Below are 52,239 nucleotides of genomic sequence, written 5' to 3'. Positions count from 1 at the left end.
GAACGGCGATCAGCTACGGATTCTTCGCGAACTGGTTCACGCGCACGGCTTACCGGCTCGGCATGGTGCCGTCTTCGGGCACCAGGTCGCCGACGCTGCACAGCCTGCGCCATACCTTCGCCGTCGAGCGTCTGACGCAATGGTGCCTGGAGGGTGCACCAGTTCAGCAATGGATACCGAATCTGTCCGTCTATCTCGGGCATGTCAGCCCCGTGGAAACGTACTGGTACCTGACCGCGACGCCGGCACTGCTGACTACTGCGTCGGCGACGTTCCGGCAGTATGCAAGTCTGGGAGAGAAGTCATGAAGGCCACCACCATGATCGGCCCGTTGCTGCAGGGCTTCTTCGTCGAACACCTGCTCGCCCATAAGCATGTCAGCCCGAGAACGGTATCGAGCTATCGAGACACGTTCCGTCTCTTGCTCCAGTTCGTCTGGAACGAAACGCACATTGAACCTTCGTCACTGCACCTGGCCGCGCTGGACGCGCCCCTGATCCTGTCGTTTCTTGACTACCTGGAAGTCGAGCGGCGCAATGCGGTGCGATCGCGCAACGCCAGGCTGGCAGCGATTCATAGCTTCTTTCGATGGGTCGCGCTGTGCGACCCGGAGTCAGTGGGCTTGGCTACGCGCGTACTTGCGATTCCGTTGAAGCGGACCGATCGACTGCTGGTGCAGGCGCTCACCCGCGTCGAAATCGATGCGCTGCTTGCAGCACCCGACCGATCCCTATGGCGCGGTCGTCGCGACTACGCGCTGCTGCTGACGATGTACAACACCGGAGCGCGCGTTTCCGAAATCACCGCGCTCCGACAAGAGCAGGTCCAGTTCAGCGGCAGCACGCTGATCAACCTGATGGGCAAGGGCCGCAAGGAACGAAGCATCCCGTTGTGGTCAATCACGGCCCAGGTATTGAAGACGTGGTTCCATGAACTGGAGAGCACTCGCACGCCGATCGCGTTTCCCAGTCATCGCGGCCGGCAACTGTCGCGCAACGGCGTCGATTACATCCTCCAGCAGGCCGTCAATCAGGCTGGCTTGAAATGCCCGAGCCTGATTGGCAAACGCATTTCGCCGCATGTCGTGCGCCACACGACGGCCATGCATCTGCTGCAATCCGGCGTCGACATCAGTCTCATCGCTCTCTGGCTCGGGCACGAGAGCATCGAAACGACTCACGTCTACATCGACGCTGATCTGGCGACGAAGCAGCGAGCACTCGAGAAACTGGCGCCAGCGGAAGCCGCCTCGTTCCGGTTCAAGCCTTCCGATAGCGTGCTTGCCTTCCTGCAACAGCTCTGATTATCTACAGTCTCGTCGCCGGCGATCCAAAGCTGGCGGACACCGATCGACGAGCTGGGCATAACCGGGAACTGTGCCTAAAAGCGCTTATGCGCTGCAGCGCATAAGCGCTTATCCCGGCCGCCCCGCCTGTTCGTCAGGTGAGTAGCGGAACCGCTTCTATCACGGCGACACCGATGAGCGCACCAATTGCGGCCGCGATCAGTTCCGTGTGCCCACGATCGAGCTGCAGCGCGGTGAGTAGCGCTCCGATCATGGCGCCAAGGACCGCAAAGATCACGATCAGAAAGGCAATCTTGAAATCGCTATTGATCAACATGTTGCCTCCTGGTTGCCGAGGCGGGTTGGCTCGACTATTTGAATCTCCCTACATAATATGTCACATCGTGATATAAATGCCATGTTTTTTCCCGACGCCGATCATGCCACGAAGCGTTACGCCCTCATCCTATTGCCTCGTGCGATGACCGGCGCATATTCGAGTGCTACGGAATCCGTAATTACTCGTTGTGCTTCTCAGGCTGCAGGGCCACCTTCATTGAGTCGGGCGGCGATGTGATCAAGGAGCGATTGAACGAGACCCGCAGCATAGCGTTGATCTCTCACAAGCGCGTCGTCGTCGCCGACGTAGTGGAAGCGCGCATAACCTACCGGACCGATCTTTTCATATCCCTCGGTATCATCGTCGTCGCAGAAACGGCGGCGGAGGGCATGAATGCCTGCCTCAACCGCGCCTGGGTGGGCCTGAGTCCATGCCCGCGCCACGAATTCGTCGGCGATTTCCTCGATCGTCCCCGCGTAGCGCAGAACGTGGATGAGGTCTGCGGCATCCTTGTTTTCGTGTCGGTCGTCGAGTGCTAAAGCCTTCAGAATAACGAAGGCCGGTACATCGGCGAACCGAACCACTTCTGTGGATTTACCTCCACCATCGAGCAACTGGCCTGTGACTTCCCGCTCCTTAAACCAATCGTGCACGATGCCCGCGAATTTCATAGACAGCGCCGATACGCGCTCCCCATCGACACTCACCGCCCTCCCGGGTTGTTCATCTCCCGCATCGCGAAGGAATTCAACCAGCACGTAGAGGTGCTCATCCACCTTTCGCGTCCATCGCCACGACGACGCGTTGCCCTCTGCGTTCACGAAACGCTCAAAATCTCGGGCAGCGAGCTGATCCGCGAGCGCGGCATAGCCATCACCTTGGGCGATCACCTCGAGGTTGAGTACGACGTCGACGTCGGAAGTTCCGGCGTGAGCGGGAACGTCCGGAGGTGCTTCAGGCGTAAGGTAGCGCGGCACCAGCCCGCCTACGAGACGTAGAGTGTTCTTGAGGCTTCCGAAGGCCCCAAGAAGCGTTAGCAGCGCACGCTCGCAAGCCTCTGTAACATCGGGATAGTATCCAGCGGAGGTGTGTGGTTTGGGTCGAGTGGCCATCTATAAGTCCAAGCGTTCGAGTACGTGTTGAGCCAGTTCCTTGTTCCTGCCTCGACCGTCGAGCAGATCCAGGTAGAGGATGAAAGGGCTAGCGAAGTAGGACGGGTAATCGGGGTGAACGTCCCGGAAAAGCAAACTCGCGCCGTCGCGTTCCACTATGGTCACGTTGGCGCCTTGCTCTGCCGGCTTGAGTTTTATCAAGTCTGCCAATTGGCTTGCTTGGCCCGGCGGAACAATAATCTCTGCAGTATCGACGTTTGTAAGTAACGGCGCATAGACGTTTGCTGCGGCGGTGCCTGTGAACGCCCAAGGGAAGGGGATCCCTGCCTTCTCAATCTTTGCCGTTAAATGCAAAAGAAGCAATTTCGGGTTCTCGGAGAAGACGTACCATCGGGTCCGATTCTCCTTGCGTTGTGTCCAATGCTCCGCCCAAGCGTCTAGTAGCTCTCTCGGTTTGGTGAGGCGTCGGCGAAGCTTGCGACCGCTGCCGCTGGACTCGCACCATTCCCGTCGCACCAACTCCTGCAGCACCACGGAGCAAGTGTAAGCAGACGTCTTTGACATCTCCGCGAGTTCGCCGCCGGTGAGCCATTTCGTTCTGTACTTGAGTAACGCATGCACGACCATCTCTCGAGAGTCGGTGAAAAGGGCAGTCGCCTCCCTCTTGGTCGACGCCGCCGCGGGGCGTTCAATGTTAACCAGCCACTGACGCCACCGCAAATACAGATTGCCGTTCCGTTCGAAGTAGCCAATTCCGCGGTTGCGCAGCAGTTCTCTTGCCCCCGGACTAAGCTTCTCAGCAGCAACAAGCTTGATCAAGTTCTGGGTATGCTCAGCCGACTTGTACTCATCCAGTCGCCACACCGCCTCCCGAATATCGCGCGGGTAGGCATGGCGTAGCGTTTCCACGGCGATGTCTATAGACTCGCCATCGGCCAGAAGCGTAAGGAGGAGGTCGAGTTGTCGATCTCCGCCGACTGGTTGCTCGGTTTTGCGGTCAGTGATTTCTCCGCCCGTGGCTTCTGCAAGTGCGGTGCAAAGATCGTCCGCCATCTGCGCCTCATATGCGAGGCGGGCGTGTGCACGCTGACTCTGAGCGGAATTGTCCATGGTGGTTTAGATGATATGAGCGATTTTGCTGGCCAGCAAAGCAAGCTATTCTGCAGTTAGTTTAGCATATTCGGCTAGTTTAGCTGACCAGCCAAGGAAGGGATAACAGCTAAGGCGCGGCTAGTAGCCGAAGGCGGGTGTTGAGCGTGTTTCGGGGTTTGTCGTATTTGACATAATAGTAACTAGCGCATTTTTAATGGGGTCTGAATTAATATTTCTCACCGAGCCCTATGGCCGACTCTGCGGCGGGAAAATTCAGTGTAGGACCGTCCGAGCACGTCGAGAATTTGCTTTTGTTTATTGATACGTATCAACTCGCCCCTGATGGCAGGTCTACCACGTGGCGGTTGCTGCGAGCGGTTTAGTCGCTTTTGCTGGCAACTTAGTCGTCACCATGGTAGTACCGCCGAACAAAGATCGCAGGATCAGGCCACCGCTAAGTCCGTTTGCAGTAGGCGACGCAATGCGCAACGATGTTACGCGGCGGGGCCTGGCGGCGAGGCATGAAGGCGGGCTTCGCGCGGTCAGCATTAGCACCCGTGGGTTGGGGGACGCGTGAAGCCGCTCAGCAGCGCACGCGCTTCGGCGAGGAACACGTCGGGAAAAGCATCGAACACCGCGCGCAACGCGGCCGCCGTCTCGATCAGGCGCGGCTGCTGGGCTTGGCCGGTCTCGACGCGCCGCACGATGATCTCCGCGGTGCCGATCGGCCCGTTGGCGCTCAGCAGCGCGACCATCAGTCGGCCAGTCGCTTGGCCGAACAATGTGGTACCCCAGACGGCGACGACCGCGTCGATGACCGCGGCCGACGCGGGCGTGAACGACGGGTTCGCGCAGATCAAACGCATCTGGGGCGACAGCGGGCTCGATTTGTCGCTAAACCGGTCGAGCTTATCGACGTCGCGCGCGAGGCGCTCGAGCGGCAGCTTCGCCGCGTAGATGACGATCCGCACGCGCTCAGCGAGCTCGCGTGCGGCGGTGCTGTCCAGATGGTCCACTCACCCCCCGAAATGGCAGGGTATTAGAATACCTACCCCGATTCTGTCCCATTCAATGTAACCCTGATCATACGACTTATCAGGGTTATTTTTACAGGTTCGAGCCCTTAAATTGCGAAAACCACGTGACCTACCGCCCAAACCAGCGTAGCCATCCGACAGGATGTCGACCACGGCGCGCGGCACGACTGGAAGGAACTCAATTCGGAACCTGTCGGGGCTTGCTCGAGAGAAATCCTGCGCGGAAGCCCGCGTCGCAGATCGAGGGAGCGTGGGCAGTCTGATCGCCGGCCGGCGTGCGTGCGCCGGCACGCGGAATTAGCATTGAGCGCGCGGCCCGCGCCGAACTCCGGTCACTGCGTGCGGCGCACCTTGGTCTGTCCCTGTCCGACGGGACCTTGTTAGGCAGCTCTAATGCCCATACAATGTGACTTGTAGCGGCGCTGCAGTTTAAATATGCCCGGGTCGCCTGCGACAAATCGGCGTCGTCAATCGTAAGCGTACTGGCAAGTACGTCAGGTCCGGGTACTGCACCAATTCTCATAGCCTCCCTCGGGAGGCTATTTCATTATGGGCGCCACGATCTATCTAGACGAGAGCGGATGTCTGGGCTGGAAGCTTGACCAGGCATATGGCAATGGCGGATCGAGCCGCTTTTTCACACTGGCCGCAGCCGTCATTCCCGACGGCCGGGAAGCAACGCTTGAGCGGGTGGTGCGTGGCCTGTACAAGAAGCGCGGCCGTGACGCGCGCAACGAACTGAAATCCGTCGCCATGAAGAGCAGCGAGCGCGTGCACTTCGCGAATGCGCTCGCCGGGGTCAGGGTCCGTAACGCCGACATCACCTTTGCGGCAATCACCGTGCGCAAGGAACGCGTAGGCCGGCCGTTCCGGCAGCATCCGAACCGCCTCTACAACTACATGACGAAGTGCCTGCTGCTCGATCTGATGAGCCGGCACGACTCCGTATGCTTCATCCCAGACGCACGCTCGATCAAGGTCGAGTCAAAATACGCCCTGCACGACTACCTTGCCACCGAGCTTGCCTCGGTCGGCGAAACCGTGCTTCACACCACGCCTTGGGAAAGCCGCGATTGCCTGCCTCTGCAGTTTGTCGACGTGATGGCTGGGATCGTGTGGTCGCACTACGAATTCGGCAACAGCGACGCCTACCGCGTGGCCTTGCCGCATATCGGCCAACGACAGCTGTTCTTCTAGGCCGCGATCGCCATAGCATTAGCCCCGTTGATTGACAACCTTCTGCGGCGATTGCACGATCTCGAAACAGTGCTGAACGAGCACCCCATTGCGAAGTCGACGCTGCGGGCCGATCGGCTCGGGGCGGCTTATCTGGTGCCCTTCGTGGTGAATTGACGCTTAAGGAACGGGGCTGGCGGGGTGGATGAAGCTGACGAACCCAGCCCAGGGTTCAACGGCGCTGGGTTAGCAGTCGCACGAGTTCGTCGCGTAACGACGAGACATCGAGGAGATGGCGAGCACGTGTCGCCGCCACGTACAGCAATCGCATTTCGTCGTCGTCCATCGCCAGGCGTCCGTCGAGCATCTTGAAGCGGAAATCGTTCGTGATCTTCACCCGTTTCCACTCGAGCCCTTTCGACCGGTGGACGGTCGAGATCACGTAGTCCGCGTTGTCCTCAGGCGTGATACGTCGCGCTAGCGCGCGCAGATAGCCTGTCCCGCACTCATCGACGATCTGGACGATCGGCAGCAGGTCGCTCCCCACGGCGCTGCGGGCGAACGATTGAGCGTCCTTCCACGTCTCGAACAACGAAAAGGCGGCGGGGCGAAATGCTCGTCGGCCGGCGAGCAATTGGTCGGCGCCGTCTGCGTATGCTTCAATCTCGGCGGGACTCATGCGGATCGCGGGTCGATGACCCGATTCGAGTCCGGCGGCCAACTGCCAGATCGCCGTCACATTCTTTCGGCACAAGACCGCATCGACCGGTGGTGAGAGGTTCGGATCCTCGACCAAGATCGAGCCGATGTTGTGCTGACCACGAATGGGTGTCGATTCGCCCAGCAAAGCGAGAATGCGACTGGCAAGCACCGCCAACGTCGACCCAAAGCGGAACGATTCAGTAAGCGCGCACTCGGGGGCGGCGATCTGGGCCATCGCGTTGACCGCGCCGCGCCACTCATAGATCTGCTGGTAGGGATCGCCGACGTAGATGATCTGCGCGTGGTGCTGGCGGCCGAGCACCGACAGCATGACACCATCACTATCCTGCGCCTCGTCAAACAGGATGAAGTCCGCATCGATGCGCGGGTCCGCTTGCGCCCAGACTTTCAGCAACACATCGGGCGTAACGGCGCTTTGCCCTCGCGGATCGGTGCTTTCCTCCCACAGGCGGACGACATAGGGAAGCAACCATTCGCGCAACGAGGCAGCCGCCTTGTCGTCGATCTTTTCGTCGACAGGAATGTGCGCAGTCTCTGGACGCAGCTGGGCCGAACGACAAAACATGCCGAGACCCTCGGCGATCATTTGGCCGATCTCGAACGGCATGAGTTCGACGGGCTTGCCGTTGACGTTGGGCACGCGTACGGGGCCAAGCCGATAGCGGATCGCGAGTTCATGTGGCGATTCGAACTGGAGCTTCATCCGGTTGCGCAATGCCGACGTGACGGATGCATAGGCGTGTGCGTGCATCGTGCGCGATCGGACATTTGGCGGAAATCCCCTGCGCGCGTGGTCCGCGATTTCCCTGTTGAATGCGAGATAGCTGCCGCGCTGGCCAGCGAGGTGGTCGGCGACCAGCCGGAGCGTCGACGTCTTGCCGGCGCCGGCATAGGCCTTGATTTTCAGGTTGCCGCCACGCGCGACCGCGTCGACGATCGCGTATTGTTCCGCGGTCGGCTTGAACGTACGGGGCATGGCGAGTAACGAGGGGGGCGAGCGGAATGGACGAATAGTGTAGCGCGTCGTCGAACGCGAACCAAACTGGAAGCGTGGAAGACCGGTCGATCGGCGAACACGATGCTTCCATTCCTCCGCTTACCGTCCTACGTAGGCTACATTCGCCATGACGTGAGGCTGAATGCACGGGCTGACATGCGGCCGTACGATTCGTGGCGTACTCTGGGCCACAAAGCCGGAAAGAATGCAGCACCGGCCACTCTCAACGCGCGGGCCTTGCGCCCGCGCCTTCATTCCACTTCCGCGTCTGGCTTCCCGCCGATTTCCCCAGTGCATCGCCGCTCATCCTTGACGAGGCTGCGCAGCTTGTAGATCGCCACCAGCTTGTCTCCGTACTCCGCGCGGATCACCGCGACCAGCTTCTCAATCTCGCCCATAACTCGCCGCGCGTGGACGATTTCGAGGATCGCCCGATGCGCGTCAGGATCGGGCACGCGCCGCCATAGCTCGCGAAGCTCGTCTTCTTGCAGCGAATCGAATTCGGGTAGGGGCTTGATGCCGCTCGGCTTCGCCGCGACCATTGCGCGCCATTCAGGCGGGCCAACGCGCTCGCGGCGCGTATGGGTGAGGCGGCGCGCGTCATTCTGCAGAAGCGTCGTCGAATAGCCTGCCTCTGCATCCGTGAGCCAATACGGGAGCGTTTTCACCTTCCCGTCGTCGAGGTCCGTGTACTCCCACTGGTATTCCCAAACCGGCCCCATATCCGTTTTCCGAACTGTACGGATATACAGTATATGCGAGCGCGGCCGGCAAGGGATCATTCGGCGCGAGGCTCGACGGCGCGTCGCCAATCGTCGACGACAAGGTGACCAAGGTGATGCGCGTGTATCCGAACTCGAAGGCGCTATCGACACAATGACGGAAGTGTGCCACGACGTTGACAATACGCTTCTGGCGGGCCTCACCGGCAAGCCACCACGTTACGCGAGGAAGGTCGGGAGGCAGAACTGCTCGATTTCCTGCCTCTGAGTTCGTGAAAAAAATAAGAATGGGATTAGGATTTTGATTATAGGGATTGCAGCACGAATCCCTATAAAAGGAGCGGCCCGCCGTCTGTCTCGCAAACTTTGGGCGGGCCGCATTTTTGTCTACCGACACGAGGTAAACATATGCACTACGTGATCGCGTTGTTGTACAGCGGGCTTGCCGTAGCACACATCATCGTAGCGATGACCGTGTAACCCGCAGTCGCCCGGTTCGCGCCGGGCGGCTCATCAACGCATTTTCACTCTAGCACAAACGACGGTCTGTCAAATACCCAACGCGGCTCCGTATATGCCGGCACGCTGCCGGCCGGGACTGGTTCTCAGTTCGGATCGCGCGCCATCGCCGTGATGCGTTTCACCTGACTCGCACTGCATCCGGCGAGCCGTGCCGTGTCCGCGATGCTATGCCCGCCAGCGCGCAGGGCAAGGATGCGCCGATGCACTGCCTCATCCGCCTTGCGGCCGACATAGCGCCCGTCACGCTTCGCCAGCTCGATCCCCTGACGCTGGCGCTCGCGCCGATCCTCATAGTCGTCACGCGCCGCCTGTAGCGCGACCTTCAGCAGCATGTCCTGCACCGACTCGAGAACGACCTTCGCGACGCCGCGCGCGTCCGCCGCAAGGTCGGTCAAATCGACGATGCCGGGCACGGCGAGCCGCGCGCCCTTCTCGCGGATCGACGCGACGAGCTTTTCGGCATCGTCGAGCTGCAAGCGGCTGATACGGTCGATCTTCTCGGCGATGACGACCTCGCCCGGTTGCAAGTCGGCGATCATGCGCAGCAGCTCAGGACGGTCTACGCGCGCGCCTGACGCCTTCTCACGATAGACGCCCGCCACGTAGTAGCCCGCCGCCTTGGCGTTGTGCGCGATGGCCTCCTGACGCTCGATATCCTGTTGCTCAGTGCTGACGCGCAGGTAGATGCGCGCGACCTTCATAACGCCGCTCATACGCCTCCCTTGCGTGCGACCCATGCCCACCCATCGGCGAGGGCTTCAGCGTGTGCCTGCTCGCGCAGAAACGCGCCCCACGCATCTACAGCCCGTGCGCTGCCCGCCTGCTTGAGCCAATGTGCGCGCTCGTGCTCCGCGAGATCGTTCCACCAATCAATGCCCTCCTCGGGCGCAGCGTTAGGGTCAGCCGCGTAGACGCCGCCGCCCATCTCTACGTCATCCTCGTAAAAGCGAAGGTGATAGCCGCCGCCAAGGTCAGCGGTGCGCGGCGAAACTCGATAGGTGTATTTCGGCATGGGTGTTCCCCGTGGTTTAGCCAAATAGGGGGTACCTAAACCAGCCAACTATGACACACGTAGCCAAAAATAAAAAGCCCGGCTCAAATTGGCCGGGCCTTTATGGGCGATCTAAACTGGCCATTAGGGAGGCTTGGCCCAAATTAGAACGCTACAATGCGCCCATCATTCCAACACGTGAACCGGGGAAGCTATGAAGAAGATATTCGCGGCGGGGGTGCTGGCAATTGCGTCCGTGGCAGCGCAGGCCACCCTGACGTTTGTGGATGGCAATGAATTTCGAGGATTCAGTAGCCTTGGGAAAATGCAGTATCTCGATGGCGTCTTCGATGGACTTACTGCGACGCATCATCCGCGCCTTGAGGCGTGCCTAAGAGCAATGAAAGTCACCAACAGTCAGATGGAGGCTATTGTCGATCACTTCATGTCCGAACACCCCGAGCTATGGGGCGGCCCGATGGCGGAGATCGCGCACTCCGCGTTCGGCGAGGCATGCTCGAAAATCGGCATGCAGGCCGATTGATAGCGACGGGCCAACCTAACAGCATCGCACCCGTCACATAGATTCACCCCCGGCTCATTTGCGGGCCTTGATCGCCTCGCCAAGGGTGTCGGCACCATAGAGCGCGCAGAAGGCCGCTACGCCGTCCATCGTTGCAGCCTGATAGCCTTCCTCGCCATTGACGACGGTGCGCACCGCGAGTCCCCATTCGAGCAGCGCGCTACGCCCGGCCTTGCTAGGCACGTCGCCGTCCGCGAGCGGGCCGCGCTCGACCAACGCAATCAGCCTATCGAGCGCGCCGCCGTTGGCATTGAGAGCCACGGCTGCACGAACCGACTGCATGACACGCCGTGGGTGTGCCTGCCCTGCGGGCCATCGCTGACCGCGTACCGATCATTTTCGACTAGCCGCATGCACTTCAGCAGGCGTCTGCATCCGAACGCGCCTCAGCACTTCGTCAAGATTGCCAGGCTCAGATGCGACCTTGGAGTCGGTTTCGTCAGTCATTGTTTTCCGATCTTTAGTCACCGGCGTTGCGCGCTTGAATGAACTGCATCAAGGTCATCCCTTCGAAAATCGGTGACGATTGCGCACGCAAACGAGAAAACCCAACGGTTGTGCCGTAATATATGACATGACTTACCGTGCTGATCTCGATTTGCTCCTTGTCGGCGGTTATCCGGACAACTTCCTCGCGAGATTTGAGGATCTCTTCGCTCCTCACATATCCCGTTGCCCATCCGACGACGTTCGTACCGACAAAGACTGGACTTCCACTCATTCCTGCAGGGACCGCGATGTTCAGTTCCAGCCGATCACTTCGCGCAAATGTCACGTGCCCCTTCAGCAGCCTCATTTCTTTGCCCGCCCCGCCTACCTCATGACTCGGAATCCCGATAATCTGCACATCCGTGCCAGCCCAAACCTCGGGTTCAGCTACGGCAAGGTAGCGTGTCACTGGCAGGTTGACATGGACAAGTGCGAGATCGCATTCGTCCCAACGCGCAGCGTGAGTAACCCAGCAAATCTCTGACTTCCCGTCCTGTTGAACCGCTGCAACAAGACGTCTTCCAGCCGGAATATCTTGCGGGCTCGGAACAACGTGGCCCGCAGTAACCGCGTCCCCGCGCTTCGTCACAAAGAAGCACGTACCTAGAAACGTGTACGAATTCAGGTCAACCTTATTGTCCCCAACGTCGTCGACCAGAAGAAGCGGAAAGACGAACTCGCGGCCATCATCCAAAACAAGATTCTGCATAAGATGGCTATTCCCCCTCGTTTTCCCCTACGCAGACAGTAGATTTGCTGGTACCACGTGCCAAGAAAAAGGGAGCCGCAGCTCCCCTTTACTCATGCGATCAAGAAGCGATCGCGATTCTTCGCGTCCTTGATCCATGCGGGAGCACGACCGCGCCCGCTCCACGTCTCGCCAGTCTTGGGGTTCTGGTACTTGGCAGCAACTGGTGCAGAAACCGTCTTGCCCTTGCTTGAGCGTTGACGGCCAAAAATTTGCTCAACCGTGATGCCGTATTCAGCCACTTTCACACGAATGTCAGCAACCACCGCTTCCAATTCAGCGATACGTGCCGCCTCGGTTTCCTCTTGCAGCTTCGCAAGTTGGTCCTTCAGGTCCTTGTAGTTTTTCGTTGCCATAGATGGATCTCCCTTAGTCATTGAACGCGAAGCGCAGTACGTCAAATTATGCCATCTATAGATGGTGTACAGAATCAATGGGTTTTCCCTATCGCCGACGCCGGCCGGCGTTTTCCGTTCTCTTCAGTGTCGTCCGATCACCCTCGGGGCCGCCGTGCTTTCACGGCCGTGAGAAGTATCAAAGCTCATAGGCGGGCTCTCCGACTGGTGCCGGCTCTACCGCGGCGGCCGCGTCCAGTTGTGCGAGTTCGTCTAGCGGTGCCTTTATCGCATCGGTCGAAAGACCGATAGCGGCAAAGATTGCGAGGAGGTGCCCTGGTCGCGCCCGCGCTTTCAGCCAAGTGTCCCCTCCCCGCCAGCGCTTGCGAAAGGTTGCAATAGAGTCGGGCATAAAGCCGTCTGCCCCCAATCGGCGATGTCTCGCCGCAGCGGACGGCAAGCGATCGAGCTGTGCGGCGTAGCTATCAAGCGCTTCGGCAACGTCAGCCCGAGCCATCAGCGCCCGACCCGCCTCGAAAGCCTTGTTTCGCTTCGCCTCGACCGCCGCTATCTCTGTTCGCGCAATGAGCACGAAGCGCTTACCACGCCGCTCCAGTTCATACTTCTTCGCGCATCGCGGACAGCGAATGGACGATTCATACCATTGGGGCGTTGCCGTCGGCCATCCGTGATCCGGTGAGCAATCGTCGATATGAAAGGTTCCCCCGCCACAAAGACAAGGCCCCTCGAATTCAGTGCTTCTTTCCGTTCCCATGAGAACTCCCCGTAACCAGCGCGACGTTTTCCTATTCGTGGTCGTGTGGCGGACGGTACCGCTCGGCATATCTCAGTAACTGGAGGTTCAGTGCCTCCGCGTTAGGCGAGAAATGGGCATCCCGATGGCAATTCGGGCACAAGGCGACGCAGTTCCAGACGCGGTCTCCCTTCTCCACTCCGAGTATGTGATGCACGTCCAGGAAGCCCGAGTAATGTAGCTTCTGCCCGCAGCCGGCGCGCTCACAGCCGTTTGCGCGCGCAAGCACCGCGCGGCGAACCTGCGGATCGCGTTTGACCTCAGAGCGCACCACGGGGCGACGCTCAGCACCGTCGCTGCCGATGAGCCACGCATCACCAACCGGACAGTCATCGTAAGTGTCGTCAACAGGCTCGTCGCTCTTTGCCGGCGCAACCGCGAGCTTGGCCAAATCAATAACACCGGGCCAGCTCCATAGTACGTCCGCGACCTCATGACCATGCGCCTTACGATCGTCCTGCAGCCAGATTGTCGGGCTAGTGCCGTTCATGGCGTGGTTCTTCGACATCCTCCCGAGCAGGCCCTTGGCGATCAAGCCGGCGCTTATATCGCGCTGGTCTCGCCAAATCGGTGCAAGTTCCTCCCGGGGAATTAGCGCGGCGTAAGCGATGTCCATACCATCGCGCTGAACAAAGAGATGATGTGTATTTCCCTCAGCCCGGTCACGCTCGACTACGAAAGCAAGCGTGTCATCCCAGCTATCATTGATCAATCGAGCGCGCAATTGCGCGGCCGCGATTTTTCCCTGGTTCGCACGTTCGTCGGTGCGGCGCCAGCACAAGCGAACTCGCATCTGCAGTGTCTGACCATCGGGTGCCTGCACACGCAAAAACTGCGCGATTGCGGTGCCGGTCTGCGTGCGGTGGTCGCGCAGAACCGAGTAGCCGCGCGCCGTTAGAAACGGCCCGATGGCGTCGCGCGTCACCGCTTCTTCGGCGAGACTTTCTGTGCTGCGAAAGGCGCGTTTGTTCTCGCTCAAAAGGATTCCTCCACTCCGTAGCGGGGTTGTTTTCCGTTGCGTACGTCACACCGACAAGTTGAGAGGGGGCAGCGAACCGTAACGATCTGCGTATGCCACAAGCAATTGCTTTTCAACCAGACCCGGTAGCAGATCACGCTGTTTTTGCGTCAGCGCCTGTTCTGAAGACCGCACACTGATCGGATACAGGACAACCTCACCTCGGGCCAGGCAGCCTTCGATGTCAGGGGAAGCTGAGCCATTCGTCCATCTGTGTTGATAAACGACGGACGACGCAGATCGGGGGAGACCAAAATGACGAAGCATGCACTCGAAGATATTTCGCGCCGTCATGCCCACGTACCATACCGCTGCGTCACTCTCTTCGAACGCCACGTTCCAGTCCGGTGCCGATGGCTTCGTCAGCACGTACACACCAGAAAATTCCCACTGTGGCCGGATCGGCTCAAGGCCCTGAGCCAAATAGTAAGGCCCTGTCGGCTTGAAGCTCAGTTGCCCCACCGCCGACCGCTTGGCTCGAATGGACTCAAGGGTCTCGGCGATTGACTTTAGCGTCATCTCGCTGTTTTCCGTTGTCAAACGTCGCTTACTAATGCCCAACCAGTGCTGTGCCGATGCATCCGTGCGATCGACACTTTCGTCTTCGGCGGACCTTCGAACACCGCTTTACCATCCTCGATCGACAGCACGCGTCGCGTCCGTCCACGTGAACGCTTATCAAGATCGCGCCAGACTTGGCCCGGCTTGACTTCGATTCCGTCTTTCGTCACGTTCTCAGTCATCGCTGCTTTTCCGATAAGTTTGACGACCCTGAGGCCTCTCTGCCGTTGATTAGGTCCGGTAGCGTCGATTGAAGCGGACGTCGTTGACGAATTTTTTGCGCAGCACGGCGAAAACCCACACAAAGACGGCCACGAATGTGAGAACGGATGCGGCTCCCAATGAGCGGGGCAAAATCCACTGCACGAAAAAACCCGTAAAAAGAGCCGCAATCAGGGCAAGGCCGGCCGCTCCAATTGCGTTCCCATATTTCACCTCTGCCTTGCAGCCAACGCATACCGATGCGCCGTACGACACTTTGCTGTGGCAGTGCGGACACGTGATCCTGTTCGTGGCGCCTTGGGGCTGCTTGACGGTGAATTCTCTTTCTCTCATCTTGTTTTCCTCTACAACAACGACATCTGTCCGCCGATGCTTTCGCGGAAGTCGCGGTTACTTTCCTCTGCAGCACTGCCCGGCTGCCTTGCAGGCTTCGTATTCAGATCGATCTCCACAGTCCCTTCGTCCCGTCGATACTCGCGGCCCCACTCGGGGCTAAGTACATCGGACGAGAACAACACGCCCGGCGCAATCTGAATGAGGTGACTCATCGGCGGAATGTCCTATGCGAGTTGAACGTCGAAGTGGGCGGCGGCATAGCGAGCGTTGCAGTTCCACACCTCTACCCCGTCGCGGCTGAACGTTGCCCACCCGTCCGTCACGGTCATCTTGGCTTTGGGGAACACGGCACCGTGACCATTTGCAGTTGCTCCGAGTATGGTGCGCTCCCGGCACGTTGCGACATACTCACCGTCGACCAGAATGCCGCCGCTCTGTTTGCTCTCCATCCCGTTTTCCTACGCGCGAGCGGCGATCTTTTCGTAGATATCTTCGACCCACCACGGCCCCCCCGTGATTCGCGGACTTTTACCCTCGCCGATCTGTTGCGCCAAGCTCCCCAGTTCGTCGGCTGACGACACATTCCATCCGTGCGATAAGGCCGCGGACTCCACATCACTCTTGAGTAGTATCTCGCCCTTCTCGTGGAGAATTTTGAAAAGCTCTTTCGCCTTGTTCAAATCGTTAGGGTGTGCAAGCCCCGTACTTACGTTCACGGTGCTGCTCAGGGTCTTAACTGCTTCGGCGATCACACTCGACATTACTTGCTCCATCCTCAAAGCGGCTTCCGGCCGGTTCGGGGCGCTTACGCGCCATGTTGCTTTCCTACTTGTGTTGCTCGCGTTGCTCGGCCCCATTTCGGTATACGTCGCTATTGGTAGCTACCGCGGAGGGATGCAGGAAGCTCGCGCAGAGATCTCTCACGAGTGAGATTGCACGATCTGCCTCCTCCTGTGCCAACCGTATCGGCTCTACGCCAAGATTCGAAGAGAGCAATGCCTTCTCATGGACGAGGTCCTTTCGTGCCTCACGGAACAGTGTGACTCGATCGAGTAAGTCCGAATCGGTGATGCCAAGCTTCCGCAACCGATCCTCGTAGATTTTGCGGTCAATCTTGAGCGCCTCATCGCGTCCGAAGTGACGTTGCAGGGAGATAAACATCAGGGCTTCAAGGTACATACCCGCAAAGGCGATCGCGATCATCGCGTTCTTGAACGACTGACGATCAGGATTCCAGCGAATCACATTTCCTGATTTCCCACCTTGGTTCGGCGTTGTCGATTGCGTTAGGTCTAGCCTCATAGCGGCATGAGCTTCTTGCGCGATAGCCCAATAGACCTCGATGTTCGTAACGACTTCCACTCGCCCCTCCCTTAATGCAACCTACTGCTCCCTCTACGGGTACGACAATCGCAATCGATCCGATGGTAGTTGTTCCGGTTTTCCGATCAGTTTGGCATGGTGCTGGTTTGATCCTCAATTTCCCGAAAGCTGGACTCAACCTCGCGGCGAACGTCCTCAAGTTGCTCGAGCGAAACAGGTTGTCCGTTGAATGTCATCCCTGCTCGAATCGCTCACGAAAACGCTCAGCCTGATGCAACGGTACCATCAGCGGCACGAATTCTGCATTGTTTGTCGCGAGCCAGTACGCTCGATGTCGCCCAAATCTGAACTCGAATGCTCCAGGAACAGGCTCGATCAACAGCGTAATCTCCAACGCGTCGCCCTGCGCCACTCGAAGACTATCGAGCCGGGACAGTTTCCATTGGTATGGAACAAAACCCGTTCGCGGAGAACCGACAACTCGCCGGCCGCTCGCATCGTGCTTCGCGTCGGTCTGACTGAATTCTGTCTGCGACAGCCATAGCAGATAGCGGCTCGGATTGGCACGGATCAGTGACCACCTGTGTTCGTCATCATCGTGGTCATTCCCCGGAGGCGAATCGAACGTGCGTCGCCCACAGAAAGCCGTGTACTCGAACATGCGAACAATGACAGGTTCGTCATCTTGGCGCAGAGGTGGTACGCAGACAGTCAACAGATCTCCGTCAGCCATGCTTTTCCTCGATGCCGGCCCGGCCGGCGTTTCCGTCTCGAATCCACTATCGCTGGCGCCGCGCCCTATTCCGCATTCCCCAGGGACTCTAGATCTCGCACACGTTCAATCGCGAGTTCCGCCCTGCATGACTGGTCAGCTATCCCTGCACCGCTTCCACCGTTGTACGACAGGCGCACCGCCGCACACTCCGCATTTCGATACTTCAGCCATGCGATCTGGGCGGCCGCCTTTGCTGCCTTGAGTGCAGGCTGGGCGTTCCCATCCATCCGAATGCTAGATTCGTAACTATCTTTGAGGATGGCGTCGATGTCGGCCGCGTATTTGTCCGAACATGCCCGTACGTCAGAAAGCGGTGTAGCCGCGTGTGTGCACTTTTCTAGAAGGCTCTGCGCCGCGGCTATCGCTTCGTCTCGGTCGCGGCGCCACACGGTTCGCTCTGCTTGCTTAGCGACGCTTTGAGCATATTCGTCCGGCGTTTCCGCAAGAGCAGAAACGCTGGCTGCGACCAGTAGAGGCACAAAAACAAAGGTCGGTTTCATTTTCCGGTTTTCCGATCAAATCACTTACCCTCGGTCAGCCTTGGGCATTGGCGAGAACTCGTTCAGAAGCCGAACTATCTCTGCAGAAACCTTTCGCCGCCCCGCTTCCACTTGAAACTGAATCTGACTCGCCCGCTGTGCTACCTGAACGTGGTCCTGGCGTATCGGCAACGGATTCTGACGCAACATCGCTAAATTCGCCTTCATCGCATTGACTCCGTTCTTTATCAAAGTCACCCCCTCGACAGCGCCGACCGTTCCCAGTTCAAGCATCGGAATTTGTTGGAGCATCCGAAAAGCTTCATCGAAGAGCTCCGCGTCGTGGCTTGCAACGTAGTTCTCAGCCAGGTTGCGATCGAGCAGCGCAATGGTCGCTCCATTGACGACTTCAACCGCATGTTCGGTCATTCCTCGAACTGCTGCGAGCCTGCCTGAGCGCAGCAAAAGTTCCCGCCGGTCCGCGTCGCGGCGCTGACTGGATGCGATGCTTACAGCAAATAAGATTGCGCCTATCGAGCCGAACGCCTGCACCCATCCGGCGTAGTCGGCGCTGGTGACGGGCGGGTGCAAGACCAAAGCCGTTAGCAGCGCAACAATGATGCAAGCGAGCCCGACCGCCTTCAAAGCCACGACGTTGAGTTTCACAGTATCCGGGTGGTCAATCGAACGTTTCATCGCCTGGTGTCGCCTTTCCTGTTTTCCTAGCGCTTAGCCGCGGGTTGCGATGTGGCCGAGACAAAATTCTCGTAGTACACGCGCATGTCCTCCTTGAACTGTGCCCAGTCCCATCCGACCGTGGCTGCCTGAACAGCAGCGGGTGCAAAGGGTTTATCGTCTCCGGGCCCAATTGCCACAATCACTCGACGAACAAATAGATCGACGACGTCATCATTCCGCCGGACCGTGGCTGAGTATCCCCCCAAGAGGTTTGTGAACAGTTCGACGTCTTTCAGAGCGTCGTGCGATTTGAGAATGCCTGCTGCAATGCCTCCAGAATACTTCAGGCTTTCAAAGTAGCCGTCACCGACCGGCTCGTCCACCTCTTCCGGATCGTTGTCATCGAGAAAACGGTCGGATCGTTTCAGAAAGCCTGACATGCAGCAGAACACCGCAAATGCAACGGCTTCGAACATCACGGCGTTATAGTGAAAGTCCGTACGGTCCGACCTTTGTGACTTTCGCATTCCGCGCAGGGCATTTTCGAGGACCTCCGCGTATCCGTTTGCGCATCTAAGCGATAGCAAAGCGAGCGCAGTGGGTGCCCGCATCTCTTTGACCGTGCCCGTGGATAACTCGGCAACCGCGTCGTTGCTCAGTTTGTCAACGAATACCTTGAGTTCCGTCGAAGGACGAGTGTGCCTGCGAATCGAGCTAATTTTCTCAATCCATGACATCTCTAACACTCCATAGATTTGCAGACCGCTTTTGGCGTCGTGGTCGGTGGGCATGCCATTGCACCACGCCGGTACTTGGGAATCGCCGTGTTTTCCGATCTTTCAGTGAGAGAAGTACATCACCATCGAGAAGACGAAGGCAAGAACAACGACAACGGACCAAAACAGTTGCCATCCCTGACTTGAGCGATTTATCGCCTCTGCAAGGTGACTTCTCCTTTTATATTTTCGACGAGCCATGCGGTTTCCTAGGTGCCGACCTGGTCAGCACTAGCCTCACAATCGTCCCAGTACCGTAACGGATCCAGATGTTGCGGATAGCGTAAGCTGAGCCACCCTGAAAGCCGAGCCCAATCCGGATGGTTGCTGCCTGTCAGTGAGGACCAGATCGAGGAACGCTCGAGAATCCGCCCAGTGGCGCGATCGCGGACCAGCAAGCTGCCCATCCCGCTCGAACTGTTCGACTGTGTCTCGACCAGATAGCGTGGCAACAGCCGCAGTTCGGCATCCTCGGCCCAGCCATACACTGCTCGCACCACGTTCGACGGGTCTCGCAGTTCAATGGGGCCAGTGGCCGGACGAACGGCTTTCCATCCTTCAGGAAACTCGGCAACAACCTCGTGGCCAACTTCTCTCACCCATCTCACCCGCAAAATGCGCGCTATCGCCTCGCACAAGTGGGACAGCGACGCGTAGCCGGCAGGCAAAGCGATCGCGCTCGGTAGCGTGATCAGATTGTCTTTCCAGAGCCGGGTTTCGTCATCGGCGCGCTGGGCCGTATCGAACACGCTGGCTTCGAATGGATTCACCGGCCGGCCCGACACGATCGGGTTCCCGTTTGGTAATCCCGTAAAGAGCCGCTCGGCGTCCTGACGGGTAAGTTTTGGTTTCCCGCGTTTCATGAGATCCTTGTACAGTTCCTTTCCTATCAATGGTCGAAGAGCGGCTACCCTACTCAGATGGCGAGCAGGTCGGGCTGAATTAGGAACGCTGCAGGATCGTTACCGAGCCATGCCGGCTGTCGCCCCCTGCCAGACCAGGTTTTACCTGTCGCGGGGTCGCGGTACTTCGGAACGGTCGACATGCGCCTCGAGTTGCGCTTATGCACTTTCTCTTCCAGATCCGGAACGCTGAGATCGAACTCCTTCATCAGTGCCTTGATCTGTCCGATCGCCGCTTCACGTTCGGCCTCGCGAGCGGCGTTGATTTGCGCATCCAGTGCCTCTCGTTGCGCAATTAGAGCTAGGTAGCCTGTCGGTTTGGAGTTCATGTTCTCTCTTTTCCTTGCGCCGGCACGGCCGGCGTTTTCCGTGGTTAGCGATTTCGCACTCGTTCATAGGCTAAGTGCGCGAGGCCAACGGCACCGACAAGGATCAACGCGCCATAGACTTTCATGCCGGAATGAGGGAAGACGGACGGGAGGATGGCGAAGTGCGCGAGCACGAGGCTCATCAAACCCGCCAACCCTACGCTGATAGACCACTTCAATTCGTTATTCATCACCTTTCCTGTTTCCCGTTTCGTCCTACACCAATACGAAGCCTTGATGGTCGCCGTACCGGGACAGCACATCTTGGGCCTGCTTCATCGCTTCGGCCAGTTCACTCGCGTTCACCGTGCCGTTAGCCCCGGAGGCCGCTGCTTCCGATGCTATCACCAATCGGTGCAATGCCCCTGCCAACGCGTTATGGCCGTCCACGAGACGGTGATAGTTGCGGTCGCTGATTTCGATCATGCTCTTTTTCCTTGATCAAACGTCGCCTACCAACGCCCAGCCCGTGCTATGGCGATGCATGCGCGAGATCGACACCTTCGACTTGGGCGGACCTTCGAGCACGGCCTTTCCGTCCTCGATCGACAACACTCGCCTCGTCCGCCCGTTCGACCGCTTGTCGAGATCTCTCCAGACCTGCCCCGGCCTAACCTCGATCTCTTCCTTCGTCACGTTCTCAGTCATCGAAGCTCTTCCCTTGCGTCAGCTCGACATCACGCCGACGATCTTGACGTCGGCCGGACGCACTCGTAGCCGGCGCGCTACTGCACGCTGCGCTCGCGTGGTCAGGTCGTATCCCTTCGTCGGATCTGCCACCCGCGCAATGAAGTCGACGCGGCCCGTGACGGCCATTCCCAGTTTCACTGCCTCGTAGCTCGCAGACACCGCGATTCGCTCCATCGTGCTTTTCCCTTGCATCAGCTCGACATCACGCCGACGATCTTGACGTCGGCCGGACGCACTCGTAGCCGGCGCGCTACTGCACGCTGCGCTCGCGTGGTCAGGTCGTATCCCTTCGTCGGATCTGCCACCCGCGCAATGAATTCGACGCGGCCCGTGACGGCCATTCCCAGTTTCACTGCCTCGTAGCTCGCAGACACCGCGATTCGCTCCATCGTGCTTTTCCTATGGAGGGCGTGCTCGCCATTACTCGTATTCGACATCGACATTAGACCGGTCTCGCATCCAGTCAGGAGCAATCTCATTGAGCTGGATGTGATGGCTGCCGGGGAGGATCTCGATGGAGGTGATGGTCATTCGGTCGGGGATATCACCGCCGAGCGTGACCAGCGCCTCAAATTCGATTCGCTCATCGGTCGCGAACGATCCTGTGCCCATCCCCATCGATTCCCGATCTATGCTGTCCCATTTGCTGAATTCGAAGTGACTCGTCACCGTCGCGAGAGCGATCGCACGGACGTTGACGACGACTTCTCCATCACCGTAATCGACGGCTTCAAATTCTTCGGATTCGGCAGGCAGGTCGACATCCTCGAAGTCCGGCTCTACCACATCCTCACTGAACTCGAACGATGAGTCGGCTTCAACGTCGAACCGGATCTTATGGCCTTGATTTGTGAGCGCGTCCACCAGAGCGTCCACCAATCCAAGCGTGTCGCCCCCAGCGGATAGCTCGGCGAGGCGCCGCGCGGCGAAGCGCGCCGTCTCAGTCTGAAAGCCACCGAGCGCATCGCGCAGATCGGCGACGCACACGAGTCCACGCGACACGGCGCAAAAGCGATGCCAGTCAGGATCGGTTGAAACCACCAGCACCTTCGTCCCGCGCTCGTGTGCCCAGTGCTCAAGCGCGAGCAACGCGACCGCGTCAGGGAACTCGTGCTTTTTCTCGCCCGTAGCAGCAAATGGCGGGTGCGCCGCGAAATACCGATCCATCACGGTACGCAGCTCGACACGAGCCGCCGTATCCAGCACGTGCGCCGCGGTTCTCTGTAGCCAAGCATCTAACCGAGCCTTCGACACCTCACCGGCGTCGCCGGCCTGCGCCGCGATCGTCTCGAGTTGCGCTTGCGCGCCATTTGGCATCAGCCGTTCCAACGCCGCCAGCCGAATTCCACGCTGCAGTACGGTGCGCGCCTTCTCAGCTTCACGCGTGAGGTGGGCGGTGACTTCGCGTGTCACCACATCCGGGAGCAACACCTGCACGTCACTCGCATCGAACTGCTCGAGGCGTCGCAGGAGGCCGCCCTCGAGTAAGCGGCGATTGGCGTCGAACACGGAAGTGTCGAGCGCAATCGCGCCGATCAAGTCATTGGCGATGTCGTCGAGAAGTTGCTGATCCATGCATTCGACTCCGGGTTGAATTTTCCTTGCCAGACTACTGGTGTGCGACAACGAATCGGTTGTTGTCGAAAAAGTACTGTTCCAACGACTTCTGACCAGCGAGAGCGGCGCCCAAGCTCTCGGTCTCAACGAGAGAAATTAGCTCCATGACCGCTCGAAGGTTGGCGGCAGCGGGCGAACCGCACTGACTGATTCGAACCTTCGCATACAGGTTTTCGACATATACGGCGCCGCCGCCTGAATATCCTGGCGGCTTCCTCGCGGCCCAGACGACACTATCGCTGCCCTCCATCCACGACACCGCGCACAGGCGGGTGCCAAGCAGCCTGTCTAGCTCCGCACGCCGAGCGGCGAGATCTGCGTCCAATTGGGTAAGGGGTGGGTTTGCGACCGACATGTTCTGAATGGTTTCCTTGGTGCCGGCCAGGCCGGCGTTTTCCGATGCAACTAGCTGCGGCTGGTGAACGTCGAGCCGGCAACTTGCGCGCGATCGGCAAGGCGGCGTAGCTGCGTTTCCAACTCGTGCAGATCAACGGCATGATATTCGCCGTCCGGAAGCGCCTTCATAGCGTCGATCTCAGCCTCAATTTGTGTTGTCAGGGCCGCCAATCGCTCGCTGCGAATCTCGCGCTGGATCTCGGCTTGCGTCCGAAAATCTCGCCGTACTTCCCGTTGAATGCCCATCACCGCTCCCTATCTGTTTTCCAATTCATTCGGTCGAGTTGCGGTTTCCCGCTACAAGGGCATCCGCCAGCCGGCTATGACGGGCATTTCATCATCCCCCTCGACCCGTCTGGCGAGCAGGCAGGTCTCTGAGGCAGTCAGGATTGCATCGACTGCTGGAAGGTCACTTCGGTAAACTCATCAGGTCCATTGACCGCCAGAAAGACGGTGCCGCGCATGCAACGGTTCATGACATCGTCGGGCGTCATCGTTGAACCGAGGCCAATCGTCACGCGGAAGGAATCCTGAGCCGTGGTGCCAACGAGTACGCCGGCGTTCCATTGCTTGAGGAGGAGGTCGGAGATCGAGTTTTGCACTGCTACCCAGGTCGTCGCATTGTTGGCCCCGGACGCATAGCTCATTACCACCTGCTTGATCGCCTGCTCCAGCATGAGCACAGTGCAGCGCGATTCTGCGTCCAGACCGTCAGATTGAGTGTTATCCACTGGTGTTTTTCCTTGGTCAGTTACCAGCGCTCGCGGCAAGCTTTGCCACATAGCGAATGTCGTTGCCGACGTCGGCCGCGCGCAAGACATGATCGGGATCGGTCACCAGCTCGTAGCCGGCGGGCAGCCAGTTCGGAGCGACGTCGGCCGGTGCGGCGAATGAAACCTGCGAGCCGGTCACGATCGCCTCGAATCTCTCCGCAATTTCGTTTCTACCGTCCGCCACGTTACTGGTGTTCTCCATGTCGCTTTTCCTGTTTTCCTTGCCGATTACGGCCGCCTCCTCGCAATCGACCGTGCGGCCCTCGGGCACGCCGTGGTCGATCAGGCGCCGAATGCCGGCTTCGGTGACATCGGTGAGCTTCTCGCTCGGAATCATAGCGTCTCCTCATCCGCGGAACGGGAGCGCCGGTCTGCAGCAAACTCGAGCGGCAGTTGCAGCAAAACACTGCCCTCGATGGCGAGCGAGTCAAGCGCCTCGACGTTCAGCGACGTGACGCAACCCAACGCAGTCTCCTGCTTCTGCTGCAGAAGCGCGAATACGACCGCGCACCGGTCGATGTTATCCCTCGCGTAGTTGCGCTCTTTTAGTCTTTTGACGTTCAGATTAGCGATGAACAATCCCGAGGTGACCGCGGCAATCGCCGCGCTGATGGCGGCGCCGGAGTCACCCCTCACGGACTGCCAGCCGTGCTCGAACACGGTCACACCGTAGTCAATCAGGGGCATGCAGAGGTCGATGATCTGGAACGTGTTGTCGGTGGCCACCTCGAGCAGGTCGTTGGCGCGGCGCGAGGCGGTACTTTTCACGTCCGGGTCGGTGGCCGCATCGCGCGCCATCCGAAGGCGGACGATTTCGTCAAACTCACGGGCATCCTTCTCGAACAGGGCGCGCAGCGAGGGTTCGATCGCGCCGAGTTCATCGAGCAGGTGGCGCAGCGTGACCTCGGTATTGCGCTCGGGATTCTTCTGCAAGCTCTTCAGGCACACCGTGCGGATGAGTTTGACTGCCAGCAGTCCCATGAGCGCCGCGGCGCTGCCCGAGCCGGGAGATGCTTGACCCGCGCCGAACGCATCGAGCAACTGGTTGGTCGGCTGCGCGAGCAGCTCGGCATCGCGAGGCACGGGGTCGGTCATGAGTGGGGCCTTTTGCTTGGGTTTTCCAACGTCATCCGGCTGCATCACCGTGGTCGCAATAGTCGCCGACGATTGCGAACCGGGCGCGATCTTGCCCAGCAATCCACGCCGGCGCCTTGCCTCTGCCAGTCCAAGTCTGGCCGGACTCGGGATCGCGGTACTTCGGTGCCACCGGGGCCGCCTTCCTCGAGCCGCGCTTCGTTGCGAGTTCGCCAGCGGTGATGCCATACAGTGTCATCAGCTCGCGGATTGTCGCCAGGGCTTCGTCTCGCTCGGAACGCATTGCGGCTTCTATGCGTGCTTCCAATTCGCGCCGTTCAGCAAGCAATTCTTTGTACGTCTTGGACATGCTTTTTCCTAGTTCTCGAATGTCTTCAGCTCGAACACGCAGGCCGGCTCGCCTGGACATAGGAGCCCCTGTTCGACGCCGATGGGCACCTGGCTATTGCCGACGCCATAGCGCCAATAAGTGAAGTACAGCGCGCCCGCAGAACTAACCGCCCTGGCCTCGAGCGCCCTGAACGGACCCGAGTTGATTTTTCCCAACTGCGGCACGAGGTTGATGTCGGTCCTACCGCCCAGCGTGTGAGCGATCGCGTGGCCGCGGTGATAGCGGCCGCTGTTATTGAGGGGGTGCCCTTTCATTCGCGTCGCAATGACGGCTCTCGATTCGTGATTCCTGCCTCTGCTGATACCCCATGCGGCCACGAGACGTTCAGCTGCCACGTCGAACAGATACGAAAAGCCCGCATCCGATGTTTCGAGCAATTCGCAATCTGGCGTATTGCTAGCGTAATCCTGCGCCCACATCGCGAGGAGCAGCGGCCCCACATCCTCGCGAAAACATTGCGGTGCCGTTTCGCGCGACAGGCGCGTCAAGATGCCGTTCAGCGGCTCCCGATAATCGATCATTGCCCTCTCCCGACAACTAACGATGCAATCCGATGTGACCTCGAATGGACGATGCGCAGGCTAGCGGCTGACAGTTCTTGGGATTCCATTCGCTGTTCCGCTTTGAATCTCTAAAATCACCACTCGCCGTTCCGCTGGAAATCGGCGGCGAATGCATCTATATCACGCCTGAAGTAAGCGTACATGTATTCGTAGCTCGGGTGCCCGCTCTCGATCGATGTTCCGAGCACGTCAAACGTCTTTTCCTCGGGCCTACAGCCCACGTTTCGCCACGTCCCGTCGCACACATTCCAGGACACCAGGGGCATCCAGTGGAATCGCTTCCTACTCAGGACCATCGAAGATATCGACCATCTGTACAACGCGGCCGCGCGGGAAACTCCCTTGCAGCCAGTCCTGCCATTCCCACGCGTATGCGCATTCACCTTCGCCGTCGACCACCGGGCAGGCCGAGCCGCGCAATGCAATGCGGAAGCGGTCTTGCCACGGCTCCGGGATGTCGCTCAGGCGTACCGCGAAGGCGCGGCCTGCGCGCTCGATGAGCGGGACGATGGGCGCTGACGCGATGCTCATGAAAGGGCCCTCCCGTTCAAATATCGACGCCGAGCGTCGATGATGGATCCGGATCTTCTGGCTTTTGAGTCAGATCGCGCGCGAGCAGCTCGCGCACCATGTTGAAGAAGTCTTCCGCCTGGCCTACTGCCCAGCGTGCTTTGTCGGCAACGATCGCTTCGACGCCATAGTCTGCGATTCCGCGCAAACTCTCGACCTGCCGCAGAGCCCTACCGAACTCCGGTTGAACAAGGCCGCCCTTCACCAACTTCAAGCCGAATGCAGCGATCAGCCCACTATGGGTCTCTGGCGACTTCTCCGCCACGCCACTACCCAGAAGCGCTGCGTGGGCGGCATCAAACATGGCGTAGTACGCGCGATTACACGCGCCCTCGTAGCCTCCGGCCTGTAGCAGCACACGCGCCTCTTCGAGTGCACGTCCCGCCTTCGCCATGTAGTCCTTGTGCGTCTTGCTCACAGCGGGATTCCTTCACGGCGAATGTTCTCGATCAGTACCGGATTGCTGAACAAATCGGGGTGTTCCATCTCATCCTCCCAAAGCGGCAAGGCGCCGACCAGCACGCCGGTTTCGAGCAGCACATCGAACGACGTGCCCGCCATATCGAGGGCTATATCGGTGCGCTCCCCATGCTCGCCACGAAGAATGACGGCAATGTCTGCATCGCTCTCGTCGGTATTGTCGTGTCGAGCGCGACTGCCGAAGAGAATGGCTCGGCTCACCGGATAGCGGACCGCGATGCGCTTCAAAAAGACACGTGCCGCGCGGGCCGTTAATGGGTCAACAGATGGATTCATCACGGAAATCTCCGAGGTCATGCTTCTCATGTTAGGCGTACATGCACCATATCAACCCGCTTTGTTCAGTTTCTTCAATGCCTTCTCAAGCGCTTCAATAGCCCAGTCGTGACAGGTCCGAGCGCGCGACGTATCCGGATCGCAAGTCCACGACTTCACGGCATTCAGGCTGCACGGGCGGCTGGTTTGCTTTGCAATGAGCCTGGCGGCTTCGCCCTGCGTTCCCGCGAGCGCGCACAGCTCCCGCATGCGGGAACGATTGTCCATCGTTGGGGGTGGCGATAACGTGTTCATGTACACCAATATATCACCGGACTTCCCATCTGGCACGCCTTCAGCCTTTACGGCATTCGCCGTCGGTGCCTGAGCCTAGACGGCGAGGTTCCAAGCATTAGATCACCCCGCTCACGATCGACGATAGTTTCACTGGATCACCTTCGACAAGGTTCCGCACGGCATAGAGGCTTGAGACACCGATGAGTTCTTGAATGAGCTTCAGCGACCGGCCGTCACGATGCAGGCGCACTGCGAAGGTGCGTCTCGCGGCCGATGCGTTACCGCACACGCGGCTGGCTGCATCAAGGGCGCGGTCGTGGGCGGAATTGCCGGGCACTATGCCGGACATCACGCCGTCGCAGGTGCGGTTGGCGGCTGCATTGTCGGACGACACTTGGCGAAAAAGCATGCTGAAGAAAAGGTCGTGCAGCGGCAGGCGACACACGTGCAGTAGTTCGGGAACAATCGGTCACCTGGCCGTTTAAGCCTGCCTTAATTGTTGCCTGCAATCATAGCGACACGAATTCGCCTGCACGGGCCCCTGTCTTAGCGCCAGCACATCGGCGGCATTTTTCCGTGACAGGGCGAGTTCCGCAGGGAATACCGAGAAATTTTGACGCGAGTCGATACCATCATGCCCAGTACATCGCGAACCAGCAAACAGACCCACCCGGCCATGTCGCCACTACTGCGTGCGTTGACCTATAGCCGAGCTGCACACGAACCCGTGACCCAGGCAATGCTATTACAGTGTTATCTGTCTCTCGATGCCTTTCGGCGTGGTCATGGCTCGCGTGACCTGTTTACGACTCTCGCTCGACAACTACTTGTTGCCGATGAGTTGTGTCGTCTCGGTCACCAGCCGGATGCGATTGCCGACATTGAGGCGGCGCATGGAGCCTTGATGCATGTTGATGCCGTCGAGAAAGTGACGGGCAAATGGTTCATGGGCAATAACGACTACGCGCAGCTTTGCGTGGTGCTCGAAATCTTCGACCGCCAGTTGTCCATGGCGTCGCTCGGCGACATTGCAAAGGCCGAAGCGCAAATGCTTGAACGCATGATTCGCGCTGAACAGAAACTTGCCATTGTCTAACGCCCGCGAACCGAAAGACTTCGACGACACCCTGCGCCGACTGGCAACGATGCGGTCGCAGATAGGTTGCACAATACTATCCGAGCATTTCCATGATTTTGCGAACGCCAGCGACGTCATCACTGGTTTTGGCCGATGGAGCGTGCTCGAGATTGGATGGCGGGTAATTGCCAACACGCGGCACGGTGTTGCGTGCCCATCCATAGAAGAGCACCCGGAGATTCGTCGTAGCTAGCCCATCCAGGTCAACGCGCTCGCCACCCTCAAGCGTTGGCAACACCTTGGGGCTAGTCGATGTACGGAATGCTCTAACTTCCGACAATAGGGGGTTCAACATGGAACTCGACACGACCACTTTCCGGCAATTGCGTCGGCTGGCCCCTGTCCTCGAGGACATTCTCAGCACTGGGGAGGTCGAGCACGCCGACCAAGCGGTGAATCTCGTAGCACTGGCGCAACTCTGTTTACGTTTGTCCAACGTGTATCACTGCGTGCACCCGGACGAGACAATACAAGCGAGCCTCGACGCCCTTGAATTGAGCTAGCGCAATAGTTCTCGACCCTGCGGTGTGCGCTCAATCGCCGACATGGGAGCCAAGCCAGTGGCCGAACCTGTGCACGCGTCTAGTGGCAACACACGCGGAGTGCAGGTGTCGGCCTTGGGCGACACGTCGCGGCGAACATAGCCGCAGCGAGCCTAGCGCAAGTTACCCTACGTAGAATCAGAGCTGCATATGCTCAACGGGCTGGGCTCGACCTCGCGCGCAGAATTTCCCGAACGCGCTTTGCCGCAAAGATTGAGTTTCAGCGCAACCGATGTTCACCATGAGCGTCGCCAGCATCATGTCGGTGTGAAGACTGTTGCCGGAGTCTCTTCCAGTTGTGCGAAGGTCCGCCTGAACCGATATGGCTGACCACCAACGACAAACTGATTCCAGCCAGGGCTTGTCTGCTCCAGAATCGCGAGTGCTGTTGCAGCCGCAATTTTTCCGCGTGGCCTAATATCACTCAGCGAATCCGTTACATTGGCGACATAGACGGTAAAAGACTGCTCACTGGTTCGCGCGAGAATCACCAGCCCGCCTTCGTCGAGCGACAACTCGAGATACTCTGCAAGAGTCAGCAAGGGCTCGGACTGGTTGTCTACGTTTTCCATATGTTCATGCCCGTATCTGCTGCGTTGCGTTGAGTGCAAGGGCGGCTGCTCCGTTGCACGCGACGTTGCCACATTCCGCTTGCAAGATATACCTTCCTCGAAGAGTTCCGTTCGCCATCAGAAGCAGCGATGCTGGACGTGCTTTCCAGACCGCAGACACCCTGCTCCGACACTTGAGGATAGTCTACCCTCTTGACCTCCGCATCGGTCAGTACCTTGCTAGACTACACCGTCGTGGCGAATGGGGACGAGATGTGAACGTGTCTCGTCGCCCCGCACAGCCGGCACCGCACCAATAGACGTCGGCTCACACAATGTCACCTTGCACTACGCTCCTCTACCCGAAACAATGATGGACAATCGCCATATAACCCGAATGCCTGATGGGCGCGCTGACTTGCTCTGTTTTCTCGTCGCGACGGCGGCAGCGTCTTACGCACTGACCCAGGAGTGGCGAGTGGACCACGTGGTAGCAAATTGCCGCGCGTGGCTCGCGCGGCATCTGGTGTCTATGGATTGGTTTGAGCGCGTGGAAATCGGACAACTTGCGCTGAAAATCGCCGAAAGTGAGCTCCTGAAAGCAGGCATCGCTGTGCGGCTATCGAGTGTTCAGGCGCTCTTCACTGACGAAATGGGGCTCAATTACTCCAGCACCATGATTCAGAGAATGCTCAACCTTTGCAGGGAACGCGCTGACTCTCTGTAACCAGGGGAGCTACAACAAGGCACGAATGTGCTACTCAGCGCAAATCGAGGCGGACTACAGGACATTCCGGCGTGGATATAAACGGAAGCACCTCACTCCGCTGAGCGCGATACTTGAGGACAGGGAACGCCCTCATTCCGAGCACCATTTGGCTCGTATCGGAGATGTGCCTAGCGCAACTCCCGACCGTGGCGACCGCCGCTAGTCGCCTCAGTCAGACGCTGGGTACCGTGAAACAAAATCCCCAGGTCGTTAAGCGTCGCCGAGATAGCGGGCAGGTGGGCGGACCTGATGCAGCGAACCCGGCGGCCCGCGAGAACCGCCCGTGGCCGCGTTGCGATGAGACAGAAGACCGCATAGACTACCGGTTGAGCATCAATAGCGCGTAGGAGGCGACAATTCATTTCTCCAAGAGGCGGTCCAGTGCGCGACAGTCGTGGGTTGCACCTCACGCAAAGGGACGGGTGAGCCAACGGTCTACGCTATCGGCAACATCTGTTCGAGAAATGGTCGACGCAGGTCGATACGTGTCACTTGGTGAGGCTCTGCCCAACCGGCGCTGCTGCCTCATCTACAGCAAAGCGGACGGCCGCTGTTTTGTCGTCGTGCAAGACATCAGTAACTGGGCCGTTGTTACGATTCTGCCACTCTGGATGTGGAACAAGGGCGATTTGCCGGAAAGCTCGCCTCAGGCAGACGAAGCGCGAAGGTTGGCGCTCGAACCTCGCTCACGCCAGCCAAAACGACAAAATGTCGGACATCAGTCGCGACACCCGACCGGCCTCTTCAGGCGTAGACGATAAGTCCGCCTGGAGCGCAACGATTCTGGCCGATACCCGGTGCTTCGCCTCGCACTCTCGAGGCCCCTTCCACGACGCATCCCGTGCAGCCTCGAAGGCCGCTGTGAACACTCTGCCCATGCCGTGGCCGTACCCTCAACAAAGGCGGTGACCTTGCCATCCCTGCGGGCGCGGTGAATCCAGGACGTGGCACTGTCCGCATTCACAAACGGCATATAGCTGAAAAGAGAATGGCCCGTCTCCGCGGACCATTCTTTGCGCGACAGCAAGTGCCGCCGAGATGTCAGATTGGTTGAATGTTGGCCGCCTGCTTGCCCTTCGGTCCTTGCTTGACCTCGAAGCTCACCTTTTGCCCCTCCTGAAGAGACTTGAAGCCCTCCGCCCTCACTTCCGAAAAATGAGCAAACAGGTCTTCGCCGCCATCGTCCGGCGTAATGAAGCCGAAACCCTTAGCGTCGTTGAACCACTTAACCGTACCGGTTGCCATGTTATTCCCTATTGGTTGGATTGGTCATCGTGCGAGCCCCTCGCGCGTACGCGAATTCAAGAAAAGTGAAAGAACAAATCGGAGGGGTATCGCGGAAGATTCGGAAACACGAGCGACCCATACTTGTCACTTGAAGCTTGAGTTGGCGCATAGCGGTTTATACGGCGGCTCGTTGCGCGGGTCAATTGGCGTTTGTCTGGTTTGGCTCCCGCTGCGAGACACAGCCTCAGAGCACCGTGAGATGCGCTCGTTGGCGACAGCGCACCGCATCAGCTTCGCGTCGCGGCACTCGGTCTGCGCCAATCGCCCACGCGCCGTTAACGAAGACGGCTGAGTACCCTCTTTACTTAAGCGCCCTTTCCCGAAGACGATGAGGGGGAGGCTGCCGCCGTAACTGCATACGCACCCGACATGCCGCCGGGCGGTGCACCACAAAAACAAGCACGCACCAGCCCAGACTGGTGCGAGCAGTATGAACGCGAAGTTCCCGTTACCAGAAGCTCATGGCGTACCGCCCCTCGTCGTCACATTGCAGCTGACACTGACGGCGGTGCGCAATGAGGGTGTGAAAACTGGCAGGGTCGCTGGGCCGCTCATTGTGCTCGGCGTCGGCGAACCCGAGCGCCTCAATCAGCCTTTTTGCACACCAGGCCGTTTAGTGAAGGTCCTTTTGCTTGCACGAGTGCCCGGCGCCATCGTTGGCACCCGACGCCGGACCCGCGCGAGCGGTTTACTCCTCTCGCCCGTAATTCAAACCCTTTCGCATAGCCGTGTACATGGGCGCAGTCTTGTGCGGAGGGGTACAGGTCGTTGTTTTTGCGTCAACTCGGCTCCAACCCCCTTGTTTTAGCGCCTCGCCCGTTGCGGATTCAAATCCGAGTTGCTACGCTAGCGCCAGCCTGAGGATTTAGGTCTTTGCGTATTGTCGGTGACTACGCAAAGACAAAGGTCTCGGGCCAACCTTTGACCAATGACGAGGAATCTATGGCAACAACGAGTGCAACGAAAGCTGCAGCAAAGCCGGCTGCGAAGAAAGCGGTAACTCCGGTCGAGAAAAAGGCGAAGGCGTCCCCGGTGAAGAAGGCTGCGGCCCCCGTCGCGAAGAAGGCGGTCGCTACCGCGCCGCTGAAACCCATCAAGGATTCGTTCACGAAGGCTTCGCTGGCCATCCACCTTGCCGAGCGCGCAGGTGTAGAGCCGAAAGCCGCGAAGGCTTTGATGGCCGCACTGGAAGAAACGGTGCTCGCGTCGGTCCACAAGAAGGGCGCGAAAGCGTTCACGCTGCCGGGTCTGCTGAAGATTGTTGCTCAGGACGTGCCGGCAAAGAAGAAGCGTTTCGGCAAGGACCCGTTCACTGGTGAAGACAAGTGGTTCGCCGCGAAGCCCGCTTCAGTGCGTCTGAAAGTGCGCCCGCTGAAGAAGCTGAAGGACGCCGCGCTCTAAACCGAGCCGCTGGAAAGGAAGCGCCCCTCGCGACGGAAGTCTGAGGGGCTTTTTTGCTTCTATGCCTGAGGCGCACGGGCCTTGATTTAATCTCGCTACTCAAGATGAGCTGGGCGATACTGCCGAGCACTCGCCGTGTACAACCGCGAGTGCCCCACGTGCGCCGGACTATGTCACTTTAGCAAAAGACGGGAAATCTGGCGCATCTACCACCTTTGCAATCAGGTCCTGCACTGCCGGCATCAGCGCCTGGGCAGTCTGGTTGCACGCTGTTTCGCCGAAGTAACTGGACGTGTACGAATATTTTTCCGCAATGCTCAGACTGCGACCGTTCGACGATGACACGGTGAGGTCGAGACTCCACGCGCCGGAAACGGCGGCCGATTAGAGTCGATATCCCGATGCAGAACGACCGGGAAGACAACCTCTCCCCCGTGTGGCTCGGATAGCCAGGCGGAATCCGCGCAGGAAGGGGGTACCAGGATTAGCGCAGCTCCAGCTCGATGTCGTCAAAGAGTACGTGCGGAAGCCCGCTCGAGAACTGGACGCCAAGTTTGTCAATCTTCTCGCGAAGGAAGTTGACTGTCATGTGAAGAAAGTGCGCGCCAGATGACGAGTGGATATCCGCCACAACAGCGAGACTGAAGCGGGTCGCCTTGCGACGGCGCGAAAGCCGGGACTCGAGTTCAAGGAGCCCACGTACCGCCAGCTGGGCAACGGACTCGGCGAGTGCAGCCCCGACACCAACGCCGCGATGTTCAGGCACGACCCAGATTTCGAGCACCTCGATTTCAATCGATGGAAGCTGGCCGGTGGCGGCGTCCTCGATACGGACTACGAATGTACAGTAGCCCACTGCCGAGCGGCCGGCATACGCGACGAGCTGGTACCCGAACCGTGCGCAACCGGCGACGGACTCGCCGTCTCCGCAATCTTCCCCCTCGGTCACAGAGGACCAGGCAGTGTGCTGCTCTGACAGACTTTGCCCGGAAAGAGGCGCTGCCTCGCAGCTCGCCTCATCCTGCTCACGCGCATCACGCAGCTTCTTTCGCAGTAAGCGGGCCGAAGCATGGGGAGATGAGTTTTCATGGTGCCCGCAGTAGACGACATATCGGCGGCCGCCGCGCTCACACTCAAGAACCGCCCCTCCGGCCCGGACCTCAAGCGGCAACGGCGTGGCAAGCGGCTTAGACAACAGTGAATGGCGCGCGCGCTGTTCGACAGTCATGCAGACGATAGTGTGTCTCTGGGTGGATAGGTTTAGCCCTATTTTACCGCTGTGCCAGACCTCACGCTCAATCACCGCAAAGGCGGGAATCGACTCGCTATTCCGGCTCGCACATTCTCATCAGTGCACTGCCGCAAGTCACACAAGGGGAGTCAGGCGTTGAGTCTGCGATACGCGCTCAGGTGGCGGAGCAAGCCCTGCTTGTCGCCGCGTATCTCGCTCAGCCTCGCGAGATTGAAATGCGCGTCTGCATACGTTGGGTCAAGTTCGATGCACCGCTCGTAGGCGAGCGCTGCATCGTCGACCCGTTTCAGCTCCTCCAGCACAACTTCGCGGTTGAAGTGGAGCAATGCATCATCCGCGAAATGTCTCAGAGCCGTGTCGAAGACGGACAGGGCCTCCTCGCACCGCGACTCCGCCTCGCAAAGGAGCGCGCCAAGATTGGTGTACGCGTCGAAGTGAGGTTCTGGCGAAATCTCAAGCACCTTCCGGTAGGCCTGTTCGGCACCGACGATGTCGGTATCGGTGAGTTGCTCAGCCAGCGCAAACCACTCAGCGGGCTGCTGCCCAGCGCTCTTGAGATTGCGCGGCGCTGAGTCGAGGAATGCAACGTCGCCCTTGAGAGGTGCGACCTCGAAGTCGAGCGGAAACTGGCCAGAATCGGCGTCCCATTGAGCCGCGCCGTCCTGATCGCGACGCTGTCGCCGACGGCCGTAATGCGGATACCCGAAGGAGGCAATTCTTCCGGCAGCTCAGCCTTGAGCTTCGTGAACGCGCGCAAAATCCTGCGCGCGGGTATATTCGCCGACTGTAGCTGGAACGCGGTGCGCAGCAGTATCACGTCCCGGAACGTGAAGCGCAGCGCGTTACGGCGGCCACGCGTGGGCTGGACGAACCCCGCAGAACATGGCTCTTTTTGCCCATTGCCCGAAAACTGAAAATCTGCCCCAATCCCTTGGTGGACAAGGCTTTCCGGGGAGTGATACAGCGAAATCGCTAACCGGCCTATTGCGCAGAGCGGGAATCCAGTTCCCGCAACGCGCATTGCAAGTCACGCCCGCGTTCGCTGTTCGGTCCGTGCTGCTCGTCCAGCGATTGGCGAAGCATGATCTTCAGCTCAAAGACGTAGGTTGGCGCCCACGGCTCAACCGATGCAATAGCCCGAATCAGGGCACGATACTCTCCGTACTGATCGGAGATGATCGCAGCGACAACTTTCGTGGCGAATGCCGAAGGCTCGACGCCTGCGTCGATGCTCACCTTGACCAGATCGGAGGAGGCCTGATCGAAAACTCGGCTGACTTCCCATCCCTCTTCGGTCGTGCGTTCAAATAGGGTTCCGGCCAGAGCGAAGAACTGCCACATCAGATCCGGTGCAAGATCCGGTGCCGACCGGGAAACATTCGATGCAATGGCGACCCGCATGCCGTCGAGTTCCTCGGCCAGTTCGCCGACCTGTTCCGCGTCGAGAAACGACGTTTGCGCGCCGAATTCGCTGATCCATTCGCGAACGGCAGCGACAATGTTTTCGTCCTTTTGGGCGGACAGTTCGAATTGCAACCGACGCCGCATGCACGGGTTCGTCATCGCCACCTCGGCCAGCAGTGTGGCCAGGCGTTCCGGCCCGACGGCCGCCAAGGCTTTGGCATTGATCGGATCATCCTCGCTTGACATACAATCTCCTGCAGAATAAAAGCCTTTGATGCCGCGGACGGTGGAATACTTGAGAAATCAGTTGTGCTACGTTCCAGTCCGTCTGCGCGACCTGGGTTTCAGCGGTGACGATTGGGCGGGCATGCCAGGAATCGGCTCGAACAGCGCCTCGAGATCATGGGCCGAGAACTTGACTGTGCCTGCGGCATCGTCGGAGAGGATCGCGCTGGCGAGTGCGGCCTTATGCTGCTGCAGCGCGACGATTTTTTCCTCCACACTGCCGGCCGTGATCAGCTTATAGACGAACACAGGCTTGTCCTGTCCAAGCCGATGCGCGCGATCGGTGGCCTGATTCTCCACGGCCGGATTCCACCATGGATCGTAGTGGATGACGGTGTCGGCCGCGGTCAGGTTCAGGCCCACGCCCCCGGCCTTCAGGCTGATGAGGAAGAGCGGCACCTCACCCCGCTGAAAGCGTCTGACCGGGGCGGCACGGTCGACCGTTTCGCCGGTCAGGATAACGTACGGAACCCGGGCTTTGTCGAGCGCGGCTGAGATGAGCTCAAGCATGCTGGTGAATTGCGAGAACAGCAGGATTCGACGCCCTTCCTCAATGAGTTCGGGCAGCATCTCGAGCAGCAGCGCAAGTTTGGCGGATTCCTTCACGCGAGCGGCCTGCGTGGTCTTGAGCAGTCTTGGGTCGCAGCAGACCTGGCGCAGCTTGAGCAGTGCGTCGAGCACGATCAGATGGCTGCGTGCAAGGCCATTGACGGCAATTGCATCGCGAACCTTCTTCTGCATTGTGGCGCGCACGGTCTCGTACAGATCGCGCTGTGCGCCTTCGAGATCGACCGTACGCATGATGGTCGTCTTCGGCGGCAGTTCGGTGGCCACTTCGTCCTTGCGCCGGCGCAGCATGAAGGGGCGGATACGGCGCGCGAGCAGCTCACGCCGCACGGCATCGCCGCCTTTTTCGATCGGAGTCCGCCAGCGCCGTGCGAAATCGTCGCGCGAGCCCAGAAACCCGGGGAGCAGGAAGTCGAACTGCGCCCACAGTTCACCCAGGTGATTCTCGAGCGGCGTGCCGGTCAGGCACAGGCGGTGCGTCGCCCGCAGGGCGCGGATGGTGGCGGCCGCCTTGGTGGCCGCGTTCTTGACGTACTGGGCCTCGTCGAGGATCAGCAGGTGATACGCGTGCTGCGCGAGCATTTCCTCGTCGCGCCAGGCGAGCGCATAGGTCGTGAGCACGAGATCATGCCCGGCGATCTCGTCGAAGCGCGCGTGGCGTTGCGCACCATGCAGGTTGAGGACGCGCAACGCGGGCGCGAAGCGCTGCGCCTCGTCGCACCAGTTGTGTATGAGCGTGGTCGGCACGACGACGAGCGCGGGCTGTCCGAGGCGACCCGCCTCCTTTTCGGCAAGAATGTGCGCGAGGGTCTGCACCGTCTTGCCCAGGCCCATGTCGTCGGCGAGCACGCCCGAGAGTTTATGTTCGCGCAGGAACTGCATCCAGGCGAGCCCCTGACGCTGATAGCCGCGCAGTTCAGCCTGCAGTCCCTGCGGCACAGGCACTTCAGTGACACCTGGCCCGGCCATCAGGCGCTGGGCGAGCTGGCGGACTGATGCGTTGCCATGAAACTGCCAGCGGCCAGTATCGTCGAGCGCCGCGAGGCGCGCGGCATCCCACTCGGAAATCTGCATGCCGCTGCCGACATGCTCGAGCAGATCGACCAGCACGCGCACGACTGGTTTCAGACGCCCGGCCGGCAAGCGCAGCCGTTCGTTGCTCGGCGTCTTAAGTTCAATGGCTTCATCGTCGGCGATGCTGTCCAGCTGCCCGGAGAGCCAGCGCGCATCGCGCGCAAAAAGATCGGCCAGCAGCGGCTCGAGGCGCACCCGCTGGCCGTTGACCGTAATGCCCATTTCGACGTCGAACCAGCCTTCGTCCGTCTGCCGCAGGCTACCCTCGATCGCATTGATCTCAATCACGTTGTGACGGAACGCGGCCGCCATCTCGACCAGCCAGCCTTTCTCACGCAGGGCCGGCAACGTGTGTTTCATGAAGCTCGGCCAATCGTTCGCCCCTGACGGTTCGAGCATACCTGCCGGGAAAGCCTGAGGGCCCCGCGCCCGATTGGATGAGATGACACGCAGCCCGGCCCGCTGCAGCTCCGTCAGGCGGCGCTTCTCGCTGGCGGAATCGCGCTGGATCTGCATGAGTTCGCCGTGCGCGCCGAGACGGATGAGCGCCGTGTTTCCCTGCGCGGGAACGCGTTCACCCTCGTAGTCAAAGCTGACGGTCGCGAAATCGAGCGCATTCTGTACGTTCGTCGACGACCAACCCGGGCTCCAGGTCAGCAACGTATCGAGCGAGAGCACCGGTACCGGCGTGGCCCCGATCGTGCGCACGCTCGACTGGTCGTACGCGGGCGGCAGCGGCACGCCGGGCGTCACTTCGCGCAGCACGTTGCCCACGAGCGGAGCCTCGTCAAGGGTGATGGCAGGCATCGACAGCACGTCCGCGATTTGGGAGGCGGGCCAAGCCAACTCGACCGGTCCGGCTTCGCCCGCCTGGGCATCCAGATACCAGCACGGCTCCGTTGCCGTAATCAGCACGGTGGCAGCAGGTTCGGTCTGCAGGCCTGGACGCATCCGCGTGTCGGGCAGTGTCTGCCAGGTAAAGTGTCCCAGGCGGACTGGTCCGCCGCGCAGTGGGCACGGTTGTCCGGAATGCATGGTGCTGGCCTCGGGTGAAGCAAAGGCGCGGCCGGTGGCAATGAGTTTTTCGAGAAGCGCAGCGCCCGTGGCGCCCTGCAGCCCGAGCTGGCCGCCATATGAGCCGCGTGAGCGCCCGAGCCACAGTCCGCGCAAGATCGGTAGATCTTCTTCGCTCACGAACTTCGGCGGCTTGACGAGCGCATTCTCGATGTTGTGCCACGCGTCCTCGAGCGAGCGAATCGAGCCGTCGGCGGTCACCCGCGCCTTGTACAGCACGATCTGCGGGTAGCCCTGATACGAACTGGTGATCACGTAGGCGAGCGCATGGGATGCCCGGGCGGTCGCTTTTTTACTGCCCGCGGGCGCGCCCAGATGCCTGGCCCGAAAAGCCTCGAGCCAGCCTACCAGCTCGGGACGCACGCCGGTGACCGCTTGTTTGGGCAGGTGGACAAGGCCGGCGATCAACAATGCCGCCACGTGCTTGCACTCGAAGCCGACCGGACACGTGCACTCGTTTTCGATCCACATACCCTTGTCGACGTCGTTGAACACGACCCAGACGTCATAGGGGCGCGACCGTGTGCCTTGTACCTTTCCCGTGAGCTTATGGCTGTCGCGCCAGCGCAGATCCGAGACGGCGGGCGCGTAGTCGCGCGCCTTGGCGACCGTGTAGGAGCCCAGCCATTCCGTGATTTGCTTTCGGTCGTATTGAATGGTCATCGGCAGAAGATCTGGGTCGTACGTGTATCGAGAGGTTTGAGAGAGTTGCCGCAATCAGGCTGAGGCGCCAGGCATTTTACGCGCGTGCTTCGTCGGGTTGCTCCGCAGGTCCTGTTGGGGAGGGTGTGTCAGTGGTCTCCCTCGCCTTCTCCAGAACGGCGCGAACAGACGGGCGCGTTCTTTTTGCCGCGTCCGCGCCGCCTCTTGCAAACTATACGGCATTGCCGTATAGTTGCGGCATGTACACGATCATCGAAACCCCGGTATTTCTGCGCTACGTCGACGACATTTGGCGCGACAGCGAGCGCGAAGAATTCATCAATTGGATCGCGAACAACCCGCTCGCGGGCGACGTGATCCCCGGCACGTCAGGGCTACGCAAGGTACGATGGTCTCGGGCCGGGATGGGCAAGCGCGGCGGCGCGCGCGTCATCTATTACAACATGCTCGATGACGGCGAAATCTGGCTGCTGATCGCGTACACGAAAGCGAAGTTCGACAATCTGCCGGCGAGCTTTCTCAACCAACTTCGTGAGGAAATCGATCGTGGATAAGGAAATGGAACAGTTTCAAGCGGACCTGCTGAAGTCGGTCCGCCAAATGAAGGGCCGCGAAGTGGCGCGCGCCACGCGCGTCGAGCCCACCGAGGCGTCAGTCGCCCGCGCGAAGGTCGGCATGTCGCAGAGCGCGTTCGCATCCCTGCTCGGCGTGTCGGTGCGCACCTATCAGGACTGGGAACAGGGCCGCCGGAACCCGACCGGCGCGGCGCAAACGCTGCTGCGCGTGGCCGTCCAGCACCCTGAGGCGTTGAAAGACCTTCAACTGGCCAGCTGATTCAGTCGAGCGCGGTTTTCACCAGCAGGGCGAGGCGAAGGTATTCGCCGACCCACTTCGGGAATTTGCTGTTGCCGATCCACCGGGATACGGTTGTCGGATCAACGCCAAGGCGGCGCGCAAACTCGGCCTGCGACCAGCCGAGCACACTCAGCGAGCGGGAGAAGTCTTGTGCTTTCATGTTCGCGATGTTAGCAGGATGCCGATTCTGACACGGAGCAGCATCGGCATTTTGCATTCTGGAGGGTATCGCAATGGATTTACCCCAAGCAGACGACGCCGACCCGGCAACCGTGTTCACCGCCGCGCTTGGCGTGCTGTTCAAGACGCATCCCGACCCCAAGGCGCTGCTTGCCGCATGGGAACCGATCGCCGCCCAATTGCCGCTCACGATGCTGAAAAACGGCGCGACCGACATCTCACACAACGCGAATGTCGTCATCGCGCAAGGGCTCCTGAAGATCGCGCGTGACGCAGCAGGCGCGCCGCCAGCAAAGTGAACGCCTCTTGCCCGCACAATACGAACAATCCAACGGAGGAGCTATGGCGAGTTTCGATGAGGTCGGATTCCCGTCTTAAGAGCCAGACCAACGGAAGCGCGCCGCGCACGGGGCATACGCCGATGCTTTTGGCTATACCCACCATGCAAATAGCATGGCCTTGCGCGACATCAAAGCCATACCGATGAAGGGCATTTCGGAAGAAGTGCAGTGAGCCGTCGCGGCGTACACATGTGCGCGTGACGCGTTTCAATGCTCGATGCTGCTGATCGAGCGCGGCGCAATAGCAGACGCGCGCGTTGGCGCCCTTGTGCGCGGAGACGGCCGTTGTCGCCAAGGGGCTCTCCGCACATTTGACTCCCCGCAAGCTGCCGTATGCGCCGCGAATGTGGACTCGGTACTCGTCCATGGTTTGCGATCGCAGAACGGCATCGAAGCTGAGCTACCACTTGCGCTTGATCTGATGAGCAGACAGCGAATTGACGATCGGCATTACCTGCGCTCCTACAAACACGAGGAGCACCCCAAAGCAGGGAGAGCTCCTCGTGACGGTTGATAGATATCCCCGATAGGACTTAGGGTTAAGAGATCACCACCACCGGTGGGCGTAGTCCGAATCGATAAGTCGCGCCCGGCCAAGCACTCTGAACACGACCCACTCTTCTTCCGTGTCAGACAGCGTGATCGACAGGCCACTGGCTGACTCCAGTACAAGGTCAATGACGGAATCGTCGTCGACGTGACCGATGCTGCGAACGACGGCCTTTACGTGGCCGATGACCCGGCCGACCTCGTCCACACGGATACCCGGTGGCCGAAGCTGGGCGAGGCGCTTCTTTCGTTTGCGTCTCATACGTGATCCTTTTCAAAGCGTGAATTCCCCCTCCGTGGAGTTTCCGGGCGTGCTGGGGGCATGATTGAACGATTGCGGCTATCAACCGAACAGCCAAATACTGGACTGGCGTATTCCAATCTGCTTGAGCAGATCGACATGCTCAGACTCCAGTTCCGCTTGCGTGTTGACGACGCTCTGCAAACGGACGAGAAGGCCGCAAACGGCTCGGCCAACGTGCGAATCCGCGTCGAGGTCTGCGACTTCGGGATCGAGGTCCGACCAGAACGCCATGTCGAGGCGATGTCGAACCGGCACCGAGCCGGAAGTGGTGTCGTGTCGCGATTCCATATGTGCTCCAGAAGAAATATGGGCGGCCCGATTGGGCCGCCCAGTGGGGTAAGAAAAACCGCGTGCGCGGCGATGAGAGAGGTGCCGTGTGGTTTCACACAGCGAGAGATAGGCGGTACTGGTCGCCCGCCGATGGGCGCGTGCGCGATAGCGCCGCGGTTATCCAGCGGGTCATTTCCGCCGAGCGGTGGGCGATCGTGTTTGACCGCCCTGCCCGATGCGCCTTCACGCGAGCACCGAAATCCCAGGCCATCGTGTCGACGGACGCGACCGCGTCGTGCATCTTCAGTTCACGCAGGGCGTCTCCCTTGACGCCGAAGAGGTGCAGCCGCATCCCTTTCGGTAGTGCGCGTTCGAGCCGATCAAGGATGGTGAACAGCCCATGTTGCGGGTCAGTCAAACTGCGCCGGCATACTGAGCCGACGCCGATGAGCGTCGGTGGCGCGACCCACGGCTGCCACCGCTCCCACACCTCCAGCGTCAGTTCAAGGCTCCGGACGTACGTCGAGGCGGACCATCCCTGTATGACTGGGGTGGGGATCCGAATCAGGTTCTGCACCGTTTGGGCGTCGCTGGAGCGCGCGAGCGCGTTTTGCCATGCATAGCAGACGCGCAGCGTGCCTTCGAGCAACGTTGCGGTCGCGTCGACGCGGTAATCAACTTCGGCTTGGTTCGACGCAAGCTCCGGCTCGCACGCCATGTCGGGCGCCGAATACCAGGTCGCGCCGGACAACGAGGCGAGCTCGACGAACTGTGCACAGGTCCACGGATACACACCAGCCATCCCGCGCTGACGCCCTTTCCGCTTCCACAGCATCATCGCGGTAAAGCCTGCGCTGTCGAGTGCGTAGTCCAGCTCGGTGAGGTCGGTTGCGTCCGGGAACTGGAACTGATGCACCGCGGGATTCCAGAAGGCGTTCGCCGACACCATGGCCGGATACCCTTCGTTGAAGGCATGAAAGGCGAGCTTGCCGCCCCGGTGTGGAATGCCGACTCGGACGGTGAGGTCATCGGTCTTGGGAGCGTTGCGCTGCCAAGTGGGCAAATCAGGCGCGAGGCCCGTTGAGACAGAGGAGATCATGGTTGCTCGCAATTTGACGCGAGCAGGCCCTTGCGGGCGTGCCCGCGAGGGTTGAGTGCGGCCCGCCTTGGCGACAAGCCGGCGATTGAAATGGTCAGGCTGATTCGAAGTCGAGCACGAATGTGCCCCGACGGGCGAACCTGAGGGCCAATCCTCGCCGCGTGAGTTCCTTGAACGCGGCGTAGACGGTGTTCAGGTGGAAGCCCAGCGAGTCGGCAATTGCCTGTTGGGTCGGCAGCTTGTCGCCAGGCTTGAATACGCCAGAACGAATGGCCGCCTCGATCTGGTCGGCGATCGCGTTCGCGACATGTCCGCGGATGCGGGCGAAGTCCGGGCGCCAGTGGCTCGGACTCACGGTCGCAGCCCGCGAGCGGCCGGGCGAGGTGGCGAAGGAAACGGATGGCATAGGTACTCCACTGATGCGCGTGCCACCTCCATACGGGAGCAAGGCCCGCATGCAGGGGCTTGAAAGGGACAGGTAAGAAAGCGGGGGCGATCAGAAGATCGCCGATGATTGAGACTTTCGATGCGCTGGATCGCGCGGTAGGTTGATCCAGCATAGCGCCGTCGCGTCCCATATTCGCCTCGAAAGCTCGCGGTTTTTGTACCGCTTTCGCCGCTTTGGTCCGTTGGCGCGCGATTATACGATTCGACCCCGTTTATAGTTGCGAGCGACGCTCGCCTATCCGGCCTGCGTACGCTAGCATTACTGTATATCCATACAGTAATGCTAGCGTTTCGTCCATGCACCCCGCCCTTGTCCACCCCGAGCGAATTCACCCATCGCTCTGGCGAGCGTCACAACTGGCCCGCTCGAGCGCGCGCGGCGTCGACACAGGCCATCCGGAACTGACGGCCGAGCTGCCTGGCGGCGGCTGGCCGGCCAGTGCGCTGGTGGAACTGCTCACGCAGCAGCCCGGCATCGGCGAGCTCCGGCTTCTGGCGCCCGTGCTCGCGCGCTTGGCGGGCCGGCCGATCGTGCTCATTCAGCCGCCGCACGCGCTGCAGCCGCTCGCGCTCGCGTATTGGGGCGTCGATCCGTCCGGGTTTATCACGCTACCGGCGCCGCGCACGGCTGACGCGCTGTGGGCCGCTGAACAGGCGCTGCGCGCCGGCACGTGTGCCGCGGTGCTGCTTTGGCAGTCGAACATACGCGCGGACGCGTTGCGCCGCCTCAATCTGGCCGCGCAAAGCGGTTCTGCATTGTTCTTTCTGTTCCGACCGGCAGCCGCCGCACGCGACGCGTCGCCGGCGCCGCTGCGGCTCGCGCTGGCACCGAAGCGCGACGGTGTCGACATCACGTTCGTAAAGCGTCGCGGGCCGCATCGTGATACGCCGCTGTTCGTCCCGCTATCACCCTCGCCGATTTTGTTGAATCGTCATGCAAGTCTGGATCGGCGTGCATCTGCCGCACCTCAACCTCGAAGCGTTCCGGCCACGATCGCCGGCGCCATCACCTGACGATGCGTGCGGTCTCGTCGTGCTCGAGCGTGGCCGCGTCGTGGCGCTCGATCGTGCCGCGCGCGCGCTGGGCGTCGTCGCCGGCATGCGCCGCGGAGGGGTGCTGTCGCTCGCGCCGGACGCGCAGATCCGCGAGCGCGACGTCGCGCGCGAGCGCGAGCTCGTGCTCGGCGTCGCGTACGCTCTGCTGCAGTTCACCCCGAGCGTCGTCGACGCCGACGAGGCCGTCGTGCTGCTCGACGTGACGGCCAGTGTGCGCCTCTTCCATGGCGTCCGCGCGCTGCGTCAGCGCGTTCGGAATGTCGTTACATCCTTCGGGGTCTCCGCCGCGATATCTGTGGCATCGACGGGCCCAGCAGCGTGGATGGTCGCCCGCGGCCTGCGCGGCGGGCTCGCGCTGTCGGCCCGATCGTTGCGCCGTGCGCTCGCACGCGTGCCGCTCGTGATCGCCCCCGATGCGCGCCGATTCGCGACGTGGTTCGACGAGCTCGGCTGCGAAACGCTCGCAGATCTGCAGCGCCTGCCGCGCGCCGGGCTCAAGAAGCGGTGCGGCACGCAGCTGCTCGACTGGCTCGACCAAGTCGCCGGCACCGCGCCGGCCGCATACGACTGGCTCGACATGCCGACCTCGTTCGACACCCGCGTCGAACTGATGGACCGGGTCGAGCATGCCGAGGCGCTGCTGTTCGTCGCGCGCCGGCTGATCCTGCAGCTGACTGGCTGGCTCGCGGCGAAGCAACTGGACGTCGCCGCGTTTGCGCTGCTGCTCGAGCACGAACGCGGCCGCGATGCGATCGCACCGACCGAGATCGAAATCGCATTGGGCGCCCCCACCCGGTTCGAGGAGCACCTGACGCGCCTCGTCAAGGAGCGGCTCGCGCACGTCGAACTCGCCGGGCCCGTAATTGTCGTGCGGCTCATTGCCCGCAGCGTGCAGCAAGCGGCCGCACCGAGCGATTCGCTGTTCCCGGAACCGGGCGGCACGCCGCAGGATCACACGCGGTTGCTCGAACTGCTGACCGCGCGCCTCGGCGCAGAGAACGTGCTCGTCCCGGCGCCCATGGCCGACTACCGTCCGGAAGCGGCCGCCAGATGGGTGCCGCTGCGCGATGCGCCAAAGGCGTCGCCGCTGCCGGCGGATCTGCCGCGGCCAGCCTGGCTGCTCGACAAGCCTGTCCCGCTGCTCACGCGCCAGCATCGCCCGTTCTATGGCACGCCACTGCGCATGGTATCGCCGGGCGAGCGCATCGAAGGCGGCTGGCAGGACGGTCGGATCGTCACGCGCGACTATTTCGTGGCCGAGGATGAAGCCGGCGTGTGCTATTGGATTTTCAAGGAACGGCCGACGGCCAGCGACGACAGCGAACCGCGGTTCTTCTTGCACGGCCTGTTCGGTTGATTCGCGATGAGCGCCGCCGAATACGGCGCCCTGCCCGCTTACGCGGAACTGCAGGTCGCCAGCGATTTTTCATTCCTGCATGGCGCGTCGCACGCCGAGGAATACGTCGCGCGCGCGGCACAACTCGGTTACAGCGCAATCGCGATCACCGACGAGTGTTCGCTCGCCGGCGTCGTGCGTGCGCACGTCGAAGCGAAGGCGGCAGGTCTGCCACTGATTATCGGATCGCACTTTCGGTTGACGGCCGCCGATGGATCGCCAGCGATCGCGTTCACCGCACTCGCGATGAACCGCGACGGCTACAGCAACCTCTGCGAACTGGTTTCGCTCGGCCGCATGCGCAGCAAGAAAGGCGCGTACCGCCTGGCGCCGCTTGATCTCGAGCATCCGGAAGCCCCCTTTACGCACCTGCGCGGCCTGCCCGACTGTATCGCGATTCTGTCGCCCGACTTCCCGGCCAGCGAGCCGCGCCTCGAGTCGCAGGTCGAATGGTTCGCCCGTGTGTTCGGCGATCGCGCGTGGGTCGCGTTGACGTTGCACGCACGTGCGATGGACGACATCCACCGGGGCGTGGTCGAGCGCGTCGCCGCATGCCACGGCGTGCCCGTGGTGGCCACCAGTTGGCCGCTCATGCACGTTCGGTCACGCAAGCCGCTGCAGGACGTGCTGACGTCAATCCGGCTCGGCCGGCCCGTCTCCGAATGCGGCTATGAGCTGGCGCCGAATGCGGAGCGCCACCTGCGATCGCGCCTGCGCCTCGCCAACCTCTACCCGGCTGGCGCACTGGAGGAAACCGTGCGCGTCGCGCGGCGCTGTACGTTCACACTCGACGACCTGAAATACGAATATCCGGATGAACTGGTGCCGGCCGGTTATGACGCCGCGACTTACCTGCGCGAGCAGACCTACATCGGCGCGCACCGTCGCTTCCCGGCCGGCATCCCGGTCGACGTGCAGGCCCAGGTCGAGCACGAACTGCAGCTGATCGCCGAGCTTAACTACGAGGCATATTTCCTGACGGTGTTCGACATCGTCCGCTTCGCGCGTGGGCAAGGCATCTTGTGCCAGGGCCGCGGTTCCGCCGCGAACTCTGCCGTCTGCTATTGCCTTGGCGTGACGGAAGTCGACCCGTCACGGCAGTCGATGCTGTTCGAGCGGTTCATCAGCAAGGAGCGCAACGAGCCGCCCGATATCGACGTCGACTTCGAGCATCAGCGCCGCGAGGAAGTGATGCAATACATCTACCGGAAGTACGGGCGCACGCGCGCGGCGCTGACGGCAGCCGTCACGACGTACCGGCCGAGGAGCGCGCTGCGCGAGGCCGGTAAGGCGCTCGGCGTCGATCCGGCAATCGTCGATCGGGTCGCAAAAAGTCACCACTGGTTCGACTCGCGCGTGGATCTGCTGCAGCGCTTCGCCGAGGCCGGTCTCGATCCCGACGCACCGCTCAACCAGCAATGGGCCGCGTTCGCCGCTCAGCTGCTCGGCTACCCACGGCACCTGTCGCAGCATTCCGGCGGCTTCGTGATTAGCCGCGGCAAGCTTACGCGGCTCGTCCCGGTCGAGAACGCGGCGATGGAAGACCGCACAATCATCCAGTGGGACAAGGACGACATCGAGGCGCTCGGCATTTTGAAGATCGACGTGCTCGCGCTGGGCATGCTGTCGATGGTCCGGCGCGCGCTCGACATGATCTCCGAGAAGCGCGGCGAGACATTCGAACTGCAGGACATCCCGCCTGAGGACGCAGCGACGTATGACATGCTGTGCGACGGCGACAGCATGGGCGTGTTCCAGGTCGAATCACGCGCGCAGATGTCGATGCTGCCGCGATTGCGGCCTCAGTGCTTCTACGATCTCGTGATCGAGGTCGCGATTGTTCGGCCGGGCCCGGTGCAAGGCGGGATGGTGCATCCGTTCCTGCGCCGCCGGCAGGGGCTGGAACCCGTCACGTTCCCGTCGGAGGGCATGGAGAAGGCGCTGAAGCGCACGCTTGGCGTGCCGATCTTCCAGGAGCAGGTAATGCAGGTCGCGATGCTGGCGGCCGGCTTCTCCGCCGGCGAGGCCGACCAGCTGCGACGCGCGATGGCCGCATGGAAGCGCAAGGGCGGCCTCGAGCCGTACCACGACCGGCTCGTCAGCGGCATGCTCGCGCGCGGCTACGATCGGGAGTTCGCCGAAGCGATCTTCGCGCAAATCAAGGGTTTCGGCGAGTACGGGTTCCCGGAGAGCCATGCGGCCAGCTTCGCGCTGCTCGTCTACTCGAGCGCGTGGCTGCGCCGGCACGAACCGGCGGTTTTCCTTGCCGCGCTGCTCAACAGTCAGCCGATGGGCTTCTATACGCCGTCGCAGCTGCTGCAGGATGCCCGGCGCCGCGGCGTCCAAGTGCTGGCCGTCGACGTCGCCGTGAGCACGTGGGATTCCGCGATCGAGGGCCCAACGACGTCGGCGCCCGTGCGGCTCGGCTTCTCGTTGCTGCGTGGCATGCGCGAGGACACGGCCAGCCGCATCGAGTTCGCGCGCGCGGTGCGGCCATTCGTCGACGTCGCAGATCTCGCGCGCCGGGCGCAGCTCGACCGGCACGATTTGCAGGTGCTCGCGCGTGCGAACGCGCTGCGCACATTGGCAGGTGGCAACCGCCGCGCGGCGCTCTGGCTGGCGGCCGCTGCGGTGCCCGACCGGGATCTGCTACGCGGTACCGAACGCGATGACGCGGCGCCGGTATTACCGCAGGCTTCCGAGGGAAAGGAGATCGTGACGGACTACCGCGCGATGGGTTTCACGCTTGGCCGGCATCCTCTCGCGCTGCTGCGAGATCGTCTGAAGCTCGATCGCCTACAGTCCGCCGATCAGCTGGCGACGCTGCGCAACGGGCAACTCGCACGCGCATGCGGGCTCGTCACGGTACGGCAGCGTCCGGGCACAGCGAATGGCGTCCTCTTCATGACGCTTGAGGATGAGACGGGTCAAGTCAACGTCATCCTGTGGCCCGGCCTGCTGGAAAACTTCCGGAAAGAAGCGCTCGGCGCATCGCTGCTCGCCGTCTACGGTGTATGGCAGGTCGAGGGTAAGGTGCGGCACTTGATCGCGAGCAAGCTTGTCGATCGAACCGAGTTGCTCGGGGCACTGCCGACGACGGCGCGAGAGTTTTGCTAACGCAATCGCGCCACCATAGGCCTGCGATCCGGAGCGGCGAAAGAGAACACTGATCTCGATACTATCAACTGCAGTGGTTCGCCGTACTTCGGCCACCGCTTTTGCATGCCTGACACATTTACTGATCGCCGTAGCTAGTAGCTACGCTGCGCCATTTGAGCTCGCCGGAATTAAAAATAGGACGAATCGAGATCTACACGCTCGCCGCCGATCGCCGGTCCGTGTCGAGTGACGGCACGCAAAATTCCCTGCTTGCCAAGCTCAAACGCAAGCAGCAATTGTCGCGCGTCCGTGTTGACGGCGCCAAGCTGACCGCAAACTACAGCACTTGGCAAGGCAAATGCACCGCACCCCCACCCGAATTTGTATGCAGAAAACCATATGCTTGAATCTTGGCGTACGGCAGCGGAAGTGAGGCTCAGGCTCGAGTTGTTCATAAGGTTTGCTGTCACGTTGGCCGAAGATATTTCGAGAGTATTGCATGCTGTTGGCCGAAGCTAGCGCCAAGGGGCTATCCCTTGCAGCCATTCCCAGAATCCAAGAGGCACGGCTCCCTCTTGGAGCCGCGCGGCATGCTGGAGTTGTTTCCGGCGGAGGAAATAACTGATGACATCGCTCCGAAATCTGCGCCAAAGTAACGTCATATCGTGGATTAGCGCTGCAACATGCGCCCGAACAGCGCGCGCAGCCAGATCGGACTTCGGCGGAACAAGAAATGCTGCAGTCATGGTTTTCGCGTCCCACGTCTTACCCGCTCCAGGTATCTTCCTGAGGCGATTTCAATTCGCACCGTGTCCTCTTCTTTTATGAATTGAGGAACGAGAACTTCCATGCCGCTCTCGAGCGTGGCCGTCTTGAAGGTGGAGGTTTCATGCTCGTGCAGGCCCGGCGGCGTGGACACGACGCTTAACTCGACCGCAGGGGGGAAATGCAATGCTGACGGGCTCGCCCTCGTACAGCTGCACCGGGATTCGCATATTGGGCTGAAGAAATTTTTCGAATGTGCCAATGGTTTCCGAGGAAAAACGATTTGTTCGAAAGTATCGGCATTCATGAAGTAGAAGGCCACACGATCCGTGTACAGATATTCCATCTCCTTGCGATCGAGCCGCGAACTCATCGAGCTTGCCGCTCGGGTGGAACCGCAGCTCCTTGATGTGACCGGTCTTCAGGCTCTTGACCCTGGCAAAGACCGCGCTACCCTGCTGACCACCGCCAGCGTGGTACCCGGCGCTGACGACGCTATGAAGTTCGCCGTCCAGCATGACGACCATGCCCGACTTAGGTCCGGAAGCCTCGACCATGTGCTTGTCTCCGCCTGGCCAGCAAGATGACGCTTTCAGCCTTGCACCGCAGCGGCCCCCCCAACAACCGGCCGGCCGCAACAGCGACAAATCATTCTGGCGAATTTGAACCAGCCTTGTCTCAGACTGACGAAGAGTCATCCGAATTCGTGGGATGCTCCGGCGGTACCGTGGCCTTTGCTGCATACTTTGCTGAATGACGTCACCGAATGCATCGAGATGGTTGCCAACCTTGCTCACTCCTGGTTGACCGACAGCGTGCCCATGGCCGCCGCACGGGCTGCCGGCCGCCCGCTAGTGGCGCTCGAATCGACCATCATTGCTCACGGCATGCCCTACCCGGAGAACGTTCGAACGGCACGCGAAGTGGAGGCCCTGATACGTGACCTGGGAGTGGAGCCCGCCACCATTGCATTGATCGGTGGGCGAATCCATATCGGCCTTTCGGATGACGAGCTGGAACTGATTGGCCGCTCGGACAACGTACACAAGGTCAGCCGCCGCGACCTTCCGGCGGTCTTGGCCGGTGGGGGGCTCGGCGCCACGACAGTGGCTGGCACGATGATATGTGCTGCGTTGGCCGGCATTGAAGTCTTCGTCACCGGCGGCATTGGCGGCGTGCACCGCGGCGCGCAGGAAACCTTCGACATCTCGGCCGACCTGCAGGAACTGGCGAAGACCTCGGTGACGGTGGTCTGTGCTGGTGCGAAGTCCGTCCTGGACATCGGGCTCACTTTGGAATACCTGGAAACCCACGGCGTTCCGGTACTCAGTTGCGAACAAGACAATTTCGCTGCGTTCTACACGCGCGATAGCGGCTTTCGCGCGAACTTCAGGCTTGACGACGCGGCGGAGCAGGCGCGGTTCATTCGTACCAAGTGGGACTTGGGCCTCGTGGGTGGTGTGGTGTTGAGCACCCCTGTGCCGGAAGCGGCAGCGATGAAGTTCGAAGAGATCGAGACGCTCACTCAGCAGGCGCTCGCCGAGGCCGCGGCGCAAGGAATCGCTGGCAAGGCGGTGACGCCCTTCCTGCTGGCTCGGATCGAGGCGCTGACGAATGGGCGCAGCCTGGCGACAAACATCGCCCTCGTGAAACACAACGCCGAGGTGGGGGCAAGGCTGGCACTGTCGTTGGCACACGTGGGGCGCCATACGGGCGCGGCGTAGCCGCCGGAATGTTCGATCTCTATCAAACTTCGAGTCACTTTCGAACGATACTCAAGGCGTGCGCTGTGCAAAGGCAGCGCTTTCCCGCTCGCCACTCGCTTCCGGCAACCGCCACGGCCGGAAGCGAGAGAATCAGCAATGGACGTACCGAGATGGCTGAAGCTTTCGGGTGTCACAAATGACGGTGACACCGCAAGTGCGCAAGCCATACCACGAGTGAGCGCCCAGCCTGCCTGTGAGCTGCGTACAAAGCCGGACGTCGCGATTGGCCGCAACCGCGATACCACTGACGGTGGAAATGTCCGGCGGTCTGCGACTGGGCAGGAAGCCACGTACATCCGATGGACGCCGCCAACCGCCGATCACATCCGACGGTTGGCCGGCCAACTGCGGTCAATCGAGCTCCTGGTATGAGCCTTCACAGAAGACCGTCGGGCCGGCTGCCTGTCGTATCCCGATTCGAGCAGATGGGTGGCAAACGAATGGTGGACAGCCCGCCAGGCCAGACAGAAAATCTTCTTTCACCCTAATTGAAGTGAATTGGACATGAAGGCGTTAGCGACACTTATCCTCTGCGGTATCACGTCAGTTGCGGTTGCCGGAAGCAAAGGCCTTC

71 protein-coding genes and 1 pseudogene (1 of these 72 only partly in view) are annotated in these 52,239 nt (G+C 60.5%); 17 read left to right on the top strand and 55 right to left on the bottom strand.

Features of this window, described 5'->3' with window-relative positions:
- Window positions 1-308 carry the 3' portion of a tyrosine-type recombinase/integrase gene (locus ACV229_RS26730; protein ID WP_448086116.1) on the top strand. 646 nt of this gene lie to the left of the window's left edge, so the window shows 308 of its 954 coding nt (coding positions 647-954); its start codon lies off the left edge, out of view; the stop codon is at window positions 306-308.
- Window positions 305-1,303 (top strand): tyrosine-type recombinase/integrase, encoded by a 999-nt coding sequence (locus ACV229_RS26725; protein ID WP_448086115.1) that lies wholly within the window; start codon window positions 305-307, stop codon window positions 1,301-1,303. Before ACV229_RS26730 ends, ACV229_RS26725 begins: the two co-directional genes overlap by 4 nt.
- Window positions 1,304-1,439: 136 nt before the next feature.
- Here ACV229_RS26725 and ACV229_RS26720 read toward each other — a convergent pair whose 3' ends face one another.
- The 4 genes from ACV229_RS26720 to ACV229_RS26705 all read right to left on the bottom strand — a co-directional run bounded on the left by ACV229_RS26720 (window position 1,440) and on the right by ACV229_RS26705 (window position 4,845).
- Window positions 1,440-1,622: a hypothetical protein gene (locus tag ACV229_RS26720; protein WP_448086114.1), complete on the bottom strand. Its 183-nt coding sequence runs from the start codon at window positions 1,620-1,622 to the stop codon at window positions 1,440-1,442.
- A 197-nt stretch (window positions 1,623-1,819) separates the two neighbouring features.
- Window positions 1,820-2,602, bottom strand: a complete 783-nt coding sequence (locus ACV229_RS26715) for a hypothetical protein (RefSeq protein WP_448086113.1) — start codon at window positions 2,600-2,602, stop codon at window positions 1,820-1,822.
- A 135-nt stretch (window positions 2,603-2,737) separates the two neighbouring features.
- Window positions 2,738-3,790 carry a type IV toxin-antitoxin system AbiEi family antitoxin gene (locus tag ACV229_RS26710; RefSeq protein ID WP_448086112.1) on the bottom strand — a complete coding sequence of 351 codons (1,053 nt, stop codon included), beginning with the start codon at window positions 3,788-3,790 and terminating at the stop codon, window positions 2,738-2,740.
- A 587-nt stretch (window positions 3,791-4,377) separates the two neighbouring features.
- Window positions 4,378-4,845, bottom strand: a complete 468-nt coding sequence (locus tag ACV229_RS26705) for a hypothetical protein (protein ID WP_448086111.1) — start codon at window positions 4,843-4,845, stop codon at window positions 4,378-4,380.
- 570 nt (window positions 4,846-5,415) lie between these two features.
- On the opposite strand from ACV229_RS26705, the gene ACV229_RS26700 reads away from it, so the two are divergent.
- Entirely contained in the window at window positions 5,416-6,063 is a 648-nt protein-coding gene (locus ACV229_RS26700) for a DUF3800 domain-containing protein (protein ID WP_448086110.1), read from the top strand.
- Between the two features lie 27 nt (window positions 6,064-6,090).
- Window positions 6,091-6,219: a hypothetical protein gene (locus ACV229_RS26695; RefSeq protein ID WP_448086109.1), complete on the top strand. Its 129-nt coding sequence runs from the start codon at window positions 6,091-6,093 to the stop codon at window positions 6,217-6,219.
- Between the two features lie 55 nt (window positions 6,220-6,274).
- Here the strand turns inward: ACV229_RS26695 and ACV229_RS26690 are convergent, their stop codons facing one another.
- From ACV229_RS26690 to ACV229_RS26675, 4 genes are all read right to left on the bottom strand, one after another.
- Entirely contained in the window at window positions 6,275-7,741 is a 1,467-nt protein-coding gene (locus tag ACV229_RS26690) for a UvrD-helicase domain-containing protein (protein ID WP_448086108.1), read from the bottom strand.
- Window positions 7,742-8,013: 272 nt separating this feature from the next.
- The gene (locus ACV229_RS26685; RefSeq protein ID WP_448086107.1) at window positions 8,014-8,484 is read right to left on the bottom strand and encodes a hypothetical protein; all 471 of its coding nucleotides are present in this window, start codon (window positions 8,482-8,484) and stop codon (window positions 8,014-8,016) included.
- A gap of 605 nt (window positions 8,485-9,089) precedes the next feature.
- Window positions 9,090-9,707 (bottom strand): recombinase family protein, encoded by a 618-nt coding sequence (locus ACV229_RS26680; protein WP_448086106.1) that lies wholly within the window; start codon window positions 9,705-9,707, stop codon window positions 9,090-9,092.
- Window positions 9,708-9,715: 8 nt separating this feature from the next.
- The gene (locus ACV229_RS26675; protein ID WP_448086105.1) at window positions 9,716-10,018 is read right to left on the bottom strand and encodes a hypothetical protein; all 303 of its coding nucleotides are present in this window, start codon (window positions 10,016-10,018) and stop codon (window positions 9,716-9,718) included.
- Between the two features lie 193 nt (window positions 10,019-10,211).
- On the opposite strand from ACV229_RS26675, the gene ACV229_RS26670 reads away from it, so the two are divergent.
- Window positions 10,212-10,541: a hypothetical protein gene (locus ACV229_RS26670; protein ID WP_448086104.1), complete on the top strand. Its 330-nt coding sequence runs from the start codon at window positions 10,212-10,214 to the stop codon at window positions 10,539-10,541.
- Between the two features lie 54 nt (window positions 10,542-10,595).
- On the opposite strand, the gene ACV229_RS26665 is transcribed toward ACV229_RS26670, so the two are convergent.
- The 33 genes from ACV229_RS26665 to ACV229_RS26505 all read right to left on the bottom strand — a co-directional run bounded on the left by ACV229_RS26665 (window position 10,596) and on the right by ACV229_RS26505 (window position 27,276).
- Entirely contained in the window at window positions 10,596-10,862 is a 267-nt protein-coding gene (locus ACV229_RS26665; protein WP_448086103.1) for a hypothetical protein, read from the bottom strand.
- 178 nt (window positions 10,863-11,040) lie between these two features.
- Window positions 11,041-11,778, bottom strand: a complete 738-nt coding sequence (locus tag ACV229_RS26660) for a S1 family peptidase (RefSeq protein WP_448086102.1) — start codon at window positions 11,776-11,778, stop codon at window positions 11,041-11,043.
- 92 nt (window positions 11,779-11,870) lie between these two features.
- The gene (locus tag ACV229_RS26655; protein WP_448086101.1) at window positions 11,871-12,173 is read right to left on the bottom strand and encodes an H-NS histone family protein; all 303 of its coding nucleotides are present in this window, start codon (window positions 12,171-12,173) and stop codon (window positions 11,871-11,873) included.
- Window positions 12,174-12,351: 178 nt separating this feature from the next.
- Complete coding sequence (locus ACV229_RS26650) at window positions 12,352-12,927, bottom strand: hypothetical protein (RefSeq protein ID WP_448086100.1); 576 nt, start codon at window positions 12,925-12,927, stop codon at window positions 12,352-12,354.
- A gap of 31 nt (window positions 12,928-12,958) precedes the next feature.
- Window positions 12,959-13,945 (bottom strand): HNH endonuclease, encoded by a 987-nt coding sequence (locus ACV229_RS26645; protein WP_448086099.1) that lies wholly within the window; start codon window positions 13,943-13,945, stop codon window positions 12,959-12,961.
- A gap of 45 nt (window positions 13,946-13,990) precedes the next feature.
- Window positions 13,991-14,503 carry a hypothetical protein gene (locus tag ACV229_RS26640; protein ID WP_448086098.1) on the bottom strand — a complete coding sequence of 171 codons (513 nt, stop codon included), beginning with the start codon at window positions 14,501-14,503 and terminating at the stop codon, window positions 13,991-13,993.
- A gap of 17 nt (window positions 14,504-14,520) precedes the next feature.
- Window positions 14,521-14,727, bottom strand: a complete 207-nt coding sequence (locus ACV229_RS26635) for a hypothetical protein (RefSeq protein ID WP_448086097.1) — start codon at window positions 14,725-14,727, stop codon at window positions 14,521-14,523.
- 49 nt (window positions 14,728-14,776) lie between these two features.
- The gene (locus tag ACV229_RS26630; protein ID WP_448086096.1) at window positions 14,777-15,100 is read right to left on the bottom strand and encodes a hypothetical protein; all 324 of its coding nucleotides are present in this window, start codon (window positions 15,098-15,100) and stop codon (window positions 14,777-14,779) included.
- Window positions 15,101-15,111: 11 nt separating this feature from the next.
- On the bottom strand, window positions 15,112-15,315 hold the full coding sequence (locus ACV229_RS26625) for a hypothetical protein (RefSeq protein ID WP_448086095.1): 204 nt from the start codon (window positions 15,313-15,315) through the stop codon (window positions 15,112-15,114).
- Window positions 15,316-15,327: 12 nt separating this feature from the next.
- Window positions 15,328-15,552 (bottom strand): hypothetical protein, encoded by a 225-nt coding sequence (locus ACV229_RS26620; protein WP_448086094.1) that lies wholly within the window; start codon window positions 15,550-15,552, stop codon window positions 15,328-15,330.
- Between the two features lie 9 nt (window positions 15,553-15,561).
- A complete protein-coding gene (locus ACV229_RS26615; RefSeq protein ID WP_448086093.1) occupies window positions 15,562-15,864 on the bottom strand; it encodes a DUF1889 family protein in 303 nt (100 codons plus the stop codon).
- Window positions 15,865-15,928: 64 nt separating this feature from the next.
- Window positions 15,929-16,465: a hypothetical protein gene (locus ACV229_RS26610; protein ID WP_448086092.1), complete on the bottom strand. Its 537-nt coding sequence runs from the start codon at window positions 16,463-16,465 to the stop codon at window positions 15,929-15,931.
- A 193-nt stretch (window positions 16,466-16,658) separates the two neighbouring features.
- Window positions 16,659-17,159, bottom strand: coding sequence for a hypothetical protein (locus ACV229_RS26605; RefSeq protein WP_448086091.1), 501 nt, complete (start codon window positions 17,157-17,159; stop codon window positions 16,659-16,661).
- Between the two features lie 65 nt (window positions 17,160-17,224).
- Window positions 17,225-17,701, bottom strand: coding sequence for a lysozyme inhibitor LprI family protein (locus ACV229_RS26600; protein ID WP_448086090.1), 477 nt, complete (start codon window positions 17,699-17,701; stop codon window positions 17,225-17,227).
- A gap of 24 nt (window positions 17,702-17,725) precedes the next feature.
- Window positions 17,726-18,376, bottom strand: coding sequence for a hypothetical protein (locus tag ACV229_RS26595; protein ID WP_448086089.1), 651 nt, complete (start codon window positions 18,374-18,376; stop codon window positions 17,726-17,728).
- Between the two features lie 26 nt (window positions 18,377-18,402).
- Window positions 18,403-19,149 carry a hypothetical protein gene (locus tag ACV229_RS26590; RefSeq protein WP_448086088.1) on the bottom strand — a complete coding sequence of 249 codons (747 nt, stop codon included), beginning with the start codon at window positions 19,147-19,149 and terminating at the stop codon, window positions 18,403-18,405.
- 194 nt (window positions 19,150-19,343) lie between these two features.
- Complete coding sequence (locus tag ACV229_RS26585; protein ID WP_448086087.1) at window positions 19,344-19,997, bottom strand: hypothetical protein; 654 nt, start codon at window positions 19,995-19,997, stop codon at window positions 19,344-19,346.
- A gap of 53 nt (window positions 19,998-20,050) precedes the next feature.
- Complete coding sequence (locus ACV229_RS26580; RefSeq protein ID WP_448086086.1) at window positions 20,051-20,365, bottom strand: H-NS histone family protein; 315 nt, start codon at window positions 20,363-20,365, stop codon at window positions 20,051-20,053.
- Window positions 20,366-20,409: 44 nt separating this feature from the next.
- Entirely contained in the window at window positions 20,410-20,595 is a 186-nt protein-coding gene (locus ACV229_RS26575) for a hypothetical protein (protein ID WP_448086085.1), read from the bottom strand.
- Between the two features lie 25 nt (window positions 20,596-20,620).
- Window positions 20,621-20,830: a hypothetical protein gene (locus ACV229_RS26570; protein ID WP_448086084.1), complete on the bottom strand. Its 210-nt coding sequence runs from the start codon at window positions 20,828-20,830 to the stop codon at window positions 20,621-20,623.
- 15 nt (window positions 20,831-20,845) lie between these two features.
- A complete protein-coding gene (locus tag ACV229_RS26565) occupies window positions 20,846-21,052 on the bottom strand; it encodes a hypothetical protein (protein ID WP_448086083.1) in 207 nt (68 codons plus the stop codon).
- Window positions 21,053-21,070: 18 nt separating this feature from the next.
- Complete coding sequence (locus tag ACV229_RS26560; protein ID WP_448086082.1) at window positions 21,071-21,268, bottom strand: hypothetical protein; 198 nt, start codon at window positions 21,266-21,268, stop codon at window positions 21,071-21,073.
- A gap of 17 nt (window positions 21,269-21,285) precedes the next feature.
- On the bottom strand, window positions 21,286-21,483 hold the full coding sequence (locus ACV229_RS26555; protein ID WP_448086081.1) for a hypothetical protein: 198 nt from the start codon (window positions 21,481-21,483) through the stop codon (window positions 21,286-21,288).
- 31 nt (window positions 21,484-21,514) lie between these two features.
- Window positions 21,515-22,669 carry a PIN domain-containing protein gene (locus ACV229_RS26550; protein ID WP_448086080.1) on the bottom strand — a complete coding sequence of 385 codons (1,155 nt, stop codon included), beginning with the start codon at window positions 22,667-22,669 and terminating at the stop codon, window positions 21,515-21,517.
- A 447-nt stretch (window positions 22,670-23,116) separates the two neighbouring features.
- Window positions 23,117-23,353, bottom strand: coding sequence for a hypothetical protein (locus ACV229_RS26545; RefSeq protein ID WP_448086079.1), 237 nt, complete (start codon window positions 23,351-23,353; stop codon window positions 23,117-23,119).
- 137 nt (window positions 23,354-23,490) lie between these two features.
- Window positions 23,491-23,838, bottom strand: coding sequence for a hypothetical protein (locus tag ACV229_RS26540; RefSeq protein ID WP_448086078.1), 348 nt, complete (start codon window positions 23,836-23,838; stop codon window positions 23,491-23,493).
- A gap of 16 nt (window positions 23,839-23,854) precedes the next feature.
- A complete protein-coding gene (locus ACV229_RS26535; RefSeq protein ID WP_448086077.1) occupies window positions 23,855-24,217 on the bottom strand; it encodes a hypothetical protein in 363 nt (120 codons plus the stop codon).
- Window positions 24,214-24,975: a cyclodeaminase/cyclohydrolase family protein gene (locus ACV229_RS26530; protein WP_448086076.1), complete on the bottom strand. Its 762-nt coding sequence runs from the start codon at window positions 24,973-24,975 to the stop codon at window positions 24,214-24,216. Before ACV229_RS26530 ends, ACV229_RS26535 begins: the two co-directional genes overlap by 4 nt.
- Before the next feature lie 31 nt (window positions 24,976-25,006).
- Window positions 25,007-25,324: an H-NS histone family protein gene (locus ACV229_RS26525; protein WP_448086075.1), complete on the bottom strand. Its 318-nt coding sequence runs from the start codon at window positions 25,322-25,324 to the stop codon at window positions 25,007-25,009.
- An 8-nt stretch (window positions 25,325-25,332) separates the two neighbouring features.
- The gene (locus ACV229_RS26520; RefSeq protein WP_448086074.1) at window positions 25,333-25,887 is read right to left on the bottom strand and encodes a DNA/RNA non-specific endonuclease; all 555 of its coding nucleotides are present in this window, start codon (window positions 25,885-25,887) and stop codon (window positions 25,333-25,335) included.
- 324 nt (window positions 25,888-26,211) lie between these two features.
- Window positions 26,212-26,460, bottom strand: a complete 249-nt coding sequence (locus tag ACV229_RS26515) for a hypothetical protein (protein ID WP_448086073.1) — start codon at window positions 26,458-26,460, stop codon at window positions 26,212-26,214.
- Between the two features lie 16 nt (window positions 26,461-26,476).
- Window positions 26,477-26,917, bottom strand: coding sequence for a HEPN domain-containing protein (locus ACV229_RS26510; RefSeq protein ID WP_448086072.1), 441 nt, complete (start codon window positions 26,915-26,917; stop codon window positions 26,477-26,479).
- Window positions 26,914-27,276, bottom strand: a complete 363-nt coding sequence (locus ACV229_RS26505) for a nucleotidyltransferase family protein (protein ID WP_448086071.1) — start codon at window positions 27,274-27,276, stop codon at window positions 26,914-26,916. The genes ACV229_RS26510 and ACV229_RS26505 overlap by 4 nt, the downstream gene beginning before the upstream one ends.
- A 493-nt stretch (window positions 27,277-27,769) precedes the next feature.
- On the opposite strand from ACV229_RS26505, the gene ACV229_RS26500 reads away from it, so the two are divergent.
- The 3 genes from ACV229_RS26500 to ACV229_RS26490 all read left to right on the top strand — a co-directional run bounded on the left by ACV229_RS26500 (window position 27,770) and on the right by ACV229_RS26490 (window position 29,172).
- The gene (locus ACV229_RS26500; RefSeq protein WP_448086198.1) at window positions 27,770-27,985 is read left to right on the top strand and encodes a hypothetical protein; all 216 of its coding nucleotides are present in this window, start codon (window positions 27,770-27,772) and stop codon (window positions 27,983-27,985) included.
- 180 nt (window positions 27,986-28,165) lie between these two features.
- Window positions 28,166-28,627, top strand: coding sequence for a hypothetical protein (locus ACV229_RS26495; protein WP_448086070.1), 462 nt, complete (start codon window positions 28,166-28,168; stop codon window positions 28,625-28,627).
- A 335-nt stretch (window positions 28,628-28,962) separates the two neighbouring features.
- A complete protein-coding gene (locus tag ACV229_RS26490; RefSeq protein ID WP_448086069.1) occupies window positions 28,963-29,172 on the top strand; it encodes a hypothetical protein in 210 nt (69 codons plus the stop codon).
- A gap of 296 nt (window positions 29,173-29,468) precedes the next feature.
- Here ACV229_RS26490 and ACV229_RS26485 read toward each other — a convergent pair whose 3' ends face one another.
- Complete coding sequence (locus tag ACV229_RS26485) at window positions 29,469-29,783, bottom strand: hypothetical protein (protein WP_448086068.1); 315 nt, start codon at window positions 29,781-29,783, stop codon at window positions 29,469-29,471.
- 352 nt (window positions 29,784-30,135) lie between these two features.
- On the opposite strand from ACV229_RS26485, the gene ACV229_RS26480 reads away from it, so the two are divergent.
- Complete coding sequence (locus ACV229_RS26480; protein WP_448086067.1) at window positions 30,136-30,489, top strand: hypothetical protein; 354 nt, start codon at window positions 30,136-30,138, stop codon at window positions 30,487-30,489.
- A gap of 1,083 nt (window positions 30,490-31,572) precedes the next feature.
- Here ACV229_RS26480 and ACV229_RS26475 read toward each other — a convergent pair.
- Window positions 31,573-31,776 carry a cold-shock protein gene (locus ACV229_RS26475; RefSeq protein ID WP_448086066.1) on the bottom strand — a complete coding sequence of 68 codons (204 nt, stop codon included), beginning with the start codon at window positions 31,774-31,776 and terminating at the stop codon, window positions 31,573-31,575.
- Between the two features lie 984 nt (window positions 31,777-32,760).
- Between ACV229_RS26475 and ACV229_RS26470 the strand changes: the two genes are divergently transcribed.
- Window positions 32,761-33,219: an HU family DNA-binding protein gene (locus ACV229_RS26470; protein ID WP_448086197.1), complete on the top strand. Its 459-nt coding sequence runs from the start codon at window positions 32,761-32,763 to the stop codon at window positions 33,217-33,219.
- A 484-nt stretch (window positions 33,220-33,703) separates the two neighbouring features.
- On the opposite strand, the gene ACV229_RS26465 is transcribed toward ACV229_RS26470, so the two are convergent.
- From ACV229_RS26465 to ACV229_RS26450, 4 genes are all read right to left on the bottom strand, one after another.
- The gene (locus ACV229_RS26465) at window positions 33,704-34,447 is read right to left on the bottom strand and encodes a GNAT family N-acetyltransferase (RefSeq protein WP_448086065.1); all 744 of its coding nucleotides are present in this window, start codon (window positions 34,445-34,447) and stop codon (window positions 33,704-33,706) included.
- 152 nt (window positions 34,448-34,599) lie between these two features.
- A complete protein-coding gene (locus tag ACV229_RS26460; RefSeq protein WP_448086064.1) occupies window positions 34,600-34,932 on the bottom strand; it encodes a tetratricopeptide repeat protein in 333 nt (110 codons plus the stop codon).
- 520 nt (window positions 34,933-35,452) lie between these two features.
- Window positions 35,453-36,121: a DUF6880 family protein gene (locus ACV229_RS26455; protein WP_448086063.1), complete on the bottom strand. Its 669-nt coding sequence runs from the start codon at window positions 36,119-36,121 to the stop codon at window positions 35,453-35,455.
- A gap of 66 nt (window positions 36,122-36,187) precedes the next feature.
- A complete protein-coding gene (locus ACV229_RS26450) occupies window positions 36,188-39,538 on the bottom strand; it encodes a DEAD/DEAH box helicase (RefSeq protein ID WP_448086062.1) in 3,351 nt (1,116 codons plus the stop codon).
- 239 nt (window positions 39,539-39,777) lie between these two features.
- Between ACV229_RS26450 and ACV229_RS26445 the strand changes: the two genes are divergently transcribed.
- Together ACV229_RS26445 and ACV229_RS26440 are read left to right on the top strand one after the other, a co-directional pair.
- Window positions 39,778-40,092, top strand: a complete 315-nt coding sequence (locus tag ACV229_RS26445) for a transcriptional regulator (RefSeq protein WP_448086196.1) — start codon at window positions 39,778-39,780, stop codon at window positions 40,090-40,092.
- Complete coding sequence (locus ACV229_RS26440) at window positions 40,085-40,372, top strand: helix-turn-helix domain-containing protein (RefSeq protein WP_448086061.1); 288 nt, start codon at window positions 40,085-40,087, stop codon at window positions 40,370-40,372. Before ACV229_RS26445 ends, ACV229_RS26440 begins: the two co-directional genes overlap by 8 nt.
- A 1-nt stretch (window position 40,373) precedes the next feature.
- Here ACV229_RS26440 and ACV229_RS26435 read toward each other — a convergent pair whose 3' ends face one another.
- Window positions 40,374-40,553 (bottom strand): helix-turn-helix domain-containing protein, encoded by a 180-nt coding sequence (locus ACV229_RS26435; protein ID WP_448086060.1) that lies wholly within the window; start codon window positions 40,551-40,553, stop codon window positions 40,374-40,376.
- Window positions 40,554-40,626: 73 nt separating this feature from the next.
- On the opposite strand from ACV229_RS26435, the gene ACV229_RS26430 reads away from it, so the two are divergent.
- A complete protein-coding gene (locus ACV229_RS26430; RefSeq protein ID WP_448086059.1) occupies window positions 40,627-40,872 on the top strand; it encodes a hypothetical protein in 246 nt (81 codons plus the stop codon).
- A gap of 589 nt (window positions 40,873-41,461) precedes the next feature.
- Here the strand turns inward: ACV229_RS26430 and ACV229_RS26425 are convergent.
- The 4 genes from ACV229_RS26425 to ACV229_RS26410 all read right to left on the bottom strand — a co-directional run bounded on the left by ACV229_RS26425 (window position 41,462) and on the right by ACV229_RS26410 (window position 43,542).
- Window positions 41,462-41,725, bottom strand: coding sequence for a hypothetical protein (locus ACV229_RS26425; protein WP_448086058.1), 264 nt, complete (start codon window positions 41,723-41,725; stop codon window positions 41,462-41,464).
- 81 nt (window positions 41,726-41,806) lie between these two features.
- A complete protein-coding gene (locus tag ACV229_RS26420) occupies window positions 41,807-42,055 on the bottom strand; it encodes a hypothetical protein (protein ID WP_448086057.1) in 249 nt (82 codons plus the stop codon).
- Between the two features lie 94 nt (window positions 42,056-42,149).
- Window positions 42,150-43,136 (bottom strand): deazapurine DNA modification protein DpdA family protein, encoded by a 987-nt coding sequence (locus ACV229_RS26415; protein WP_448086056.1) that lies wholly within the window; start codon window positions 43,134-43,136, stop codon window positions 42,150-42,152.
- A 94-nt stretch (window positions 43,137-43,230) separates the two neighbouring features.
- Window positions 43,231-43,542, bottom strand: coding sequence for a winged helix-turn-helix domain-containing protein (locus tag ACV229_RS26410; RefSeq protein WP_448086055.1), 312 nt, complete (start codon window positions 43,540-43,542; stop codon window positions 43,231-43,233).
- A 338-nt stretch (window positions 43,543-43,880) separates the two neighbouring features.
- On the opposite strand from ACV229_RS26410, the gene imuA reads away from it, so the two are divergent.
- Genes imuA through ACV229_RS26395 form a run of 3 tightly spaced genes read left to right on the top strand, consistent with a single transcriptional unit; the run spans window position 43,881 to window position 49,152 of the window.
- Complete coding sequence (gene imuA / locus ACV229_RS26405) at window positions 43,881-44,597, top strand: translesion DNA synthesis-associated protein ImuA (protein ID WP_448086054.1); 717 nt, start codon at window positions 43,881-43,883, stop codon at window positions 44,595-44,597.
- A complete protein-coding gene (locus tag ACV229_RS26400) occupies window positions 44,518-45,996 on the top strand; it encodes a Y-family DNA polymerase (protein WP_448086053.1) in 1,479 nt (492 codons plus the stop codon). Before imuA ends, ACV229_RS26400 begins: the two co-directional genes overlap by 80 nt.
- Window positions 45,997-46,002: 6 nt before the next feature.
- Window positions 46,003-49,152: an error-prone DNA polymerase gene (locus ACV229_RS26395; protein WP_448086052.1), complete on the top strand. Its 3,150-nt coding sequence runs from the start codon at window positions 46,003-46,005 to the stop codon at window positions 49,150-49,152.
- A 170-nt stretch (window positions 49,153-49,322) separates the two neighbouring features.
- On the opposite strand, the gene ACV229_RS26390 is transcribed toward ACV229_RS26395, so the two are convergent.
- From ACV229_RS26390 to ACV229_RS26380, 3 genes and pseudogenes are all read right to left on the bottom strand, one after another.
- Window positions 49,323-49,589, bottom strand: coding sequence for a hypothetical protein (locus tag ACV229_RS26390; RefSeq protein WP_448086051.1), 267 nt, complete (start codon window positions 49,587-49,589; stop codon window positions 49,323-49,325).
- Window positions 49,590-49,876: 287 nt separating this feature from the next.
- On the bottom strand, window positions 49,877-50,206 hold the full coding sequence (locus ACV229_RS26385) for a hypothetical protein (protein WP_448086050.1): 330 nt from the start codon (window positions 50,204-50,206) through the stop codon (window positions 49,877-49,879).
- A 130-nt stretch (window positions 50,207-50,336) separates the two neighbouring features.
- Window positions 50,337-50,417, bottom strand: a pseudogene (locus ACV229_RS26380) (elongation factor P); the annotation flags it as partial.
- A gap of 258 nt (window positions 50,418-50,675) precedes the next feature.
- Here ACV229_RS26380 and ACV229_RS26375 point away from each other — a divergent pair.
- Window positions 50,676-51,623 (top strand): pseudouridine-5'-phosphate glycosidase, encoded by a 948-nt coding sequence (locus ACV229_RS26375; protein ID WP_448086195.1) that lies wholly within the window; start codon window positions 50,676-50,678, stop codon window positions 51,621-51,623.
- Window positions 51,624-52,239: the final 616 nt, after the last annotated feature.

Source organism: Burkholderia sp. MR1-5-21 (assembly GCF_053427715.1).
Note: the sequence above shows the minus strand (reverse complement) of the source record. Positions and strands in the feature narration are given on the sequence as shown.

Coding starts and splice junctions, on each gene's coding strand:
- ACV229_RS26725 (WP_448086115.1), top strand. CDS start 305: ATGAAGGCCACCACCATGATCGGCCCGTTGCTGCAGGGCTTCTTCGTC.
- ACV229_RS26720 (WP_448086114.1), bottom strand. CDS start 1,622: ATGTTGATCAATAGCGATTTCAAGATTGCCTTTCTGATCGTGATCTTT.
- ACV229_RS26710 (WP_448086112.1), bottom strand. CDS start 3,790: ATGGCGGACGATCTTTGCACCGCACTTGCAGAAGCCACGGGCGGAGAA.
- ACV229_RS26700 (WP_448086110.1), top strand. CDS start 5,416: ATGGGCGCCACGATCTATCTAGACGAGAGCGGATGTCTGGGCTGGAAG.
- ACV229_RS26690 (WP_448086108.1), bottom strand. CDS start 7,741: ATGCCCCGTACGTTCAAGCCGACCGCGGAACAATACGCGATCGTCGAC.
- ACV229_RS26685 (WP_448086107.1), bottom strand. CDS start 8,484: ATGGGGCCGGTTTGGGAATACCAGTGGGAGTACACGGACCTCGACGAC.
- ACV229_RS26680 (WP_448086106.1), bottom strand. CDS start 9,707: ATGAAGGTCGCGCGCATCTACCTGCGCGTCAGCACTGAGCAACAGGAT.
- ACV229_RS26675 (WP_448086105.1), bottom strand. CDS start 10,018: ATGCCGAAATACACCTATCGAGTTTCGCCGCGCACCGCTGACCTTGGC.
- ACV229_RS26670 (WP_448086104.1), top strand. CDS start 10,212: ATGAAGAAGATATTCGCGGCGGGGGTGCTGGCAATTGCGTCCGTGGCA.
- ACV229_RS26665 (WP_448086103.1), bottom strand. CDS start 10,862: ATGCAGTCGGTTCGTGCAGCCGTGGCTCTCAATGCCAACGGCGGCGCG.
- ACV229_RS26660 (WP_448086102.1), bottom strand. CDS start 11,778: ATGCAGAATCTTGTTTTGGATGATGGCCGCGAGTTCGTCTTTCCGCTT.
- ACV229_RS26655 (WP_448086101.1), bottom strand. CDS start 12,173: ATGGCAACGAAAAACTACAAGGACCTGAAGGACCAACTTGCGAAGCTG.
- ACV229_RS26650 (WP_448086100.1), bottom strand. CDS start 12,927: ATGGGAACGGAAAGAAGCACTGAATTCGAGGGGCCTTGTCTTTGTGGC.
- ACV229_RS26640 (WP_448086098.1), bottom strand. CDS start 14,503: ATGACGCTAAAGTCAATCGCCGAGACCCTTGAGTCCATTCGAGCCAAG.
- ACV229_RS26635 (WP_448086097.1), bottom strand. CDS start 14,727: ATGACTGAGAACGTGACGAAAGACGGAATCGAAGTCAAGCCGGGCCAA.
- ACV229_RS26630 (WP_448086096.1), bottom strand. CDS start 15,100: ATGAGAGAAAGAGAATTCACCGTCAAGCAGCCCCAAGGCGCCACGAAC.
- ACV229_RS26625 (WP_448086095.1), bottom strand. CDS start 15,315: ATGAGTCACCTCATTCAGATTGCGCCGGGCGTGTTGTTCTCGTCCGAT.
- ACV229_RS26620 (WP_448086094.1), bottom strand. CDS start 15,552: ATGGAGAGCAAACAGAGCGGCGGCATTCTGGTCGACGGTGAGTATGTC.
- ACV229_RS26615 (WP_448086093.1), bottom strand. CDS start 15,864: ATGTCGAGTGTGATCGCCGAAGCAGTTAAGACCCTGAGCAGCACCGTG.
- ACV229_RS26605 (WP_448086091.1), bottom strand. CDS start 17,159: ATGGCTGACGGAGATCTGTTGACTGTCTGCGTACCACCTCTGCGCCAA.
- ACV229_RS26600 (WP_448086090.1), bottom strand. CDS start 17,701: ATGAAACCGACCTTTGTTTTTGTGCCTCTACTGGTCGCAGCCAGCGTT.
- ACV229_RS26595 (WP_448086089.1), bottom strand. CDS start 18,376: ATGAAACGTTCGATTGACCACCCGGATACTGTGAAACTCAACGTCGTG.
- ACV229_RS26590 (WP_448086088.1), bottom strand. CDS start 19,149: ATGCCCACCGACCACGACGCCAAAAGCGGTCTGCAAATCTATGGAGTG.
- ACV229_RS26585 (WP_448086087.1), bottom strand. CDS start 19,997: ATGAAACGCGGGAAACCAAAACTTACCCGTCAGGACGCCGAGCGGCTC.
- ACV229_RS26580 (WP_448086086.1), bottom strand. CDS start 20,365: ATGAACTCCAAACCGACAGGCTACCTAGCTCTAATTGCGCAACGAGAG.
- ACV229_RS26575 (WP_448086085.1), bottom strand. CDS start 20,595: ATGAATAACGAATTGAAGTGGTCTATCAGCGTAGGGTTGGCGGGTTTG.
- ACV229_RS26570 (WP_448086084.1), bottom strand. CDS start 20,830: ATGATCGAAATCAGCGACCGCAACTATCACCGTCTCGTGGACGGCCAT.
- ACV229_RS26565 (WP_448086083.1), bottom strand. CDS start 21,052: ATGACTGAGAACGTGACGAAGGAAGAGATCGAGGTTAGGCCGGGGCAG.
- ACV229_RS26560 (WP_448086082.1), bottom strand. CDS start 21,268: ATGGAGCGAATCGCGGTGTCTGCGAGCTACGAGGCAGTGAAACTGGGA.
- ACV229_RS26555 (WP_448086081.1), bottom strand. CDS start 21,483: ATGGAGCGAATCGCGGTGTCTGCGAGCTACGAGGCAGTGAAACTGGGA.
- ACV229_RS26550 (WP_448086080.1), bottom strand. CDS start 22,669: ATGGATCAGCAACTTCTCGACGACATCGCCAATGACTTGATCGGCGCG.
- ACV229_RS26545 (WP_448086079.1), bottom strand. CDS start 23,353: ATGGGCATTCAACGGGAAGTACGGCGAGATTTTCGGACGCAAGCCGAG.
- ACV229_RS26535 (WP_448086077.1), bottom strand. CDS start 24,217: ATGATTCCGAGCGAGAAGCTCACCGATGTCACCGAAGCCGGCATTCGG.
- ACV229_RS26530 (WP_448086076.1), bottom strand. CDS start 24,975: ATGACCGACCCCGTGCCTCGCGATGCCGAGCTGCTCGCGCAGCCGACC.
- ACV229_RS26525 (WP_448086075.1), bottom strand. CDS start 25,324: ATGTCCAAGACGTACAAAGAATTGCTTGCTGAACGGCGCGAATTGGAA.
- ACV229_RS26520 (WP_448086074.1), bottom strand. CDS start 25,887: ATGATCGATTATCGGGAGCCGCTGAACGGCATCTTGACGCGCCTGTCG.
- ACV229_RS26515 (WP_448086073.1), bottom strand. CDS start 26,460: ATGAGCATCGCGTCAGCGCCCATCGTCCCGCTCATCGAGCGCGCAGGC.
- ACV229_RS26505 (WP_448086071.1), bottom strand. CDS start 27,276: ATGACCTCGGAGATTTCCGTGATGAATCCATCTGTTGACCCATTAACG.
- ACV229_RS26500 (WP_448086198.1), top strand. CDS start 27,770: ATGCAGGCGCACTGCGAAGGTGCGTCTCGCGGCCGATGCGTTACCGCA.
- ACV229_RS26495 (WP_448086070.1), top strand. CDS start 28,166: ATGCCCAGTACATCGCGAACCAGCAAACAGACCCACCCGGCCATGTCG.
- ACV229_RS26490 (WP_448086069.1), top strand. CDS start 28,963: ATGGAACTCGACACGACCACTTTCCGGCAATTGCGTCGGCTGGCCCCT.
- ACV229_RS26485 (WP_448086068.1), bottom strand. CDS start 29,783: ATGGAAAACGTAGACAACCAGTCCGAGCCCTTGCTGACTCTTGCAGAG.
- ACV229_RS26480 (WP_448086067.1), top strand. CDS start 30,136: ATGGACAATCGCCATATAACCCGAATGCCTGATGGGCGCGCTGACTTG.
- ACV229_RS26475 (WP_448086066.1), bottom strand. CDS start 31,776: ATGGCAACCGGTACGGTTAAGTGGTTCAACGACGCTAAGGGTTTCGGC.
- ACV229_RS26470 (WP_448086197.1), top strand. CDS start 32,761: ATGGCAACAACGAGTGCAACGAAAGCTGCAGCAAAGCCGGCTGCGAAG.
- ACV229_RS26465 (WP_448086065.1), bottom strand. CDS start 34,447: ATGACTGTCGAACAGCGCGCGCGCCATTCACTGTTGTCTAAGCCGCTT.
- ACV229_RS26455 (WP_448086063.1), bottom strand. CDS start 36,121: ATGTCAAGCGAGGATGATCCGATCAATGCCAAAGCCTTGGCGGCCGTC.
- ACV229_RS26450 (WP_448086062.1), bottom strand. CDS start 39,538: ATGACCATTCAATACGACCGAAAGCAAATCACGGAATGGCTGGGCTCC.
- ACV229_RS26445 (WP_448086196.1), top strand. CDS start 39,778: ATGTACACGATCATCGAAACCCCGGTATTTCTGCGCTACGTCGACGAC.
- ACV229_RS26435 (WP_448086060.1), bottom strand. CDS start 40,553: ATGAAAGCACAAGACTTCTCCCGCTCGCTGAGTGTGCTCGGCTGGTCG.
- ACV229_RS26430 (WP_448086059.1), top strand. CDS start 40,627: ATGGATTTACCCCAAGCAGACGACGCCGACCCGGCAACCGTGTTCACC.
- ACV229_RS26425 (WP_448086058.1), bottom strand. CDS start 41,725: ATGAGACGCAAACGAAAGAAGCGCCTCGCCCAGCTTCGGCCACCGGGT.
- ACV229_RS26420 (WP_448086057.1), bottom strand. CDS start 42,055: ATGGAATCGCGACACGACACCACTTCCGGCTCGGTGCCGGTTCGACAT.
- ACV229_RS26415 (WP_448086056.1), bottom strand. CDS start 43,136: ATGATCTCCTCTGTCTCAACGGGCCTCGCGCCTGATTTGCCCACTTGG.
- ACV229_RS26410 (WP_448086055.1), bottom strand. CDS start 43,542: ATGCCATCCGTTTCCTTCGCCACCTCGCCCGGCCGCTCGCGGGCTGCG.
- imuA (WP_448086054.1), top strand. CDS start 43,881: ATGCACCCCGCCCTTGTCCACCCCGAGCGAATTCACCCATCGCTCTGG.
- ACV229_RS26400 (WP_448086053.1), top strand. CDS start 44,518: ATGCAAGTCTGGATCGGCGTGCATCTGCCGCACCTCAACCTCGAAGCG.
- ACV229_RS26395 (WP_448086052.1), top strand. CDS start 46,003: ATGAGCGCCGCCGAATACGGCGCCCTGCCCGCTTACGCGGAACTGCAG.
- ACV229_RS26390 (WP_448086051.1), bottom strand. CDS start 49,589: ATGAACAACTCGAGCCTGAGCCTCACTTCCGCTGCCGTACGCCAAGAT.
- ACV229_RS26385 (WP_448086050.1), bottom strand. CDS start 50,206: ATGAATGCCGATACTTTCGAACAAATCGTTTTTCCTCGGAAACCATTG.
- ACV229_RS26375 (WP_448086195.1), top strand. CDS start 50,676: ATGGTTGCCAACCTTGCTCACTCCTGGTTGACCGACAGCGTGCCCATG.